Source organism: Enterococcus sp. HMSC078F03 (assembly GCF_001811595.1).
Lineage (GTDB): Bacteria > Bacillota > Bacilli > Lactobacillales > Enterococcaceae > Enterococcus > Enterococcus faecalis.
This window is the reverse complement of sequence record NZ_KV805578.1, coordinates 46,105-91,674: the sequence shown is the minus strand read 5'-3', so window position 1 is coordinate 91,674 and position 45,570 is coordinate 46,105. Positions and strand designations below refer to the sequence as shown.

Annotated in this window: 37 protein-coding genes, 1 tRNA gene and 1 pseudogene; 6 read left to right on the top strand and 33 right to left on the bottom strand. The window is 37.2% G+C overall.

Annotated features, from left to right (window positions below; genetic code table 11):
- Positions 1-619 precede the first annotated feature (619 nt).
- From HMPREF2810_RS10365 to dnaE, 8 genes are all read right to left on the bottom strand, one after another.
- Positions 620-2,149: a HAMP domain-containing sensor histidine kinase gene (locus HMPREF2810_RS10365; RefSeq protein WP_002416339.1), complete on the bottom strand. Its 1,530-nt coding sequence runs from the start codon at positions 2,147-2,149 to the stop codon at positions 620-622.
- Positions 2,150-2,159: 10 nt separating this feature from the next.
- Positions 2,160-2,846, bottom strand: a complete 687-nt coding sequence (locus tag HMPREF2810_RS10360; protein WP_002355954.1) for a response regulator transcription factor — start codon at positions 2,844-2,846, stop codon at positions 2,160-2,162.
- 157 nt (positions 2,847-3,003) lie between these two features.
- On the bottom strand, positions 3,004-4,425 hold the full coding sequence (gene gndA, locus HMPREF2810_RS10355) for an NADP-dependent phosphogluconate dehydrogenase (RefSeq protein WP_002383445.1): 1,422 nt from the start codon (positions 4,423-4,425) through the stop codon (positions 3,004-3,006).
- Between the two features lie 204 nt (positions 4,426-4,629).
- Entirely contained in the window at positions 4,630-4,809 is a 180-nt protein-coding gene (gene rpmF, locus HMPREF2810_RS10350; RefSeq protein ID WP_002355952.1) for a 50S ribosomal protein L32, read from the bottom strand.
- Positions 4,810-4,865: 56 nt separating this feature from the next.
- Positions 4,866-5,435: a YceD family protein gene (locus tag HMPREF2810_RS10345; RefSeq protein WP_002383443.1), complete on the bottom strand. Its 570-nt coding sequence runs from the start codon at positions 5,433-5,435 to the stop codon at positions 4,866-4,868.
- A gap of 373 nt (positions 5,436-5,808) precedes the next feature.
- Complete coding sequence (gene pyk, locus HMPREF2810_RS10340; protein ID WP_002355949.1) at positions 5,809-7,566, bottom strand: pyruvate kinase; 1,758 nt, start codon at positions 7,564-7,566, stop codon at positions 5,809-5,811.
- A gap of 64 nt (positions 7,567-7,630) precedes the next feature.
- Complete coding sequence (gene pfkA / locus HMPREF2810_RS10335) at positions 7,631-8,593, bottom strand: 6-phosphofructokinase (protein WP_002355947.1); 963 nt, start codon at positions 8,591-8,593, stop codon at positions 7,631-7,633.
- A 172-nt stretch (positions 8,594-8,765) separates the two neighbouring features.
- Positions 8,766-12,095, bottom strand: a complete 3,330-nt coding sequence (dnaE, locus tag HMPREF2810_RS10330) for a DNA polymerase III subunit alpha (RefSeq protein ID WP_002383441.1) — start codon at positions 12,093-12,095, stop codon at positions 8,766-8,768.
- A gap of 117 nt (positions 12,096-12,212) precedes the next feature.
- On the opposite strand from dnaE, the gene HMPREF2810_RS10325 reads away from it, so the two are divergent.
- On the top strand, positions 12,213-12,398 hold the full coding sequence (locus tag HMPREF2810_RS10325) for a YjzD family protein (RefSeq protein WP_002355945.1): 186 nt from the start codon (positions 12,213-12,215) through the stop codon (positions 12,396-12,398).
- 54 nt (positions 12,399-12,452) lie between these two features.
- On the opposite strand, the gene HMPREF2810_RS10320 is transcribed toward HMPREF2810_RS10325, so the two are convergent.
- From HMPREF2810_RS10320 to HMPREF2810_RS10310, 3 genes are all read right to left on the bottom strand, one after another.
- Complete coding sequence (locus HMPREF2810_RS10320; protein ID WP_002381323.1) at positions 12,453-13,649, bottom strand: multidrug efflux MFS transporter; 1,197 nt, start codon at positions 13,647-13,649, stop codon at positions 12,453-12,455.
- Positions 13,650-13,858: 209 nt separating this feature from the next.
- Entirely contained in the window at positions 13,859-15,265 is a 1,407-nt protein-coding gene (locus tag HMPREF2810_RS10315; RefSeq protein ID WP_002355943.1) for an NCS2 family permease, read from the bottom strand.
- Between the two features lie 151 nt (positions 15,266-15,416).
- Complete coding sequence (locus HMPREF2810_RS10310; RefSeq protein WP_002383440.1) at positions 15,417-15,992, bottom strand: DUF1361 domain-containing protein; 576 nt, start codon at positions 15,990-15,992, stop codon at positions 15,417-15,419.
- Between the two features lie 205 nt (positions 15,993-16,197).
- Between HMPREF2810_RS10310 and HMPREF2810_RS10305 the strand changes: the two genes are divergently transcribed.
- Positions 16,198-17,001 carry a Cof-type HAD-IIB family hydrolase gene (locus tag HMPREF2810_RS10305; RefSeq protein WP_002383439.1) on the top strand — a complete coding sequence of 268 codons (804 nt, stop codon included), beginning with the start codon at positions 16,198-16,200 and terminating at the stop codon, positions 16,999-17,001.
- A 115-nt stretch (positions 17,002-17,116) separates the two neighbouring features.
- Here HMPREF2810_RS10305 and HMPREF2810_RS10300 read toward each other — a convergent pair whose 3' ends face one another.
- The 6 genes from HMPREF2810_RS10300 to HMPREF2810_RS10275 all read right to left on the bottom strand — a co-directional run bounded on the left by HMPREF2810_RS10300 (position 17,117) and on the right by HMPREF2810_RS10275 (position 24,523).
- Positions 17,117-18,202: a hypothetical protein gene (locus HMPREF2810_RS10300; RefSeq protein WP_002383438.1), complete on the bottom strand. Its 1,086-nt coding sequence runs from the start codon at positions 18,200-18,202 to the stop codon at positions 17,117-17,119.
- 142 nt (positions 18,203-18,344) lie between these two features.
- Complete coding sequence (gene aspD, locus HMPREF2810_RS10295) at positions 18,345-19,955, bottom strand: aspartate 4-decarboxylase (protein ID WP_002355939.1); 1,611 nt, start codon at positions 19,953-19,955, stop codon at positions 18,345-18,347.
- A 159-nt stretch (positions 19,956-20,114) separates the two neighbouring features.
- A complete protein-coding gene (ndk, locus tag HMPREF2810_RS10290) occupies positions 20,115-20,528 on the bottom strand; it encodes a nucleoside-diphosphate kinase (protein ID WP_002383435.1) in 414 nt (137 codons plus the stop codon).
- Positions 20,529-20,637: 109 nt separating this feature from the next.
- On the bottom strand, positions 20,638-21,291 hold the full coding sequence (locus tag HMPREF2810_RS10285; protein WP_002383434.1) for a DUF4767 domain-containing protein: 654 nt from the start codon (positions 21,289-21,291) through the stop codon (positions 20,638-20,640).
- 42 nt (positions 21,292-21,333) lie between these two features.
- Positions 21,334-22,278 (bottom strand): aminoglycoside phosphotransferase family protein, encoded by a 945-nt coding sequence (locus tag HMPREF2810_RS10280; protein ID WP_002383433.1) that lies wholly within the window; start codon positions 22,276-22,278, stop codon positions 21,334-21,336.
- Positions 22,279-22,354: 76 nt separating this feature from the next.
- Entirely contained in the window at positions 22,355-24,523 is a 2,169-nt protein-coding gene (locus HMPREF2810_RS10275) for an amidase family protein (protein WP_002416185.1), read from the bottom strand.
- 161 nt (positions 24,524-24,684) lie between these two features.
- On the opposite strand from HMPREF2810_RS10275, the gene HMPREF2810_RS10270 reads away from it, so the two are divergent.
- Entirely contained in the window at positions 24,685-26,922 is a 2,238-nt protein-coding gene (locus tag HMPREF2810_RS10270) for an ATP-binding cassette domain-containing protein (RefSeq protein ID WP_002383429.1), read from the top strand.
- 103 nt (positions 26,923-27,025) lie between these two features.
- Here the strand turns inward: HMPREF2810_RS10270 and HMPREF2810_RS16255 are convergent.
- The 3 genes and pseudogenes from HMPREF2810_RS16255 to HMPREF2810_RS10255 form a co-directional block, all read right to left on the bottom strand.
- Positions 27,026-27,657: pseudogene (locus HMPREF2810_RS16255) on the bottom strand (5'-methylthioadenosine/S-adenosylhomocysteine nucleosidase).
- A gap of 40 nt (positions 27,658-27,697) precedes the next feature.
- Positions 27,698-28,753 (bottom strand): endonuclease/exonuclease/phosphatase family protein, encoded by a 1,056-nt coding sequence (locus HMPREF2810_RS10260; RefSeq protein ID WP_002383426.1) that lies wholly within the window; start codon positions 28,751-28,753, stop codon positions 27,698-27,700.
- 22 nt (positions 28,754-28,775) lie between these two features.
- Entirely contained in the window at positions 28,776-29,360 is a 585-nt protein-coding gene (locus HMPREF2810_RS10255) for a DEAD/DEAH box helicase family protein (protein ID WP_002364651.1), read from the bottom strand.
- Positions 29,361-29,536: 176 nt separating this feature from the next.
- On the opposite strand from HMPREF2810_RS10255, the gene HMPREF2810_RS10250 reads away from it, so the two are divergent.
- Positions 29,537-30,271 carry an alpha/beta fold hydrolase gene (locus HMPREF2810_RS10250; protein ID WP_002358908.1) on the top strand — a complete coding sequence of 245 codons (735 nt, stop codon included), beginning with the start codon at positions 29,537-29,539 and terminating at the stop codon, positions 30,269-30,271.
- A complete protein-coding gene (gene mprF, locus HMPREF2810_RS10245; RefSeq protein ID WP_002358907.1) occupies positions 30,268-32,799 on the top strand; it encodes a bifunctional lysylphosphatidylglycerol flippase/synthetase MprF in 2,532 nt (843 codons plus the stop codon). The genes HMPREF2810_RS10250 and mprF overlap by 4 nt, the downstream gene beginning before the upstream one ends.
- A 70-nt stretch (positions 32,800-32,869) precedes the next feature.
- Here the strand turns inward: mprF and HMPREF2810_RS10240 are convergent, their stop codons facing one another.
- Together HMPREF2810_RS10240 and HMPREF2810_RS10235 are read right to left on the bottom strand one after the other, a co-directional pair.
- Positions 32,870-33,682, bottom strand: coding sequence for a pyruvate, water dikinase regulatory protein (locus HMPREF2810_RS10240; RefSeq protein WP_002383425.1), 813 nt, complete (start codon positions 33,680-33,682; stop codon positions 32,870-32,872).
- Between the two features lie 12 nt (positions 33,683-33,694).
- Positions 33,695-34,324: a helix-turn-helix transcriptional regulator gene (locus tag HMPREF2810_RS10235; RefSeq protein WP_002355926.1), complete on the bottom strand. Its 630-nt coding sequence runs from the start codon at positions 34,322-34,324 to the stop codon at positions 33,695-33,697.
- Between the two features lie 169 nt (positions 34,325-34,493).
- Between HMPREF2810_RS10235 and ppdK the strand changes: the two genes are divergently transcribed.
- Positions 34,494-37,139, top strand: a complete 2,646-nt coding sequence (gene ppdK / locus HMPREF2810_RS10230; RefSeq protein WP_002383423.1) for a pyruvate, phosphate dikinase — start codon at positions 34,494-34,496, stop codon at positions 37,137-37,139.
- A 113-nt stretch (positions 37,140-37,252) separates the two neighbouring features.
- Here ppdK and HMPREF2810_RS10225 read toward each other — a convergent pair whose 3' ends face one another.
- The 11 genes from HMPREF2810_RS10225 to HMPREF2810_RS10170 all read right to left on the bottom strand — a co-directional run bounded on the left by HMPREF2810_RS10225 (position 37,253) and on the right by HMPREF2810_RS10170 (position 45,379).
- The gene (locus HMPREF2810_RS10225; RefSeq protein ID WP_002358903.1) at positions 37,253-37,585 is read right to left on the bottom strand and encodes a putative quinol monooxygenase; all 333 of its coding nucleotides are present in this window, start codon (positions 37,583-37,585) and stop codon (positions 37,253-37,255) included.
- 33 nt (positions 37,586-37,618) lie between these two features.
- Positions 37,619-37,692 (bottom strand) — tRNA-Arg (locus tag HMPREF2810_RS10220).
- A gap of 320 nt (positions 37,693-38,012) precedes the next feature.
- Positions 38,013-39,206, bottom strand: coding sequence for a GNAT family N-acetyltransferase (gene eis / locus HMPREF2810_RS10210; protein ID WP_010715080.1), 1,194 nt, complete (start codon positions 39,204-39,206; stop codon positions 38,013-38,015).
- Positions 39,207-39,263: 57 nt separating this feature from the next.
- The gene (locus tag HMPREF2810_RS10205; RefSeq protein WP_002355921.1) at positions 39,264-40,658 is read right to left on the bottom strand and encodes a glycoside hydrolase family 1 protein; all 1,395 of its coding nucleotides are present in this window, start codon (positions 40,656-40,658) and stop codon (positions 39,264-39,266) included.
- Positions 40,659-40,741: 83 nt separating this feature from the next.
- On the bottom strand, positions 40,742-42,019 hold the full coding sequence (locus tag HMPREF2810_RS10200; RefSeq protein ID WP_002355920.1) for a PTS sugar transporter subunit IIC: 1,278 nt from the start codon (positions 42,017-42,019) through the stop codon (positions 40,742-40,744).
- Positions 42,020-42,084: 65 nt separating this feature from the next.
- Positions 42,085-42,405, bottom strand: coding sequence for a PTS lactose/cellobiose transporter subunit IIA (locus HMPREF2810_RS10195; protein ID WP_002355919.1), 321 nt, complete (start codon positions 42,403-42,405; stop codon positions 42,085-42,087).
- A gap of 22 nt (positions 42,406-42,427) precedes the next feature.
- Positions 42,428-42,754 (bottom strand): PTS sugar transporter subunit IIB, encoded by a 327-nt coding sequence (locus HMPREF2810_RS10190; RefSeq protein ID WP_002355918.1) that lies wholly within the window; start codon positions 42,752-42,754, stop codon positions 42,428-42,430.
- A 275-nt stretch (positions 42,755-43,029) separates the two neighbouring features.
- Complete coding sequence (locus tag HMPREF2810_RS10185; RefSeq protein ID WP_002355917.1) at positions 43,030-43,440, bottom strand: DUF3284 domain-containing protein; 411 nt, start codon at positions 43,438-43,440, stop codon at positions 43,030-43,032.
- On the bottom strand, positions 43,440-43,640 hold the full coding sequence (locus tag HMPREF2810_RS10180) for a DUF3188 domain-containing protein (protein WP_002355916.1): 201 nt from the start codon (positions 43,638-43,640) through the stop codon (positions 43,440-43,442). The genes HMPREF2810_RS10185 and HMPREF2810_RS10180 overlap by 1 nt, the downstream gene beginning before the upstream one ends.
- Before the next feature lie 13 nt (positions 43,641-43,653).
- The gene (locus tag HMPREF2810_RS10175; protein ID WP_002355915.1) at positions 43,654-43,872 is read right to left on the bottom strand and encodes a hypothetical protein; all 219 of its coding nucleotides are present in this window, start codon (positions 43,870-43,872) and stop codon (positions 43,654-43,656) included.
- Between the two features lie 43 nt (positions 43,873-43,915).
- Positions 43,916-45,379, bottom strand: coding sequence for a PTS sugar transporter subunit IIC (locus tag HMPREF2810_RS10170; RefSeq protein WP_002364646.1), 1,464 nt, complete (start codon positions 45,377-45,379; stop codon positions 43,916-43,918).
- Positions 45,380-45,570 lie beyond the last annotated feature (191 nt).

Sequence of the window (45,570 nt, the reverse complement as noted above, 5' to 3'; positions counted from 1 at the left end):
ACCTCGCAGCAACTTTTATATCATAACAAACTTTTGTTTGAATGTCAAGAACTTTTTTTAAAAAGTTTTTTCAAGTTGTTTTGCTTGGTCGTTGTCGTCTGTTGTGACAACTTCTATATCTTATCATTATCTCAGTTGTTTGTCAACAACTTTTTAAAACTTTTTTGTTATTTTATAACAAGTTTTTTTGATCAAATGATTGATTTAAAAGCAATCTCTTTAACGACTTTGTTATTCTAACATGTTATTTATCTTTTCGTCAAGAAAAATTTTCAACTTTTTAAAACTTTTTTCTTAACAAACTGTTTGTCAGAACAGATATTAATATACCAAGGATTTTTCTAAAACGCAACTATTATTTTGCAGAAAAATAACATTTTTTTCAATTTCGAACGATGAATATTTTCTGCAAAGAAAACATTCGTTTCTTTATCTTATAATTCCTTTCCTCTTACTGAAATGTTCGTTATTCATTCGTAAAAAAAAAGCGTGGAGCAAAAATCACTTTGGATTTTTGCTCCACGCTCAAAAACTGATAAACGGCGGGAACAGAAGCAACTCCTTCGGAAATAAGCCGAAATTCTCCAAAAATTAAAGAGCAATTTTCGGAAATTTCTTCTTATTTCTCGGAGCTAAACGGTTCTGTCCCGACCTCCTCTTCTTTTATTCCAGCGATTGGAATAAAAATTCTAAAGATCGTTCCTTGATGCAATACGCTTTCTGCATCAATACGTCCTTTATAGTTTTCGACTAATTGTTTTGCAATCGATAGTCCTAAGCCATTACCACCTTTATTTCTTGCACGGGCTTTATCTACTCGGTAGAATCGATCAAATATTTTCTCCAAGTCTTCTTCAGTGATTCCTTCACCAAAATCTTGCACAGCTATTTCAAATTCATTCATCGTTCGAGAAATGGAAATATGCACTTCTTTTCGATCTGTTGAATATTTAATCGCATTATCTAATAGAATAATTAGCAATTGTTCAAAGTGATTACGATAGATTTTCAGTTCAACTTCGGTTGGTAAATCGTCATCTAATGTGATATGAAACTCAGGATAAACCAATTGGAAGTTATTAAATACTTGGTAGACTACTTGTTTAGCATCTGTTCGTTCATTTGCATATTGGGTGTCCACTTGTTCAGCGCGTGAAAGGTCAAGCATTTCTTGGACCAAACTCTTCATACGACTAATTTCTTGTAAACTGGCCTTTAATGATTCATCTAAAATTTCAGGATCGTCTTTCCCCCAACGATTTAAAAGGTTTAAATGGCCTTCCATAATCGCAACGGGCGTTCTTAATTCATGGGAAACATCTTCAACAAACTGCTCTTGTTGTTCGATGTAGCGTCTCATACGATCTAACATTTCATTAAAGATTTCCGAGATATCTGCTAACTCATCTCTCGTATTAATCTCCGGCATGTGGACATCTGATTGCGGGTCTTTGCGGATTGTATCCATCGTGTCTCTCAATACTTTTAATGGTTTTAAGAAATAAGAAGAGAGGATAAAGCCTAAGACACTACTTACAATCAGAGAAATCACTTCTAAAACTACAAGTGTTAATAATAAATGATTACGAATTTCATAAAAAGAAGAAAGTTCATAAAACGCTTGAATATAGCCAATCTTTTCTCGTGTTTCTTTTGAAAAAATAGGTTCCACGGAATAAAAACCGGTTTTATCAAAAACGGTTCGAACAACAGGTAATTGTCGATCCAATTGTAATAACTTATCATATTCATTTTGCGTTTTAAAAACTAGCTTTTGGTTTGTGTCATACACAGATAAATAAAGTTCTGGTTGTCCTAGTTCAGATATGAAACTGTCCATTTCCATAAACGAACCTTCTACTGCTGTATGCTTATTATAGTAGTTTTCATCTCTTTCACTCGGCGTTTTTAAATAGTCAAAAACGTCTGTTACCGTTAAATTTTCATTGGCATTAGCTAATCGATTTGTTACTTCTGCAATCGTTGCTTCGACATTTTCCTTTTCTTTGGCAACAATAAGACTGACAGAAGACTTATAGGTAATCACCGCAAAAATGGTAAAAACTACAAATATAAAGAAAGAACTTGCGAAAGCCCACTTTATAGTTAAAGATGGGCCTTCCAGTTCTTTTTTAATCGTTCTTTTCATTAATTAGTTCTCACGAACGCATAACGTAGCCAGTTCCACGGACAGTTTGGATGTAGCTTTCTTCTCCAGGTACGTCAATTTTATTTCGCAAGTAGCGGATATATACATCCACAACGTTTGTTTCTACTTCTGTTTCATAGCCCCAAACTTTATTTAGTAACACATCACGTGCCAAGACAACGTTCACGTTTTCCATTAGCGTTAATAGTAATTCGTATTCGCGTTTTGTTAATTCAATCATTTCAGAATTACGACGAACGACACGATTTTCTTTTTCAATTGTTAAGTCACGATATGTAATCGTTGTTTGTTTTGCAACATTTTTATCGCCCTCAATATCAATACGACGAAGTAACGCACGTAAACGAGCTAACAATTCTTCAATTGCAAATGGTTTAACAATATAATCATCCGCTCCATGGTCTAAACCAGAAACACGGTCAATTACTGAATCACGCGCAGTCATCATAATAATTGGTGTATTTTTCACTTGGCGAACACGGCGACATACTTCTAATCCATTCAATTCTGGTAACATCAAATCAAGAAGGATAGCATCCCATTCGTTGTTAAGAGCGGCTTCCAATCCTGTACGACCATTGTAGTGTACTTCTGTCGTATACCCCTCATGTTTTAATTCAAGCTCAACGAATCTCGCTAAGTTCTTTTCATCTTCAATAATTAAAATGTTGCTCATTTGATTAATTGTCCTTTCTCTTTAAAAGCTATACTCAAGCTCAACCTTTTTATTCCTTACTACTTATTAGAGAATTACTACTCAATCTGTCTGGTTCTTTTTTAAGCCACAGTAAAACCATGAGCATGGTGAGCCACACTCATGGTCTCCAGCGTGTTTATTCTTCGTTGTACCAGCTATAATGGTAGATTCCTTCTTTGTCTGTGCGTTCGTACGTATGAGCACCGAAGTAATCACGTTGTGCTTGAATTAAATTCGCTGGTAAGCGATCTGAACGATAAGAATCGTAATAAGCAATTGCAGATGAGAATGTTGGTACAGGAACACCTGCTTGAACAGCAATCGCAACAACTTCACGAACGGCTTGTTGATATTTTTTCGTAATTTCTACGAAGTATTCATCTAACAACAAGTTTTCAAGTGCTGGATTTTTTTCATATGCATCGGTAATTTTTTGTAAGAATTGTGCACGGATAATGCAACCTGCTCGCCAGATTTTTGCAATTTCACCAAATGGTAAATCCCATCCGTATTCTTCAGAAGCTGCACGGAGTTGTGCAAAACCTTGCGCATAACTCATTAATTTACTAAAGTATAATGCTTCGCGAATTTTTTCAATCAATTCTTTTTTATCGCCTGCAAAGTCAAAGGCTGCAGGTTTTGATAAAATGCCACTTGCTTTTACGCGTTCTTCTTTGTAAGCTGAAATAAAACGTGCAAATACTGATTCTGTAATTAATGGTAATGGTACGCCAAGATCTAACGCACTTTGGCTTGTCCATTTACCTGTTCCTTTGTTGCCTGCTGCATCAAGAATAACATCAACGATTGGTTGGTCGGTTCCTTCATCATCTTTACGTGTCAAAATGTCAGCCGTGATCTCAATAAGGTAACTGTCTAATTCGCCTTCGTTCCATTCTTTGAAAATCTCTGCCATTTCATCAACAGATAAACCTAAGATTTGTTTCATTAAATCGTAGGATTCAGCAATTAATTGCATGTCCCCATATTCAATCCCATTATGAACCATTTTTACATAATGTCCAGCACCATTTGGGCCAATGTAAGTCACACATGGTTCACCGTCTTCTGCTTTAGCTGAAATTTTTTCAAGAATTGGCGCAACTAACTCATACGCTTCTTTTTGTCCGCCAGGCATGATAGATGGTCCTTTCAAGGCTCCTTCTTCTCCGCCAGAAACGCCAGTACCAATAAAGTTAATTCCTGAGTTTGCTAGTTCTTCATTACGTCGCATTGTGTCTTTGAAGAACGTATTACCGCCATCAATTAAGATGTCGCCTTTATCAAGGTGTGGTAACAATTCTTGGATTGTCGCATCTGTTGCAGGTCCAGCTTTAACCATCAACATAATTCGACGAGGTTTTTCAATTGCATTCACAAATTCCTCAATTGAGTATGTTGCTTGAAAGTTTTTGTCAGGATGTTCTTCAACCACTTCTGTTGTTTTTGATCCTGTACGGTTATACAGCGCAACTGTATAGCCTCTGCTTTCAATGTTTAAAGCAAGATTTTTTCCCATGACAGCCATGCCGACTACGCCAAATTGTTGTTTTGTCATTTTATGACCTCCTATATTATAATCAACGAAAATTCTATGAGCATTCTCTTATAATCCTCACTATTATAACGCACTATCTTTCATATGAAAACAATATAGTGCCAATAAATTTCCAATTTCTTCATATTTTCTTAAAAAAATACAAATCCCCTAGGCTCCATGGTTAGCCTAGGGGATTCAACATTTCAAAAAATGTTTTTATGCTTATGCTTCTTTAGACATTACGTCTTTTCCATCGTAGTGACCACATGCTGGACATACGTGATGGCTTTTTTTCATTTCACCACAGTTTGAGCATGCATTTAAGCCTTTGATTGTTAATTTGTAGTGTGTGCGACGTTTTGCTTTTTTCGCTTTAGAAGTTCTTCTAGCTGGTACTGCCATTGTTGTTCCACCTCCTTGTAAAGATGCGTGTATTTACATACACAATATATTCCAACCTAGCTGTTATCTTCCTTTTCAGCATTATCGCTGAGTAATTCTGATAGTTTAGCCAGACGAGGATCCACTGTTTGTTCTGCTGCTTTCTGCTTACTTTCCAAATATGCTTCTTCTGAAATCACTTCCCAGTCATTGCCACTTGGCATTTCTTGACTGTTTTGTTCTTCTTCTGTAAGCACTTGAATTGGAATGGACAATAGAATGTTGTCTTCGACAGATTCATCTAAATCAATTGTTGGCTTGTCCAATAAAATAATCTCTTCAGCTGCAAATCGTTCATCTCTTGTATCCATTTGTTCTTTTGTCATAAAGACTTCATCGACCGTGATTTGCATTGGCAAAGCCACAGGTTCTAAAGAACGGGATGAAGGAACGGTTACAGTTACCTGAATAGTGTAATGAAGTAAATATTCTGATTTATTGACTGCTAATAAGCCTTCTACTTTGATTGGACTTACATCCAACAAGGTATCATCTCGTTGAAGAAGCTCTTCTTTAAGATGCAATGTTTCTGAAAACACTAGCGGCTCTTCTTTGTATTTATTTAATTCTAACAAAGACCACTTCATAATTATCACTCCTAAGCAACAAAAGCTATTATACAGGGGTATGAAAGCTTTGTCAATGAAATTTTCTTGACAGCCCTTTCTTATTTCCTGTTTTTCTTTCGTTTTTTTTATAATTGTTTTTCTGTTGAAGATAACTTAGCGCTTATTTAATTAAATAACAAAATTTTTGTGTGAAATAACATAAATAATTTAAAACTCAGACATAACTTTACTATTTGCGCCCAACTCTTTATTTACTGAATACGTGTTTTCTGAACATTTCGTACTACTGTCTTCCTTGTAAAAAAAGCTGAGACAAACTGACGAATCGGTTTGTCCCAGCTTTGCGTCCGAGTACATATTGCTTAAAATCAAATGATTGAATTAATTAGACTTAGATAGCTGTTGTTGCTCCGCGGTAAACAATACCACGACGAGGATCAACAGTAATCACTTCGTCATTATTAATTAATGATGTTGCATCTGCAGCACCTACGATAACTGGAATATTTTGTGCAATCGCTACAACAGCTGCATGAGAAGTTAAACCACCTTCTTCAACAACTAATGCTGATGCTTTTTCAATTGCAGGCATGTATTCTTTATCTGTTGTTTTTGTAACTAAAATAGCTCCTTCAGTCGCTTTAGCAACTGCTTCTTCAGCAGTTCCTGCAACAACGGCTTTTGCAATAATTGCTTCTTCGCCGACACCTTGACCTTGAACTAATTTAGAACCGATCATTTGAATTTTCATTAAGTTTGTTGTGCCTTTTTCGCCAACTGGAACACCAGCAGTGATAATGATTAAATCACCTTCTGAAGCATAACCTTCTTCTTGTGATACTTTTGAAGCTAAGTTAAACATTTCATCTGTGCTTGATGGTTTGTCAGCAACTGTTGCGTAAACACCCCATGATAATGATAAGCTACGTGCTTTTTGTTCTGAGAACGTAATTGCAACGATATGTGCTTTTGGACGGTATTTAGAGATCATACGTGCTGTATGGCCTGATTCTGTTGCCGCAACGATTGTTTGGATACCCAAATTACGTGCTGTATGGCCAACAGATTGTCCGATTGCTTCAGTCATATCTGTTTTGCTATATAATTTCAATGCGAATGAATCTTGGTTAACTAATGTTTCTTCTGTACGAACTGCAATACGAGCCATTGTTTGAACAGCTTCTAATGGGTAATCCCCTGCTGCAGTTTCGCCTGATAACATTACTGCATCTGTTCCATCGTAGATTGCATTTGCTACGTCATTTGCTTCCGCACGTGTTGGACGTGGGTTACGTTGCATTGAATCTAACATTTGTGTTGCAGTGATAACTGGTTTACCTAAAGCATTACATTTTTTAATTAAAGCTTTTTGGACAACTGGAACATCTTCTGTTGGAATTTCAACACCCATGTCACCACGAGCAACCATTAAACCATCAGAAACTTTTAAGATTTCATCGATATTATCGATACCTTCTTGGTTTTCGATTTTAGGAATGATTTGGATGTGTGTTGCGTTTTCTTCTTCTAAAATTTTAGTGATTTCTAAAACGTCAGAAGCACGACGAACGAAGCTAGCTGCGATAAAGTCAATTCCTTGACCAATTCCGAAACGGATATCGTTAGCATCTTTTTCAGTGATCCCTGGTAAGTTTACAGAAACGCCTGGTACGTTAACGCCTTTTTTGTTTTTCAAGACGCCTTCGTTTTTAACAACTGTTACGATTTCGTTTGCATCACGGTCGATATCAGTTACTTCTAAATCGATTAAACCATCATCTAAAAGAATGTGTGAACCTACGTTTACATCATTGATTAATTCTGGATAAGTGATTGAGAATTTTTCATTTGTTCCTAAAACTTCTGTCATAGAAATACGTACTGAATCACCAATTTTCATTGTGATTGCGCCATTTTCCATGTCATTTGTGCGGATTTCAGGACCTTTTGTATCTAGTAAGATCGCTACGCGTTTCCCTGTAATTTTTACAGCTTCACGAATGTTTTTAATACGAGCACCATGCTCTTCGTAGTCACCATGTGAAAAGTTCAAACGGCAAACATTCATACCTGCATTAATTAAGTTTACTAGCATATCAACGGATTCACTAGCTGGTCCAATCGTACATACGATTTTCGTTTTTTTCATTACTAAAACGCTCCTATTCCAAATTTGTTTATACAAAGCTAATAAGATTAGCTAATATACAAGATTAAAAAGAAATTTCATGATTTAACTCATAAAGAGATAAATCTGGTTTGTGTTTATTGTTTTCTAACGTGTCAATAATATCAGCTGCAACTACTTGGTTATCTAACATACCGATACATAAACCGCCTTTGCCTTCTTTTAGAAGTTCAACAGCATATGACCCAAATTTACTTGCTAATACACGGTCACGAGCACTTGGCGAGCCCCCACGAACCACGTGTCCTAAAATTGATACACGCGTATGGAAATCACCGTATTCAGAAAGTTTATCAGCAAATTCATTTCCGCCCATTACGCCTTCTGCTAAAATGATTAAGCAATGTTTTTTCCCGCGGTCGCGGCCTTCTTGAATACGTTTGGCAACATTTTTCATATCAAAATCATGTTCAGGAATAATGATTTCATCTGCTCCGCCTGCCACGCCTGACCACAATGCGATATCACCAGCGTTACGTCCCATTACTTCGATAACGAATGTACGAACATGAGAAGTTGCTGTATCACGAATTCGGTCAATTGATTCCAAAACAGTGTTAATCGCTGTATCAAAACCGATTGTGAAATCTGTTCCAGGAATATCATTATCAATTGTTCCAGGAATTCCAACAGCGGGGAAACCACGTTTTGTCAAAGCCATTGCGCCATGATAAGAACCGTCTCCACCAATAACAACTAAGCCTTCAATACCGAATTTTTTCAATTGTTCGATTCCTTTTAATTGCCCTTCTTCAGTAGCAAATTCAGGATAACGAGCAGAGTACAAGAATGTTCCACCACGTTGAATCTTATCGCCAACGTCAGCAACATCTAAACGACGGATGTCGCCTGCGACTAAACCGGCAAATCCATAGTTAATACCGTAAACTTCGATTCCATCAAAAATACTTTTGCGTACGACTGCACGAATTGCAGCGTTCATTCCAGGGGCATCTCCCCCGCTGGTTAAAATACCAATGCGTTTCATTCGCTATTTCACCTCATATAATATACTTTCAACTGCCAAAAGAAACCTTTTCGCAAAAATTGATATACAAAAATATTACGTCATTCATTTTACCATTAAAGAACCAAAATGTCTTGAGTTAAGAAGAAAAAAATGAAAAAAGTTGAAAACAACTAGTATTTTTTACCGTAAATCATTTGAAAATGACGTTTTGCTCACCTAAAACGTAAGCTAATTGTTGCTGACTAGCGCTTGTATGAGCGACCCAATTTTCTTCATTTAATACTATTTTCTTTCCTGTTTTTTCAAAATAGACAATCACTGGAATGTGTCCAGCATGACGACTGAGTACCTCTTTCATTTTCTGAAAAACGTCCGTTTGTTCGACATCTTTTGTAATTCTGATAAAACACGTTTCGTCACTAATTGATGTTTCTACTTGTTGGGCTTTTTCTATTCGTTGAACCAATATTTGCAATTCTTGATTGTACGTACTGCGTTCCACTTTTCCTTCCACATAATAAACTTGCCCTTTCTCGACACTCTGTCTTAACTGGCGAAAAACAGTTGGGAACAATGTTAGTGAAATACTTCCTGTTGTATCATCCCCATCAACAAAGGCCATTTGTTCTCCCTTTTTGGTCCGAATCGTCCGAATGTTTTTGACATAAATCAATAATTTCGTGGACTGATTTTCAACAAGTTCATGAACAAGTTGCGTTTGCTTGGCTAAGCGTGTTTTTTTGAACTCTTCTGTCGGATGTCCTGATAAATAGACCCCTAAATATTGTTCTTCTTGTTCTAGTCGCTCTTCTAGCGGATAATCGGCAATTTCTTCTTCCTTGGGCTTCAACGTTTCTAACAAATCCATACTACCACCGCTGAGAAGAATACTTTGGATATTACTCTCTAAACCTACCGCTAATTGACGGCGATTGGGTGCAATTTCGTCAAATGCACCGATGGCAATCAATGGTTCGATATTTTCAACTTTCAACCACTTACGATCAATTCGCAAAAGAAACTCATCGAACGTTTTGTACGGTCCATTTTCTCGGCGTTCATTTAAAATATTTTGAATGAAGTCTCGGCGGATTCCTTTTAAAGAACTAAAACCAAATAAAATTTGCTGTTGCTGATTTAGGTAAAAGCTGTAGTGACTTTGGTTAATTGACGGCTGCAAAATCGTCTGCTTGTTTTTTCTAGCTTCGCCAATATATTCTTTAATTTTTGTTGGATTATGACGAACAGAATGCAACAATGCGACATAAAAAGCACTCGGATAATGAACCTTCAAGTAAGCCATTTGAAAACCAATAAAGGAATAGGCAAATGCATGCGAGCGGTTAAAGCCATAATTAGCAAAGCGCTCAATATAATCGTACACTTGGTTAGCTGTTTCTTGGGGATAGCCTTGTTGTAACGCACCATTAACAAAATGATTCCGTTCTTCATCTAGCACATCTTTTTTCTTTTTACTAATGGCCCGACGTAAAATGTCAGCTTGCCCTAAAGAGAAGCCTGCCATTTTCGCAGCAACTTGCATAATCTGCTCTTGGTAAACAATAATTCCGTACGTATTTTCTAAAATGGGGGCGAGACTAGGCTCTGGATAACTAATTTGTTCCAAGCCTTTTTTCCGGCGGATGAAAACATCAATATTTTGCATCGGACCAGGACGATACAAGGCATTGACAGCAGCAATATCTTCAATGCTAGTTGGTCCTAATTTTCTTAATACATTCCGAATTCCAGCAGATTCAAACTGGAAAACACCACTTGTTTCCCCTTTTCTAAATAAAGCCAGCGTTGTTTCGTCATCTAATGGAATCTGATTTAAATGAATGGTTTGATTATAGACGCGTTTAATAGCTGTGAGGGTATCATCAATGATAGATAAATTTCTTAAGCCCAAGAAATCCATTTTCAGAAGACCAATTTTTTCAACATCATTCATAGTAAATTGGGTCAATAAAATTTCATTCGATCCTAGTTGTAACGGAACCAAATTCAAAAGATTTTCATCACTAATTACCACACCTGCTGCGTGCGTAGAAACATGGCGAGGCAATCCTTCTAGCTGAACAGCTGTTTTATAGAGCAATTGATTATTTGGCGAAAAATTGACCAATTCTTGCATCCGTTTTGACTCTTGGTATGCTTCTTCTAACGTAATTTTCAGCTTGTTTGGGACAGCTGCCGACCAACGATTCGCTTCACTCTGGGACAACCCGAAAACACGTGCAACGTCCCGTAAAACCATTTTCGCAGCCATCGTACCAAACGTGGCAATTTGCGCCATGTGATAATGACCATATTTTTGACTGACATAAGCTAAAACTTCCTCCCGCCGATTATCAGGAATATCTAAATCAATATCGGGCATCGTGTAGCGTTCCGGATTCAAAAAACGTTCAAAAAGCAAATCATATTTGATTGGATCTACATCTGTAATTGATAACACATAGGACACTAAAGAGCCCGCAGCTGAACCTCGGCCAGCGCCTGTAACAATTTGATTGTTATGACAGAAGTCCATCACATCCCAAACGATTAAAAAGTAATCATCAAAGCCCATATTGTGAATGATGGTTAACTCTTTTTCTAATCGTTTTTGGTAAACTTCATTTAGATGAGGCACTCTTTCTGGTAATTTTTCTAAACACAATGTGCGTAAATAAGAACCAGCCGTTTGATTATCAGGCACAGGAAAATGCGGTAATAATTTTTGATGTAAAGGAATGTCAACTCGGCAATTTTCAGCTAGCTGAATCGTATTCTGGACCACTTCTGCACCAGCTATTTGAAGCATTTGTTCCATCGTCGTCTCTGCTTCACGCAAGTAATTCAGACCTTCTATTTCCGGTGTTTGGCTTGTAATATTCAATTGATTATTTTCTTTGATGCTCTCAAGAACAGTTACGGCAAAGCCTTCTTCCCTTGTTAAATGACGTACCTCTTGCAAAGCCACGCCAGGTAATTGTTCTCTTTGGTAAAAAGAAAAGAGCGCTGGATTGCGTTGTTGATTCATTGAAAAAGAATGTTCAACAAATAACGACTGGGGATCAAAATATGAAGCAAGTTGTTGGAAAGCGTGAACCGCTTGTTGTTCATCTTCAAAAAATGTTTGGGCGACTTCTCCTTTAGCTGACAAAGTCACGGCAAATAAATCACTTAATAAGGATTGATGTTCTGCTAAGTAAAAGGGACCCTCTGTCGTCATTTTGCTGCTAGATAGTTGCATTAATTGCTGATACCCTTTTAAATTTTTAGCAAATAAAAGCAATTCGGAATGCCCTTCTTTTTCTGCTGGGGTATATTCTAATCTTAAACCGATAATTGGTTGAATTCCCGCTTCTTGGCATGCTTCATAAAATTCAACCGCCCCATGCAAGACATTGATATCGGTAATCGCTAATGTTTGATAACCTAACGCTTTCGCTTGTTTTACATAGGAACGAATCCTAACCGTACTAGATAAAAGCGAATAGGAAGTAACGGTATGTAATTGTGGAAATGACATTGGACAGCTCCTTTTTGAATCCTTGCTATTTTTTGCCTCTTCTCTTATTTTCCTATCGCGGATTCTTTACTTTTAAAGAAAATATGCTAAACTAAGAGCTAGAAAAGAGGTGCTCATATGCGTTATCTTGTTGTATTTTTCTGGACCTTCGCATTAGGCCAAGTCGTTGGATATATCGGCGGTGCATTATCTGGTGGTTCATACGACTTTAAAATGACAACGATTCTATCGTTGGCAACAGCCGTTATTATTTTATTAATTGCACACTTTGCAGTACCGAAAGAAACCAAACCTGTTAAATAAGAAAAAACCAGTTACTAAAGTTATTGTAACTGGTTTTTTTATCTTTTCAACTGTTTAGAGCTTTTTATTTAAAACTTTTCGGAAATTAAAGAAGGACAACCCAATGTTTCCTAAAACGAAACAAGCGGTTACCAGAAAAACAGAAGAATAGCCAAAACCATGGGCAACTGTTGACCCTACCATCGGTCCTAAAACTTGACCGAAATTACTACACATCTGATTGTAACTATAAACTCTACTTACGCCCTCCGTTGGCGTTATTTTACTAATTAACGTATTAATTGATGGCATTAATGCGCCTGTTGAAAAACCTAAAAGGAATCGTAAAACGCCTAACTGAAAAGGTGTTTGCACAAACGCCATGGGAATGTAACAAATAAAAGAAAGAATTAATCCGCCTAATAAAACTTTTTGGTTCCCAATGCGGTCCCCAATTTTTCCCAAAGTTGGAGAAGAAATAATTGCTGAAACGCCGGCAATCGAAACAATCAAACCACTAACAAATAATACATTCTCTGTATCGCCACTTAAAGATCGAATATATAGCGTTAAGATTGGGCTGATACTTGTAATTCCTAATTGTAAAATTAACGTAGTCACAAACAAACCAATCAATACTGAAACATGATCCATCTTACTAAAAATTTCTTTCGTCGTTAATAAATCCTTTTTCTCAACTGGTTGAAAATCTTCTTTAACTAAAAAGATAGTCAACAACGTTGTAATGAATAAAATAACGCCGGTAATAATAAAGACATTTTCCATTCCAAACCACTGTGCCAACGCACCGCCAATCGATGGCGCAATTAACGTCCCAGCAATTGCACCTGTTGATAATGTTCCTAGAGCCCAGCCATTTTTCTCTTTTGGCGCCTGCGACGCAATCATCGCTGTTGCGTTAGGAATATAGCCGGATAAAATCCCGTTCATAAAACGCATAATCAGCAGCCAGTATACATTAGGGACAAACGCTAACGCCCCCATTGTGATCGTCATTCCTGCTGCAGCCCGAATCATCATAATTTTCCGACCTTTTCGATCAGCTAAATTTCCCCAAATCGGCGCAACAATCGCAGCAGCAAATGCCGTGACAGAAATTGCCAATCCAGAAAACAACTCTACTTGACTCTTAGGCGTCCCTAATTGTTCAACATATACTGGAATAAACGGCATAACTAAGCTAATACTCGCCCCTGTAAAAAAGCAACCAATCCATGCGACTAATAAATTCTGCTTCCATTTTATTTTCATACTTTTATCCACCTTATCACCTCTTCACCTACCACTATACTCTAAAAGAGTGAATCTCTCAAAAGAAAATTCTTTTAAAAAAAAGTCTGACAGACCGGTCAAAACGACCAATCTGCCAGACTTCTTAACACTTGGGCTTAAGATAAATAGCTGAATAAATGCAACACCTTCGAAGCTAACCGCTGTTATCTCAGCCTCACTTCTGTTTACTATAAAATAGCTAAGATTACAAAGTTTAAGATAAACAACGCATCAATGACCCAAATAATTGGTGAAACTTCTTTGGCTTTCCCTTTGACTACTTTCACCACTGCATAAAAGATGAACCCAGCAGCAATCCCATAAGAGATGCTATAACATAATCCCATGAAAATTGAAGCAAAAAATGCTGGAATCGCATCTTCTAAATCCGTCCAATTGATGTCTTTGAAAGAAGCTAACATCATAATTCCCACTAAAATTAACGCTGGAGCCGTAGCTTGTGCCGGCACAATAGCAATAAGTGGTGAAAAAAGACTACTTAGGGCAAATAGAATTGCTACCACTACCGATGTTAAACCTGTTCGACCACCCGCACCGATTCCTGCTGCACTTTCTACATAAGTTGTCGTATTCGATGTACCAAAAATCGCACCGATAGATGTTGCAATAGCATCTGCAAATAGAGCTTTGTCCATTTTAGTGCTAAAACCCTTACTATCTTCTAAAGCTAATTCATCTTCTTTAGAGAAAATTCCTGTTCGACGTCCCGTACCAATAAATGTTCCAATTGTATCAAACGTATCTGATAAACTGAAGGCAATAATGGTCATTAAAACTTGAGGAATTTTTGAAGAATCGCTAAACAATGACTGTAAGCCCTCAGCACCAAAAGCAGCGCCAAAAGTTGTACCTAATTCTTTAAATGAATTGCCCAACGAATTAGCATGCCAATCAACCGAAGCAGTGTCTACCACCCCCATTGGAATTGCGACTAACGTAGTAACCACAATGCCAATTAAAATAGCCCCACGAACATTGGTGACAACTAAAATCGTTGTTAAAACTAACCCAATTACCGCCAAAATAATAGCTGGATTATCAAAATTTCCTAAAGCGGGCACGATACTCGAACCATTCACAACACCATTTTGAGGTTCTGCTTGTACTGTGAAACTTAGTAAGCCAGCATTTTTCAACCCTACATAAGCGACAAAAATTCCAATCCCACCACCAATAGCATGTTGTAAACTCTCTGGAATTGCTTTAATAATCATTTTGCGAATTTTTGTCACTGTAATCAAAATATTAATCAAACCACAAATAAAAACCATTGCTAATGCTTGTTGCCAAGTATACCCCATCCCAAAAACGACCGTAAACGTGAAGAAAGCATTGAGTCCCATTCCCGGTGCTTGAGCGTAAGGTACATTAGCAAACAGCCCCATAATTAATGTACCGATGATTGAAGCAATAATGGTCGCTAAAAAAACAGCCTGAAAAGGCATCCCTGTTTCTGAAAGAATGGACGGATTAACAAATAAAATATAACTCATTGCAAAAAAGGTCGTAACCCCCGCCATTATTTCAGTTGATACCGTTGTCTTGTTTTCCTTTAATTTGAAAAACGTATTCATAATTGCACTTCTCTCCCTTAAAATCCATGTTTTCGAATAATTACTCTTTGATTATAAGAGAATCGCTATCTTTTTACAACAAAATATTAACTATTATATATATTTATCTATATAATGTTCGTATTTTGCGGATATAAAAAAAGAAAAAGCTTTACATTGCTTCTTCTTTTCCTAATAATTGGATTAGCCCAAACAACAGCATCTGTAGAAACATCATTAATAAAATAAACATTAATTTTTGAAGGGACCAGTCAAAAAAGATAATTTTCACTGTTTCAATTGGATTCATAAAAAGATAGACACTGTGTAATCGATCAAAACGTCCAACATAAATCGCCAAAGCAGACAAGAAATGAAGGCTGGCTTGAAAGCCTATAATTGTTCTATAGCCGCAATAACTTTGCAATTTCTGGCTAACAGTTGTTACTGTTTTCATCCCTAAAAGTCCATATATAACAATCCCGCTAGTTAAGCAAACAAACGCCCACCAATCACCAATTTGGTTTGCAAAAATCGTATTAAAGCCTCGATAAATAGATAGCGTTTCTAAATGAAAAAAATCCGTAAATAGGTACGGCGCATTAGGATAAAAAATTAACCAAGCAAAACCTATCAACCAATCCCTTTTACGTTTTTCTGCGTTTAAAAGATAACTAAGTTCAATTGGAATGTAGGCTAACAACACGTTCAACGCCATAAAATGAAAATGCGTAGCAAATAACCACATATAGATACAATAGATTAAGGTGATCACTCGTAAATAATTTCTAGAATTTTTCAAGATGCTCTGCGCTCCTTTTTCAAACGGTTTATTTTAGTGTAGCATACTTCTTAAGCTTTTTTTTAAACCTTATAAATGAACATGCTTCTCCCCTTGATAATCTTCGGTTTTATGCTAGACTGAGTAAAAGGCATTTAGGAGGAATTTTTACTTGAAAAAATTAATTGCTATTGATTTAGACGGCACAACATTAAATGCACAGTCTTTAATCAGTCCAAAAACCGAACAAACACTAAAAAAAGCGATTGACAACGGTCATTACGTCAGTATTGCCACTGGACGTCCCTATAGAATGAGTCATCAATTTTACCAACAACTTGGCCTAACGACCCCTATGGTTAACTTTAACGGCGCTTTAGTTCACATTCCAGAGAAAAAATGGGACTTGGAAAGCGAAGCCAATATTGAGCGTGACCTAGTCTTTGACATTTTGGCACAGAAAAAAGAATTACAATTAGATTTTGTTGCTGCTGAAAACAAAGAAACATTTTATATCGATACGTTAGATGGGTTCGATCCGAAATTTTTTGCTTCCAAAGCAACCTTAGATAATTTACTTAATGCTAAAAATTTACGAACCAATCCTACCTCAATGATGGTTCGGACCACGCCAAACCAAGCTGAAAAAGTTGCTGATACATTGACAAAACAATATGGTGATTATATTGATGTCCGCACTTGGGGCGGTCCAATGCCTATTTTAGAAATGGTCGCAAAAGGAATTCAAAAGGCCCATGGCGTTGATCAAGTGGCGAACTTTTTATCTGTCAAACCAGCTGATATCATTGCTTTTGGCGATGAACATAATGACGAAGAAATGTTAAGTTATGCTGGTTGGGGTGTTGCTATGAACAATGCCACGGATAAAATTAAATCCGTAGCCAACGATGTCACTGAAAAAACAAATGATCAAGATGGTTTAGCAGATTACTTAGAAAATTATTTAGATCTATAAAAGGCTAAAATAAAAGTATTTCTTTAAAAAGAACTCACTTTGGTTTAGCTGATAATCTTAAGATTACAAAAGTAGGGCATAAGTCGAAACGACTTATGCCCTACTTTCGTTTTTCTTATTCCTTCAATGAATTTTGAAACGTGCTGATTTTTTCAGCCAATCTTTGATAAGTCGTAAAAGACGGATGCTGTAGCTCTTGTTCTTCGTTAACGGATAAAGTTTGTTGTGTCGTAATGGCCTTTGTTAGTGCATCTACAAAATGAATAAAAGAATTGTTGGTTTGTTTATTATATCCTGGTGAATAATATTTCGATTGACGATAAAAAGGCCGCAGGGCTGTTTCTGTGATTTTTTCCTGTTCATCTGAAAAGTATTCATCATAGCTGACATGTTTTATTTTCTGCTCTTCTGTTATCACTTGAAGTCGACCGATTAGGCCATTACCTAAATCTTCTGCGTAACCGATATACGTTTCTTTCGATGGCTCTTTTAGCCAAGTGTCCATCTCTGCTGCTAAAGGCATTAAACCTTCACGAGCAGAAGTTGATGAACCGCGTACCGTATAAAAATTACCTGTGACACGATTTTCGTCACGCATTTGTTTTTCTACATAAGTAATACCATTAACAACGGTGACTAACGTATCGTCTGTACGCGTGTTGCTTGCTTGAAATCCAGGATAATCCGACAGGCGTTTGTTGACACCCGAATAGCGTGTATCGTAATAAGGATCACTAGCAAACTCTGTAAACTCAACATTCAGAATCCGTTGCGTTTCAGGTTCCGTAATAATCTCTACAATGCCGTAATTTCCGCCAGTAAATACACCTTCATTTTTATAATAGTTACCCGTCATTAATCCCAAAGGCGGTTGATTGGACCAAAACATTTTTTCCTTTTTTTCTTCTGGTGTATATTTTGCTGGTGGGGTTGTCCCAAATGTCGTTTGTGTGGCCCCTGTAACCACTTCGTACGTGTATTCATGAGAATCAAAAGTCAATTGATTAGCAATCAGTTCGTCATTTTTAGTCGGCGCTTGTTTTTCCACCGCAGAAGTCGTTTGATTGGTGACGGTAACTTGCTTCACTTGCTTTGTCTCTTGCGGTCCACTTGTTGTTTGTTTCGTTGACTCTTGATCTGGCGCACAACCAACCAAAATAAATAATCCGATAAAAACCAACATTCCTTTAATATGTTTCATTCACTTTTCTCCTTTTTATAAACGCTTAATTTCCTCTTATCTCCAGTGTAGCAAACATTTATAAACCAAAACTGACGGAAAAATGAATAAATAATAAACAAAAACGCTAAGTCTCCTACAGCTTAAGAGACTTAGCGTTTTTTTATTTAATTGCTTGGCGCTTTTGGCGCAACCACTCTTCTTTAATGTGTTCAGATAGGCGAATCATTCGTTTACCAACTTCACTATATTGGTTAGTAGCTAAATTGGCTAAAGAAATTCGAACTGACCATTTGTCACTCCCGAAAGCATCCGCTTTTAAAAGCATTAATTTTTCTTTTTCTGCTAAAGAGGTTAATACTTTTGTGATCGTCCACGATTTCGTTAAATAACTTGAAAATTCTGGGCCATAACGTTTTTCTGTCCAGTCTCTAAAGTTAATTTCACAATAGTATGCTGTATTTAAACTTGCTAAAGGCTCTTCAATGCCTAAGGTGCGAAACAAGAGCTTTTCACGCGTATGACAAATATCCATCACTTCGTCTTTATATGCTTGACCGTCTTTTAACAAAGCATACAAACTAAATAAAGCCATCATCGCTTGCTGAATAGAAGAAAGTCCCGCTGCATGGTTCAACGCAATATCGCGGCTGTCTGCGACCAAGCGGCTGATAAAGTTAATTTGGCTTGTGTCTGCATTCAATGTAGCATAACGTGCCTGTAATTCCATTTTTCGAGCCACTGGCAATTCTTTTAATAATTGATCAAAGATGTTCTCTTGGCTGACCGCAATGGTCCCCACACGCCAACCGGTAGCGCCAAAGTATTTAGAATAAGAATAGATACAAGCTGTATTGTAAGGTAACTCCGTAAATAATGAACGGAAAGCTGGCACAAAGGTTCCGTAAACGTCATCTGTTAAAATCATTAACTTAGGGTTATCCACTGCAACGATTTGTTTGATTTGTTCAATGGTAGGTTTTCCCATAGCATTAGCAGTTGGATTGCTGGGATTTACGACAAAAACCGCTTTGATGGACGGGTCTTTTAGTTTATCAATTTCCTTGTTTGAGTATTGATACGTCGTTTTTCCATCAATAATCATTTGCTCTGCTTTGATTTTAACTACGTCAAAATCATAACGTGGTAGTTCTGGAATTTCTAGATAAGGAGCAAACGTTGGTAATAACAACGCAATACGATCACCTTTTTCTAGTAAATAATTATTTGCCAACGTATCAAACAAGTAACAAATCCCTGCTGTACCACCTTCAACGGCAAAAATATCAAACGGTTGTGCTTCACTGGAAAATAATTCTTGATTTAAATATGCTTTAATCGGTTGTTCACACGCCTTCAAGCAACGAACAGGATTCGGATAATTATCCCCAATCACATAGTCTAACATGGCATCTAACCACATTTCCTTATCCATCCCAAAATAGTTATGCTCTGCTGTCCAAATTTCTTGTAAGAAGGTTGCCCCTTTGCTAGGATTTTCTGCTAAAAAGTTTAAGAAGCGTTGCGTTCTACCAAAACTTGGCTGAATCATACCAGCCGTTTGTTCGCTCCCCTCTCTTAAGGTTTCTTTTGTAGCAAATTGACCTAATAAAAAAAAGGCTTCCCTTGGTGTTGGCGCCGTCCAATTAGGATTGCCTCGCCCTGCATTTAGCAATGTTTCTAAATTATGATTTTCTTCATGTAATTTCTTCTCTAAAAATAGACTTAATTCAAACGGACTAAGGTTTTCTGTCAATTCATCACTTGTTATCATTTTATCCTCCTGAAGCACACGCAGTCATTTAGTATTTAGTATGTAGTCTATACTACTCTTCTACCTCCAGATGTCAACCATTTAAGCGGAATATTCTGACAATTAATAAAAAAGAAACAATCCTTTATAAAAAATAAAGGATTGCTTCTTTTTTGATGATTAACCAAAGAACCGTTGCATCTCAATTTTTGCTGATTGAACAGAATCAGAAGCATGGATTAAATTTTTGGTGACAGACAACCCATAATCCGCTCGTAAGGTGCCACTTTCAGCATCTAACGGATTCGTTGCTCCAACTAATTTACGCACTTTTTTAACCACATTGTCCCCTACAACGACCATCACAACCACTGGGCCACTTGTCATATAGGCTAATAATTCAGGGAAAAATAGTTCATCTTTTAAATGCTCATAGTGTTCCTTCACTGTTTCTACTGTTAGTCGTTCGAATTTAAGGTGCAATAAGTCAATACCTTTATCTTCAAAACGTTGAATGATTTTGCCAACTAACTTTCGTTCAACGCCATCTGGCTTAATAATTACTAAACTTGTTTCCTTCATTTTTTCTTCCATCCCTTTCAAAACTTCCTTTTGCCCTTTCCCAAGGGGTAGCTACAGAATAAAATGAAAGCGGATACTTTGTCAATGATAAATTTTCTTTTCCTTTTGATTAAATAAAAAATTAAAGATTATTCACAAGGTTTGTGAATTGTTCTTTCAGTTCTGTATTACTTGTTTCTTTTAAAAACAAATAAGGTTGCTCTTCTACTGGCTGTTCTTTACTCACATAAACTTTGGCTTCACCATTCACTAAAGTAAATAAATAGACATGCTTCTGGGCAACTTGTGTCGCACTGTCAGAGTATACTGCCACCAGACAATAACCCCCTTCGTTGCCAGTTTCTGACCAATTTAACCAAATGGGATTGTTCCCAATAGCTGGTTGTATTTTAGGTTCATAACTCAATAAATCATCAGGCACTTGAATCGTGTAAAAAGCTACAGAGTGACCTGGTTGGTACGCTTGATAGTTCTGATTGCGTTCTTGACCCCAGGTTTCCATGTATTGTCCTAACTGTTTTGCTTTTTGCTGATTCCAAATCGTCCCTTCTTCTGTAACTAATTCAGTTAATTCTTGTGTTTGCGTTGTTTGCTCTAATTCCAACGCCGTGGTTTGACTAACTTCGGTTGCTGAAATTGCTCTTGTTTCTTCAGTATTTACATTGTTTGTTTGTACGGTTCGCACTTTCTGTGATTCCTCTTTCGATTTTTGCCAACCACAGCCAGATAAAACGCTTCCAACAACCGCTATCATAATAATCCCGTTTAGTTTCATTCCTTAAACTCCTGTTTTTATTTTTATTCTATCGAAATAAACCTAAAATCTCAATCCCTTTCTTTGGATAGTTGAAAACCATTTGGGAACTAGTAATTCTCCACAATTATAGTCCTCTAGTAATTGTTGGTATTGCTGTTCCATAGTCCTGATTTCTTTTTCACCAAAGCTCAGTGCCCAAACTAAAGAATAGAGTCCTGCGTGAAAAGTATAAAGCTTTTGAAACTGCCAAAATAAGGTAGGAACTTTCCCAGCAAAATAACCTTGTAATTGACCATAAGCAAACAATGGCGAAACCTTTCTTGAAAAAAATTGTAACTTGTAAAATTCTTCATAAGGATCCCCAAAATCCCATCGATTAAAATCAATCACACCGGCCTGCCTAGTTGGCAAGTAAATAAAATTTCCTACATGGAAATCTCCATGCTGATAAACCACAGGCCGTTGTTGCAATAACGGTAATTGTTTTTCTAAATATGAAATTATTGGCTGCTGGTACGGCATACAAAATTGAGATTCCTTATACTTATTTAGTTGGCTCTGCTTTTTTTCGTATAAATTTCGCGCAATCTCTCTTTGACTAATCCTTTCAGGCAACAAAAGCTTATGGATTTTGTTTAAATAGCGGCCTGCCTCTACGCCTAAGTTCAGTTGTCTTTTAGGAGAAATAGCGGGTAAAACATCGCTTAAGTCTTCACCTTCTAGATACGTTAATAACATGTATCCTTGTTCACTTTCAGGAATAGGTGCACATAAAAAAGGTTTAGAACTGGGAAATCCTAACGCCGCTACTTTTTTGATAAATTGATATTCTTGTTGTTTGGCTAATAACTCTTCTTGTTGAAAAATTCGCAATAAAAAGGTTTCTTGATTTTTGGTAACTTTAAACTTTAAATCAGTTGACCAACCACGGTGAATAGCTTCAACTTTTTGCCATTGCTGAAACGCTGGAATCTTCTCAAACGCCCTCATTACTTTCGCCTCCATTTCCCTATTGTTTTTAGTATACCAAAGAAAAAAGGCTGGAGACAATTGGGGATAAATTGTCTCTAGCCTTCACTGGTTATCGTTTTCTAGTTTTCCTTATATAAATCGTTCCACTCGTTACTAAGAAAGCTCCTCCTAAAACAATCCAGAAAGTACTAGGTACTTCTGCACCTGCTTTTGGTAATACTTTTTTGGGAAGCTGTTCTTGTTTCCCAATCATACTTTTATTAGAAAAAGCATGCGTACTTTCTGTTGATTTGGTTCCCTGATTTACTGATGAATTCAGCGAATTATCTAAGGATGACTCACTAGTAGTTTTTCCAGCTTTGTCTGGGTTTTGGTTTTGGTTTTGGTTTTGGTTTTGGTTTTGATCTTTTCCTTCGATTGGTCCTTCACTTGTTTTTGTTTCTTTGCCTTTATCTGGTTCGCCACTTGCATTTGGTTCTTTATCTTTATCTGGTTCGCCACTTGCATCTGGCTCTTTGTCTTTTTCTGGTTCTTCTACATGTGGTTGATTTATCTTGTGGTTATTTTCAAATAAAGCGCCTAATTGTAGCAATGTTCGGTCTTCATTTAATGCACTATTAAATTGAATCCCCAAAGGCAGTCCTTCTTTTGAAACGTAAGTTGGCACACTTAATGCTGGATGTCCAAATAAATTTGCTTGTTGTGTAAACGGTGTATATGTGAACGCCGTCAGCCATTGGTCATAAATCAATTGTTTTTGTTCTGCTGGTGACAATTGATCAATTTTTTCCATCTGTGCTGCATGTTCTGGTTTTAGTAACGGATTATCAATACTAGGTGCGGTGGCAGCTGTCGTTGGTGTTAATAAGATAGGATACTGTTGATAAAATTCGTCCATCGCTTGTGCTTGTAAAGCAATATCTGTCCAAGCCGCAGTTGTCTCTTCACTCGTTATATTTTTTCCTGTTTGAAAAAGCGCCCATGTTAACAGTTCTACATCATTTCGTTCAAGCGGTCTTTTCAATTTCTGCCGCGCCATAAAATCGGCAATTCCTGCTGAGCCAGCAGCTACAGTATAATAATTTTTCATTAAACGTTCCCCATCAACAGGGTGCTTCACTTCAACCAATGTGTACCCTTGGTCTTTTAAAAAAGCAACAGCTTCAGCGACCGCCTCTTTTGCTTCGGCACTTACAGGCGTTCCGGCAGGGGATTCTGTTGTATAAGCAATGGGTTGCGCTTGACTTAAATGTCCCGCAGGAAGATCTTTTTTGGTTAATAAGGTTTCAAATAATGCATTTGTATCCGCCACGGTTCGACTTAGACCAAAGTGAACAGTTTGACCTTTTGCACTATTAGAATTACCAATGATTACTCCTCTAGAAGGTTTCAAGCCTACGGTGCCTGTCCAAGAAGCAGGGATGCGGATAGAACCACCAGCATCACTTCCAGAAGCAATGGGAACAAATGCCGCGGCGACACTAGCACCCGCTCCGCCTGAAGAACCACCTGAATAATGGTTAGGATTCCATGGATTGACGGAAACGCCATATAACTTTGAATCTGAAATATTCTTCCAACCTAATTCTGGATAATTCGTTTGACCAATGATTATGAATCCAGCATTTTGTAGTGCTTTGACAAAGGTCGATGTCCCACCAGCTACTTGATCTTGGAGAAAACCAAAACCGTTCGTGTTGCTTTCACCTTTCAAGGATTGTCCTAACCCTTTTAGTAAGAGCGGCACACCTAGAAATGGTTGACCTGTATCTTGTAAAGCTTTTGCTTCTGTCAAAGCCGCTTCTTCTCGTAAAGTAATGACCGCATTTAATGTAGGATTTTCACGTTTAGTGATGGCCAACGCAATTTTTACTAATTCTTCGCTCGTTACCTTTTTTTCTCTTACTAAAGTTGCTAACTCCAGTGCAGTTGCTTGTTTATAATCTGCTTCTGAAAAAACATTCTCTGCAGAAACAGCTTTTCTATCTGTATCACTATTTTGTATCTCATTTGTGGTTTCAGTAGTTACTGCCACCACATTTCCGCTACTGCTTTCGGCGATTGCCGAAGAGGATTCTTTTTCCTGCATCACCGTTTGGCTAGTAGTTTCAGATTCCAAATTAGCTACAGTCTGACTGGTTTCTGTTGTTACTGATTCCGTCTCTGTTTGAACGGTTGTTTCTAGTATACTTTCTTGTGCCAACATTGGTACCCCTACCAGTGTTTGGCTAATTAATAAAATAATCCCTAACTTTTTGAACAAAATCGACTTCTTCATAAGTCACATCCTTTATCTATTAATACAGATAAAAAATCTGTATTACTTATAGCATAAATGAAAGCGATTAAAAAGTAAAGTTCTCTTGAAAATTCCAATGTTCAACTTTTAGGCTAGGTTCTTTTTATATGCTAAAATAGAATAGAAACGGAGGTTTTTTAATGGAATGGATTGAAATTAAGCACGCAACACAAAATAATTTGAAGAATGTCTCTGTCAATATCCCTAAAAAGCAACTAACTGTTGTTACTGGACTTTCGGGTTCAGGAAAGTCCTCCTTAGTATTTGACACATTAGCCGCTGAATCACGTCGTGAACTAAATGATACATTTAGTTCGTTTGTTCAAAATTACTTACCCAAATATGGTCGTCCAGAAGTTGAAAAAATCGAGAATCTTCCTGTTGCAATTGTCATTGACCAGAAAAAAGTAGCAGGCAATTCTCGTTCGACAGTGGGAACGTATACAGATATTTATACGTTTTTACGTTTGTTGTTTTCACGAGCAGGTTCTCCATTTGTTGGTTATTCAGATACTTTTTCGTTTAATCATCCGGATGGAAAATGTCCAACATGCGACGGCTTAGGAAAGATTACCGAAATCAATCTTCATCAGCTAGTTGATTATGACAAATCATTAAACGAAGGGCCTATCGATTTCCCCACATTTACAGTTGGCAACTGGCGGTGGAAGCGTTATGCCCATAGTGGTCTATTTGATTTGGATAAAAAAATCAAGGACTATTCTCCTGAAGAGTTAGCATTATTTTTATATGCTCCACAACAAAAACTAGCTAATCCACCCAAAGAGTGGCCTCATACAGCTTTGTATGAAGGAATCGTCCCGCGCATGCAACGTAGCATATTGCATACAGACGAAGGCAAACGTCATCAAAAATACCTTAATCACTTTGTTACCGTAAAAAGATGTCCTGATTGTTTAGGAAGTAGAGTCAATGAACGTGTTCGTAGCTGCAAAATTAATCAGAAAAGTATTGCTGATGCTGTTGACATGCCACTCACTGAATTACATTCTTTTATTCGTTCAATGGACCTATCCTTAATAAAAAATATTCAAGAAGAGCTACTTGTACGTCTAGAAGCATTAATTAATATCGGTCTCTCCTACCTCACATTAGGACGAGCAACTGAAACACTTTCTGGTGGTGAAGCACAGCGGATTAAAATTGCTAAGTATGTAAACAGCGCCTTAAACGATATTATGTATATTTTAGATGAACCAAGTGCTGGCTTACATCCAAAGGACATCGAACGGATCAGTCGTGCGTTGCTCAATTTAAAAAATAAAGGAAACACCGTGGTTCTGGTGGAACACAATCCACAATTAATTAGAGAAGCTGATTTTATCATCGATATAGGACCTTTCGCAGGCGAAAATGGTGGCCATGTCCAGTTTTCAGGAACGTATGACGCATTTCTAGCCTCCAAAACCTTGACTAGTCAAGCGCTTCAAGAGCCGCTCCCTTTAAACGACCAACCAAGAAAAGCAAGGAAGTCTTTAACAATCGAACATGCGACACTGCATAATTTAAACAATCTATCTGTCGAAGTTCCGTTAGGAGTTTTGACTGTTATTTGTGGGGTCGCTGGTTCAGGTAAATCATCATTAGCGGAAGAAATTTATCAAAAAGCCCAAGCTGATAACCAAGAAATTATTCATCTTTCACAAAAAAGCATTACCGCAAATTTACGATCCACACCAATGACCTATCTCAATATTTTTGATAAGGTCCGCAAACTGTTTGCGGAAGAAAATCATGTTAGTCCAGCTTTATTTAGCTATAATTCCAAAGGCGCCTGTCCTACTTGCAAGGGGAAAGGCATAATTGTCTCCGATATGTCTTTTATGGAGGATGTTACTAGTATTTGCGAAACCTGTCACGGAACGCGTTACAAAGAAGAGGTGCTTCATTATCTGTATAACGGAAAAAATATCGTTGAAGTACTAGCTTTAAGCGTTAAAGATGGCTATGATTTTTTCAAAGACCAGCCTTTTGCTCTTTCATTAAAAAATTTACTGGAAGTTGGCTTAAGCTACCTTAAACTCAATCAATCGCTCTCAACATTATCTGGTGGCGAATTGCAAAGGGTAAAATTAGCAGACACACTTCACCAAAAAAAAGCTATCTATTTAATGGATGAACCTACAGATGGTTTACACTTAATTGATATCCAACAAAGTCTTCAACTTTTCAATCGAATGGTAGAAGAAGGAAACAGCTTAATTTTATTAGAACATCACATTGACGTGATTAAAAGTGCCGACTGGTTGATTGAACTAGGTCCCGAAGGTGGAGAAAATGGCGGACAGCTTCTTTTTACAGGAACCCCAGCAAATATGCTAAATTCCACTCATTCTATTACTAAAGGCTATCTATAAAATAATTGGAACAATAACAATGTTACTTTTATCCCCAACCTATATTACTTTTTAAGCTTGGAACAAAAATCTTTCTGGATTTTTGTTCCAAGCTCTTTCTTTTTTAATTTATATATGCACAGACCAATTCAAATACTTTTTCCATTGCCTGTGTTTGTGTATCTTCTGTTACTTTGACTGCGTTAGCATCCGCTCTATCGCAAATAATTCTTATAGAAACAAAAGCACAATCATTTAAAAAGCAGCATTGTGCAATAGCTGCGGATTCCATATCCACACAGTCAATAGAGAATTATTCAATTAAGTTTCTTTTTTCAGTTGTGTCACAAACGAAGCCTTCTCCAGTTCCAAAACGAACACACTTTATCTTTTCATCTAGATGTTGAAGTTCGGCCAGCATTCCTTTATCTCCTTTATAGTACAGCTGATAAGGAAATTTATTGATTGACTGTCTTTCACGAATATCGTAATGGCAGTATTCCTCACCTAGCACCATCTCAAAGAGTTGCAGTTTTTCATTTAAACAGCCACAAATACCGATATTAATTAGTTGTTCTATTTGAAATGAATCAAAAGTATTTGACTATATAGCGTAGCATTCGTCTTTCCTTGTCCTGCACAAACCATAATGACTTGCGATGTTTTTTGTTCATAAATATAAAATGTATTTTTTGCTAGCTGTATCTTTCGTTGTGGTGGAAAATATTCCAATAATTTTTGAAGCTCTAAATCCATTGCGGCAATAACCCCTAATTTCATCTATCTCCTCCTTTTTCTATTTCAACCCAACTTCCATCTTCACAGGTTGGTGATCTGTATATTTAAATTGTTCGTCCTTTGTTTTCACGCTATGAACAGCCACATTATCAGAAACAATAAAACCATCAATTACATACACTTGGGATGTTTCATAAGAGCCAGTGTAAGGCTTATTAAGCACCCGCACAGTCGGTTGTTGATCATCATAAGCAAGTGAAAAATGTTTAGGTAAGTCTGCTGGATCAATTTCTCCTGGTACCCAACCAGCTTCCCCTAAGTCAGGATATCGATGACTGCCTTTGAAAACTTGATTAAAGTCACCTCCAGCAATTACATAGTTTCCTTTAGCGTATTCTTGGGATAATACGTCAGCTAACTTTTTGCTTTGAGCAATCTTCCCTTCCCCATTGTCATAGGCTTCCAAATGTAAGTTAAAAACCACTAATTCTTTGTCTGTGCCTTTAATTGGAAAGCGCGTTTCTAGAAGTGCTCGTTTTAAGTTACTAATGCTAACGGGCCAACGAAAGGGATTGGGTAAAGCAATGCGTTTGGCCTCTGTTATTTTTTCATTTGATAATGTTAATAAACCACTTTCTACTCGTCCAATCGGCGGCCAAGGAATGGGCACATAATCTACCTTAAAATTATAAGCAAATGCGCTGTTCAGCTGTAGCTGTTTTTGTAATTCTTCCTCTTGATTGACTTCATAAGAACGTTGCGAGCGACGATCGACTTCTTGGAATAAGTAAATCATCGCTGGTAATTCTTTCAAGGTTTCTTCAATGCCTGTTAAATTCTGTTGGACCATTGCCTTATTAACTGGTTGGACAGTTTTGCCACCGTCCATAAAAAAATCTTCTGTTTGTCCTAGGCCAGCATAGCCTATGTTATACGTGACTAAAGAAATGGATTGCTTTTTTTCGATGGTTTGCTCTGAAATTTGTTTATTTATAGCAACTGGTTCAACCGCTCGTGGTCGAAACTCTCGGAAGGTTAAATATCCTATCAAAATTAAAGCTATGCTTAAAAGAAGGACCATCAAGCTACCGAGATATTTAAAAAACTTTTTCATTGATTCCGATGTTCCTTTCACATTATGTCAAACCAAAAGTAGCAATTATCTTCGTTGCTACTTCTTCTGGTGTCATGTTTGAATTATTTATTTTCGTTATTTTTACATTTGGAAATGTACTTTCTAGTTCGCCTTCGTGGCTTACTAATCGATGTTCTTTAAAGGTATTGAGTAATTCTTTTCGAGAAAAGTCGACATCGCGTTTTGAAGGTTTTGCCTCTAGCCGCTCTGGATGAACATTCCGTTCTAGGCGGATTTCTGTTGAAGAGACGAGTTCGACGAAATAAACGGACTCATGTTTACTAAGAAAAATTTCTGATATTTCTTCTAAAAATTGAAAATCCTGTTCTTGATCAAAAGCAATCACCACTGTAAAAATAATGTTTTTTGTTGTATTTGTGGCTGGATTTTCTACAAAGGCATGAAAAAGTTCCTTTCTAACGGAATCAGACAATTGAAACGCACGTTCCGTATACCCAAGATAGTTTGCAAATAAGTCAATGGTTTGATGATTAAATAGTAATTTAGCATCTAACTGCTTTTCTAAAGCCTTGCCAACGGTCATTTTCCCGACAGCTTGGGCACCAATTAAAACGATTAAAGACATCAACTTTCCCTCCTCTAGTCTAATTTTTAGGTGGCTATCTTCTACTATATCACACTATATTACAACACCTTACAAAACTGTTCGGAAAATTTTCTGTTTTTTATTACAAAAAAAAGACAAAAGACTCTATAATGAGAGGGGACTCGATTGATTATAGATGAGATAGGTGACGGAGAATGGCAATAGAAAAATATTTTCAAACAATAGATGGCAGTCAAATTTTTTATCAAATTTTTGGCAAAGAAACAAATTACCCCCTTGTGTTACTTCATGGTAATGGCAATGATCATACTTTTTTTAATTATCAAATTTCTTATTTCTCCAAGGAGTATCAAGTTATTGCGGTGGATACCCGCGGACATGGACGTTCCACCAATACACAAAGTCAATTAACTTTTCCGCTTTTGGCAGAAGATTTAGCTGGTATTATTCAACAAGAACACTTAACAAAAATTAATTTATTGGGCTTTAGTGACGGAGCAAATATTGCCATGGTTTTTACCCATTTATATCCTGATTTCGTCAATAAACTCGTCTTAAATTCTGGAAATGTCACCATGTCTGGTCTGAAAAAATATGTAACGATTGCCACTTATTTTCAATATTGGTTTTGTCGTATTGGCGCCTTTTTTTCAAAAAAATTGCGCGCACGGCTCCCTATCGTGGCTCTGTTATTTGAAGATACTGGACTGACAAAACAAGATTTAGAACACATCCCCTGTCCTACTCTTGTTATTACTGGCAGCCGAGATTTAATTGCGCTTTCCCATTCACGGGCGATTGCTGATGCCATTCCTGCTGGCAAATTGGTCTTGGTAAATAAACAAGGTCATTTATTTGCCAAAAACTCACCAGATATTTTTAATAAAACAATCGAAAAATTCTTAAAGGAAATGAAGGTGTCTAAATGAAACAAATTATTCATTGGATCAAAACGCATACAGGATTACTAAAAACACTGTTTGTTATTGCGGTCTCAATTATTGTTGTTGCCCAACTTTTATCAATTGGTAAAACGATCTCATTTGAACAGTTAAAACAGATTTTTGATGAGATTCCGCTATGGAAATTGTTATTGATGATGGTTATCGGTTTAGTTTCCGTTACTCCGATGCTAAATTATGACTTAACATTAAATCGCATTTTAAACTTGAAAGTCTCAAAACGGGAACTCCTTGAATCTAGCTGGATTGTCAATACAATCAATAATATTGGTGGATTCGGTGGTTTGGTCAGCATGGGACTTCGTTCTGAATTTTATGGAAATAAAACAGAGGAAAAGAAAATTTTACCTGCGTTAACCCATATTTTACTTTTTGTGTTATCCGGTCTATCTATTTATAGTATTCTTTGCTTTTTCCTTGTTCAGTTTGATCCAAAGATGGCTTATTTACAGCAATATTGGATTTGGTTATTAGGTGGCGGTCTTTATTTCCCATTACTTTATCTTATTTTACATTTCCAAAAAAATAGTTCCTTTGGTAACCTCGATGCAAAAAATCGCTTATCTCTAGTTGTTTCTTCGTTTTTAGAATGGACAGGTGTTTTAATTACCTTTATCAGTATTGGTTACTTATTAGATGTACCGATTCCTTTAATTGATATTGTTCCTTTATATGTAGCAGCTTCGATTATTGGGATTGCTTCGATGATTCCAGGGGCTTTAGGTAGTTTTGATGTCATGATGATTTTAGGACTGAGCAACTTAGGTGTCGATCGTGAAATTATTGTTTTGTGGTTATTGCTCTATCGTTTATTCTATTATATTATCCCTTTCTTAATTGGCTGTTTGTTCTTTACAAAACACTTAAGCCAAAAATTGGATACTCATTATCGACAATTACTGAAACAAATTACTTTGGAAATTGCCCACAAATTGGAAGTGGTTTTACTTTATTTTTCAGGAATTATGATGGTGCTCCTAGCCACTATTCCAGAAGCCTTCACTCAAGTGCATTGGTTAAGAGATATTAACCCCTTCCGTTCACATATTATTATTCAAATTCCGAGTATTGTTTTAGGCTTTGCATTATTAATTATGGGACGTGGGATTGCTGATCGTGTTAAAAGAGCCTATTATCCAACGATTATTTTATTAATTGGTGCTATCTTGTATTCATTTGTTGTTGACTTTAGTATGTTTTCCATTTTCTATTTAGCTATTTTATTATTTATCGTTATTTTTTCAAAATCAGAATTGTACCGTGAACAACTGGTTTACTCTTGGGAGTGGATGACGATTGATGGGTTTATCTTTGGCTTGTTGACCTTATTATACCTAGTCATTGGTGTTTATAATTTACCGAACTTCCCACACCATCGTCATCATTTTGTGGAATTTTTCTTGTTCCCTTCCGAACGGATCTGGTTGTCAGGATTTATCGCTATCCTCTTAGTTATGAGTTTTAACTTTCTATTTGTTCGCTACCTCCAAGGGAAAAAACACCAAGTTGGTGAGTTTCCAGAAGATAGTATCTTGCATAATATCTTAACAACTTATGGCGGGAATATTGATAGTGAACTTGTCTTTCTTCATGATAAACAGGTTTTCTTATATCCCAAAGAAGAACCGACTGTCTTTTTACAATTCAACACCATTAATAATAAATGCGTTGTGATGGGCAACCCTTCTGGGAACAAAGAAGATTTTCCTGCGGCGATTGATGCATTCCTTAAAGAAACAGATCGTTTCGGCTATGTACCCGTCTTTTACGAAACCAATGAGGACAGCGTGATGTTACTACATGAATACGGCTACGAATTTATCAAAATGGGCGAAGAAGCCTTAGTTAATCTAGAAACATTTACGATGTCTGGGAAAAAATTCAAAGGTACCCGCGCAGTGTTTAATAAAATTACCAAAGCCGGCTATTCATTTGACGTACTCCAACCTCCTTTTAGTGCCGAACAAATGCACGAATTAAAAGCTATTTCGGATAGTTGGTTAGACAATCGAAAAGAAAAAGGCTTTTCACTAGGATTTTTCGATGAAGCGTATCTTCAAAGAAACCCAATTGCTGTTGTCCGAAATGCTGAAGGAGAAATGGTCTCTTTCGCTAATATCATTCCTAGTTACACAAATGAAGTTGGTACCATTGACTTGATGCGTCACCATAAAGAAAAAGCCCCTTCTGGAAGTATGGATTTCCTATTTATTCATTTATTTGAATATATGAAAACAGAAAATATTCATTATTTCAATTTAGGGATGGCTCCGTTAGCAAACGTTGGTCAATCAAGAAAAAGTTTTATTCAAGAACGGATTGCTGCGTTAATTTATGAATTTGGTTCAGAAATTTACTCCTTCCAAGGATTACGCGAATACAAGGAAAAATTTGCTAGCAAATGGCAACCCCGCTATACACTTTATTCTAAAAGTAGTTGGATTGTCTACGTGATGATCGCTTTACTCATTGTCGATCAAAAAAATATTGACTAATAAAAAGAATCCCAATTAAGTATAAAAAGCTTGGCAACTTCACTGAAATTTAGTGAGGTTGCCAAGCTTTTTAATTTCTTTCATCTAGTTTTTCTTTAATCAAAAAGGCTGTTTCTTCGACAGATTTTGCGGTTACATCAATCACTGGGATACCATACTTCGCAAAAATTTCTTCGGCATAGGCTAATTCTTGTTCAATCCGTTCAACATTGGTATAACTGGTCTCATTACCTAAACCTAAGGAAGCCAACCGACTGCTACGAATCTGTCCTAATGTTTCTGGCGAACAAACTAAACCAATCATTTTTTGTGGATCCATTTCTTCCAAAATTGGCGGCAATGGAACTTCTGGAATTAATGGTAAGTTAGAAACGCGGTAGCCTTGATTTGCTAAATACATACTGACTGGCGTTTTTGAGGTCCGCGAAACGCCTAACAACAATATATCAGAATTAAGAAACCCTTGAGGATTTTTGCCATCATCATATTTTACAGCAAATTCAATCGCTGAGATTTTATCAAAATAGGCACGATCTAGTTGGTGGCGTCGTCCAGGCTCTTCAATAGGATCTACTCCGGCTTTCGCTTGAATTAATTCAAAAAATGGCGCCATTAAATCTAAATATAACAACCCTGTTCGTTCACTAAATTCTTTCGCCGCTGTGATTAGTTGTTTACTGACTAATGTACTGACAACTAAGGCTTTATCTTTTAAGGCATCTTTTAAAATCTCTAATAATTCTTCTTCTGTTGTGACAAAAGAAAAATTGTATCGATTAAGAAAAGAAATATCTGGATATTGTGCGCTTGCTGCAGCTAACAATTTTTGTGATGTTTCTCCAAGTGAATCGGAAATAGTATAAACAATGATCTCTTTTTTCATAATTAAGCTCCCTTATCTATTTTGTGCGGCTTCTTTCGCTTGTTGCGTAATATAGGTTAAAATTTTCGTTTTCGTAATTTTTCCAATAACTTTTTTAGGATTTTCTTTTTCAACGACTGGCAAAGAATCCACTTCGTATTTTTGCAAAGTGTCAGCAGCTTCAAGAATAGTAAATTCTGGTGTGCAGGTTTTCACATGTGGCACTCTTGTCATACAAACAGCAACAGGTGTGCCATCAATATTTGTATTTAAAGAGGCTCGTAATAAATCTTTTCGTGACAAAACCCCTAATAATTCTTTTGCTTCATCCATGACATAAAGAGAACCGACATCATACATAAACAAGTTGGTAATCGCATCTCGAATTGAGGTGTCTTGGGCAACCATCAATGGTGGACTCATGATCTCCTGAACTTTTGTTTGAAAAACGTCAAAAAAGAAAAAAGCCTCCATGTTATCACTTTCGTAAGTATAACCAACTTTCGGACTTGCTTTTAAAATTCCTGAAAGTGTTAAAAAAGACAAATCAGAACGCAATGTCGCACGTGAAACGGCTAGTATGTCCGAAATGCGTTCACCACTAACTGGCTGATGCTCTTTTACAACAGCGATAATTTGCTCTTGTCGTTTACTTAATTTCATCATTTCCTCCTCAATTCCTCTTAAACAAATTGTGCATTCGCTTACAATTATACACATATTTATTGTTTTTTCAACATATTGACAAGAAACTTTTTCTATTGACAAACTTATTTCCGTCTATTATGATGTTTATTGAACATATAAGACACATATTAAACGGAGGTCACGCATGAAAAAGTTTATTTATTCTTTTAACGAAACACACAATGAAGGTAAAGAGACTCTTGGTGGTAAAGGGGCGAACTTGGCAGAAATGACACGCTTAGGTTTGCCGATTCCGCAAGGATTCACGATTACAACCCGTTGCTGTATGGACTATTTGGCAGATGCTACTTTCTTTGAAGAATACTTACAATCAGAAATTTTGAAAGCGGTTAAAAACTTAGAAACTGAAACAGGCAAATCTTTTACCGCGGATAATGAGATTCTCTTAGTTTCTGTTCGCAGTGGTGCTGCCTTCTCAATGCCTGGTATGATGGATACTATTTTAAATTTGGGTTTAAATGATCAACGTGTGAAAAAATTTGCGACCTTAACCTCTCCTGGTTTTGCTTTTGATTGTTATCGCCGACTTATTCAAATGTTTGGAGACGTCGTCTATCACATTCCCAAAGAATTATTTGACCAACAAAAAGAGCGCTTGGAACAAGAGCTCAACAAAAAAATTACCGCTTTTCAAGAAGAAGATCATTTCGCCTTGATTGTCCGCTACCAAGAAGTTTTTGAACAACATCAGGTGGTCTTCCCGCAAGACCCTGTCGCACAACTTTTTGAAGCAATCAAAGCTGTTTTTGATTCATGGAATAATCAACGTGCGGTGGTTTATCGAAACTTACATCATATTGCACATGATTTAGGTACAGCTGTCAACATTCAAGAAATGGTTTTCGGCAATCGTGGACTAGACAGTGGCACTGGCGTTGTTTTTACTAGAAATCCGGTCACAGGGGAAAATCAACTGTTTGGAGAGTTTCTTTTGAACGCGCAAGGAGAAGATGTAGTGGCTGGTATTCGGACGCCAGAACCCATTCGTCGTTTACGTTTGACTATGCCAAAAGTTTATCAAGATTTTCGCCATTACGCAGAACTTTTAGAATATCATTATCGTGACATGCAAGATATTGAATTTACCATTGAAAATGAAAAATTATATATTTTACAAACAAGAAACGGGAAACGAACCGCCGCAGCTACGGTTAAAATTGCTTTAGACTTAGCCAAAGAAAATCGCATTACTAAACAAGAAGCACTGTTGCGTGTGACACCTGATACGATTGATCAATTAATTCATCCCGTGTTTGATCAAGAGAAACGACAACACATGGAACGCTTAGCTATGGGTCTTCCTGCTAGTCCTGGTGCAGCAAGTGGCCAAATTGTTTTTACAGCAGAAAAAGCCAAAGAACTGACCAATCTAGGAAAGAAAGTCATTCTTGTTCGTCAAGAAACTTCGCCAGAAGATATTGAAGGCATGGTTGTAAGCGAAGCAATTGTGACCAGTCGTGGCGGAATGACTTCTCATGCCGCTGTGGTCGCACGAGGAATGGGAACTTGCTGTGTGACTGGTTGTGAAAGTTTAACCGTCAATGAAGAAACCAAACAACTACACTGCGGGCCACAAGTCATCTTAGAAGGAACAATCATTTCCGTCGATGGCTCAACGGGGGAAATTTATCTTGGCGAAATTCCCACAATTTCTGCTGATAATAACGATGACCTTCAAGAGCTCTTGTCTTGGGCAGATGCGTACGCTGATTTAACTGTTCGTGCCAATGCAGAAACTACACAAGATTTAGAGACTGCTATCCGTTTTGGCGCAGCGGGGATTGGTTTAGCGCGAACAGAGCATATGTTTTTCGGGGAAGAGCGTGTCTTGGAAATGCGTCGCCTGATTTTAGCAGAGTCTGAAAAGGAAGCAGCCTATGCGTTGGAGCAACTTCTTCATTTTCAACAGGAAGACTTTTATCAAATGCTGAAAGTAGTTCAAGACAAGCCCATGGTGGTCCGCTTGTTAGATCCGCCGATGCATGAGTTTTTACCTCATGAAAAGAATGATATTCAATTATTGGCGAAGCAACTACAACGGTTCCCAGTGACCATCGCCAAACAAATTGAACGGTTACAAGAAACCAATCCAATGTTGGGCCATCGTGGTTGTCGCTTAGGTGTGACCCAACCACAAATATACAAAATGCAAGTTACAGCCTTATTTACTAGTGCCATTCGATTAGTCAAAGAAGGAATTACTGTTTATCCAGAAGTGATGATTCCTCTAATCGCCGAAAAAGAAGAACTTCTCTATCTCAAACGCATTTTAAAAGAAACGATTGACGGTCTCTTTGAAGAACATAAAATGACTCCTTTCCCTTACGAAATCGGGACAATGATTGAACTACCTAGAGCTTGTCTGATTGCGGATCAGTTAGCAGAAGAAGCAGACTTTTTCAGCTTTGGAACAAATGATTTAACACAAATGACCTATGGCTTTTCTCGTGATGATATCGGTAAATTCATTAATACGTATCGGGAAAAGAAAATCATTACCCAAGATCCGTTTCAATCATTAGATCAAACAGGTGTTGGTCAATTGATTCAATTAGCTGTAGAGAAAGCGCGTCGCACTAAACCAAACATGAGTATTGGCGTATGTGGAGAAGTCGGTGGCGATCCGCAATCCATCACGTTTTTCCAAACACTTGGCCTAAACTACATCTCTTGCTCACCTTATCGGGTACCTATTGCGAAACTCGCAGCTGCCCAAGCCAAAATTTTAACCGAACCGGCTGTGACTGAAGAACAAATGGTCCTTCTTTAATTTAACGTGTGTAACAAATGATTCATCCTTACAAGATAAAAAGTGCTAGGAACATCAGTCGAAACGGCTGATGTCCCTAGCACTAAATTTTAAGATCAATGATTGCACTCTAGTTATTTTCTTATAAACGCGGCATCTTTTGTCAAGGGGTCTGTTACATCTGATACATATCTTTCTACTTTCATATGCAAATCATATTTTTCTCTAAGTTCTGTAATACGGGTCATCATTGGAGAAGCGTGGTGTTTGTCTAATGCTTCCTGATCTGTCCAACTATCAATCAGCAGAACTGTTTCTTCATCGTCCATTGGAAAAAAGTATTCATAGCGACTATTCCCTTTTTCTGCACGAATCGCCTCTACAATTCCGCTGGCAATCATTTCTTTGGCAAATTCTCTTGCACGTCCATTTGTCCCACTATAATAAATATTTATAGTAATCGCCATCTGTCTTCCCCCCTAAATTTACTTGCCTTTTTACGTTCCCGACTGGAATTGAACCAGCGACCTACCGCTTAGGAGGCGGTTGCTCTATCCTACTGAGCTACGAGAACAATCTGTTTTAATTTTAGAAGTCTTCACTACATCTGTCAATAGACAAAAAGAAAGTATCTCGCATAAGCAATTACGCGAGATACTTTCTTTCAGTGAAACACGTCATTCGTTTATCTATTATTTTTTTTGCCGCCGATCAAGAATCATTTTTCCTAAATAATAAAGTCCTGTCGCAATAGCTATATATTGCCCAATTTTATTATTGCGTGCAACTTTTTCTTGTTTCGTTTTCGCCATTGTCCCCATCACCTTTCTAAAATAATTCTTTTTACATTTTTATTATAGTAGGTTCTGTCATTTTTTGCGAATAAACACACTTTTAAAAATAATCTTCTAAAATTGGCATGCCTTTGACTAAACGTTGGCCTAAACGTTGAGCTGTCGTTGCGTCTCCTTGTAAGCGTTCATAAAAAGATAACGTCTCTGCTGAACGATAGCCCAAGAATAGTTGCGTCCACGTTTGGATATCTGCTTTCAAAGCAGCAGTTCCTTCTTTTTCCACAGCACCTTTAGTCACTGTCGCTTTTCCTTGTTCGTCAATTGTGATTGTCCAAATACCTTCATTCCATGGCCCATAGGAATCTTCAATCTCTAAAGAATACGTTTCTTTTTCTCCTGATTGAAATGGATACTTTTCCAGAAATGTTTGTAACTCAACGATTCGTGCCATCATGTAAGGTAAAATTTTTACAGAAGCTGCTGGCGTTGGCATTAAATCATTTAAATCTTTTCCAGCAAAACCATTAATCCAATGGAACGATTGAACGGAACCACTATGTGAGCCAATAAACCCAGCTAAAGCTTTAAAAGCTGTATTAGTTAAATAGTTCCATTCTACGATTTCAAAGGTGCCAGCAGCTATCCGATAAATCACATAGCCTTCCGCTTTCCCTTCTGACGAATAATAAATCGCTTGATTATTTGGTTTACTGGCACGATTCAGCGTATAATCCAGCCACCAAGTTTCACGGATCACACCACCAGAGTGCGCTCTTTGATTTTCAAGGTATACGTCTTTAATGACCTCTTTACCGTCAGCCCAAGAAACTCGTTTAATGGTACCTGGAACTCGTTTAACACGTGGCCAATCTTCCGTTTTAATTGTATACTCCACTTGTTCAAATGTTTGTTCATAGCCATATTGACGATAAAATGGATATGAAAACGGTGCTAAGTAAGAAAGGGCAACCTTTTGTTTCGCTAAATCAGCCAACATTTCTTTCATAATAGCAGAGATGCCGCCTTCACCACGATATTCTGGATAAGAAGCCACATAGCCAATTCCAGCCATGGGATAGCGGACACCATGGAAATTCACTTGAAAAGGTGTCGCCATCACTTGACTTGTTAATTGCTCATCAATTAGGAAGCCATAGCTTTGCGTATGTGACAACAATTTTTCAAAACGTTCTTGGCGTTCCGCCGTGGGTTCCTGATTAAAAGCATAGATGACAAGATCAAACATCTCTTTCATTTCTTCTTTGCCCATTTTTTTGACTCTTTTAGTTGTCATTTTCTTTCCTCCTCGCACATTGTATCAATTCATTTTATCACAGAAACAGTTCTCTTTCTAAAAGCCGTTATTTGCTGTCATTTCTTTGAACCAACGACCGCTTTTCTTAATGGTCCGTTTCGCATCATCATCTAAATCCACAGCGATGAAGCCGTAACGATTTTTATAGGCATTAAGCCAAGACCAGTTATCCATACACGTCCACATATGATATCCTTGAACATTACTACCTTCTTGAATCGCTTGATGCACCCATTTCAAGTGATCTTGCACGAATTCAATCCGATAATCATCTTCAATGACTCCTTGTTCATTGACAAAGCGTTCTTCTCCTTCTACGCCCATGCCATTTTCTGAAATGTAGCAGCGAATGTTGCCATAATTTTCTTTTAAATTCATTAATGTATCATAAATGCCTTTTTCGTAGATTTCCCAGCCACGGTAAGGATTCATTTTTTTGCCAGGCATATCGTAGACATCATAAAAATCTTCTGGAAGTAAGCCTTCTGGTCGTGTTTCAACAGGTGTTTCTTTTGCTTTGGCACGACGTGGTTGATAGTAGTTTACTCCTAATAAGTCCACAGTATTTTCAGCAATTATTGCTAAATCTTCTGGCGTTGTTTCTGGCAACAAGTCATTTGCTTTCGCCCAGGCAACCATATCTTCTGGAAAATGGCCTTTAACTGCCGGATCTAAAAACGAACGGTTAAAGAAACCATCGACAAATTTAGCCGCATTTACATCGGCTTCATTGTGCTCATCACGAGGATAAGTCGGCGTTAAGTTTAAAATAATGCCAATTTCACCTGATAAGTTCATAGAATGATAAACAGCAATCGCTTTGGCACTAGCTAAAGCTTCATGATAGAGTACTTGAATCCCTTCTTTTAGATTCACTTTATCAGGATAATGCCAGCCATAGAGATAACCACCTTCAACTGGTACAATTGGTTCATTGTGCGTAAACCATTTTTTCACGCGATCGCCAAACAATTCAAAACAGGTTTTGGCAAAGTCGACATACAAATCAACCACTTCACGGCTTTCCCAACCGCCTTTTTCTTGAAGTACCATCGGCATATCAAAATGATACAAGTTCATAAAGGGCTCAATCCCGTGTTCTAATAAATCATCAATCACTTGATTATAAAAATCAACTGCTGTTTGATTGACTTTCCCTGTTGTAGGGTCTGGAATTAAACGGCTCCATTGAATGGATGTTCGAAAAGAGTTATGTCCCGTTTCTTTCATTAACTGAATATCTTCTTGGTATTTTTTATAAAATTGTGAGGTCTTATCTGGACCGACTTGTTGAAAAAATTTTTCTGGCGCTTCTTGATACCAAAAATCCCAAATATTTTGACCTTTACCATCACCTTCAAAAACGCCTTCTGTTTGAGGACCGCTGGCTGCAGAACCCCACCAAAAATTTTCTGGAAATTGATATTTCATGTTGTTTGCTCCTTTACGATTTAATCATTAAAAAAAGGATTGAACCCTCCGTAAGAGTCCGGACGATTCAATCCTTCGATTTTTTACTCAGCTGCTTCTGCGGCTGCTTCTTGTTTCAAGTATTGATCTGTTGCTACTTTTACGAAAGGCATGTAGATCAAAATAGAAATCAATAAGTTAACAGCTGCTAAAACTCCGCCGGCGATACTCTTCGTTGCTAAAAATCCGCCAATAATTGGTGGTGTTACCCAAGGTGGCATAAAGGTTGCAGCTGGTACTAAACCAGTTGCTGTCGCCACATACGCAACAGTTACAAGAACCATTGGGACTAAAATGAATGGGATAAACATAATTGGGTTTAAAACAATTGGTAAACCGAACATGACTGGTTCATTAATATTAAATAGTCCTGGTGCTAAACTTAAGTTTGTAATGACTTTGTATGGTTTGTTACGACGACCTACGATAAAGATAGCAATTAACAGACCTAATGTTGCCCCTGTTCCACCTAAGTTTACAAATGAATCAAAGAAAGGTTTGTTTACAATATAAGGAATTGCTTTACCTGCTTCTAAAGCTTTAATGTTCGCATCAATCGCTGGTACGTTGATTGTTTGCATTAATGGGTCAACCATGTTGGCACCATGTAAACCAAAGAACCACAAGAATGGTGTAATGAAAGCTAACAATAATGCTGATGGGTAGCTGTTTGCAAGTCCCATAAATGGTTGTTGAACTGCTTCGTAGAATGAAATAACGATATTGTCAATTCCTAAAGCAAATAGAATTGATGTAATTAAACTAAATAAACTGATTGTAATCATTGCTGGTAATAATGCCGCAAATGATTTTGCTACTGCTGGTGGTACACCATCAGGCATTTTGATAACTAATTTAGGATTGCCAGATAAACGTTGGAATAGTTCTCCTGAAATAAGTGCAATAATCAAAGCAATAAATAATCCAGTTGCGCCCATGCCTTCTAAGCCGCCAACTGCGAAGAATGAAGCTACAGAAACTGTACCGGCTGCAATGCCGTCTTTTCCATAAGATTTAACTAAATTGTGTGCTACTAAAAAGGCTACTAAAACGGCAAAGATTGCGAATGTACCGTTCCAAATGTTGCCACCAAAGCTTTTCCAAATTGGTGCATCGTTATACATCATTGGGAAAATTTTGTTTAAAAAGTCCTCATATCCTGGAATTGGAATATTATTAATTAATACCGCCAAAGCCCCTAAAATCATTAATGGCATCGTTACGACAAACGCGTCACGAATTGCTACCAAGTGCCGTTGCGCTGCGATTACTGACGCTTTCGGCATAAAGTGTTTCTCCATCCATTGAACAAATCCGTCCATTGTTATTCCTCCTAATTAACGCTTTCTCAAGCGCGTTTTTCTTATAAGACGCATTGACAACGAGATTACTCGTTATCAATACGGCGATAAAGATCGATAATTTCTTTTGCTAAATCTGTAAATGCAATCGCAGTCATTAAATGATCTTGACTGTGCACTGTTAACAATGTTACTTGCATGTTATTGCCTTTTGCTTCTTCTGTTAACATTCCTGTTTGCGAATGATGTGCATGTACAAGTGATTCTTCTGCATCTGCAATTTTTTTGTCTGCTAATTCAAAATCCCCCGATTTTGCTGCGGCAATCGCTTCCATTGCATCGCTTTTAGCATTTCCGCCATACATGATTAAACCCATGATTGCTTCTAAGTTCTGTTGTCCGTCCATTACCTCTACCCCATTTTCTGCTCTAGTTTGATGATCCCATTAATGAAATTGCTTGATCTAAAACTTTTTCGCCATTCATCATGCCATAATCTGCCATGTTGATTACATCTAAAGGAATCCCTTTTGGTTGTAATTTTTGTTCAAATTGTCCTTTCATGAAACGAACTTGTGGGCCTAATAATAAAACATTTACCTCTTTATTTTCCAAGTTTGTATCTGCTTCAGAAGCCGATACTGCAAAGATGTCTGCTTCCATGCCACGATCTTCTGCTGCTTTTTGCATTTTTGTTACTAATAAACTCGTGCTCATTCCTGCGGAACAAACTAACATAATTGTTTTTTTTGCCATTTTCCTTCATCTCCTAAATTCTCTTTGTTTTGCTTTACACCTTTATATAAGCAAGAAGCGTGCCAAGTTTTAACACATTGAAACCCTTGATATGACAACGTTTTTCAACATGGAAAGCGTGTACACACTAAAAATAAAACGATTACACACAGCTTTTTTGTGTGCGTTTCCAAAATAATAGGGCAACAAAAGAAAGTGAGCGATAAGTCGAAACGACTCATCGCTCACTTTCTAAAGCTGAAGAGAATCAACTGGACAAAAGCCGCTTTTTCCCTTTAAGCAGTTTCCATCATTTTAAGCATTTTATAAAACTGTTTCTTTTTAAAATAACTTAAAAAGATACCTAATACTGCATCATTCAGTTTTTGTAACGCCCCATAAGAAACCATTGTTTCTGTATAACGCAGTTCACAGCTTTTTTCATCAATTGGCTGGAGCTCATACCGCACCGAGAAATCATTTTTAGTTGTGGATGTTCGAAATTGATAGGTCTTATTTTCTACAGCTTCTTCAATAACTATTTTCGCGCGACTATTTTTACTATATTCTTTGATGTATTCAAACTTACGCAACTGCTTTCTTGTAAGAGTTTTGCCTGTTTGCTTACGGATATCAAAAATAACAGAATTCATTAATTGCGTGTAAAATTCATCTGCTGAAATAGTTAATGTTTTCGTAATTTCCATTACCGTTTCACCTCATCCTTTGTCGCCTCTTCTTCAGCAACTTTTTTTCCTTTAAAAAACAGGTAACCACCAAGTCCAATGAAAAAAATCCCCGTTGTCAGACTTAATAAATCATAGTTTAAGGAGCTGGGATTCAACGAATACAAAACAATCAAGAAGCCAATACTACATAAAAATAATCCATTTCTAATCATTTTCATCCATCCTATCTTTTTAGACTACCGTTGCTTGGAAGTATAAAACGCCACCCCAAGGTTGTTCCTTAATCAGCTGTTTTGCAACTTGTGCAGCAGTTTCAGGGTCTCCTTCAACTTCAAAAAATAACTTAATACCATTCTTTTCTTTAAAAGTAAATGTTTCATTTTCCCCTTGATATGCCTCTAATAAAGTAATAATTTCCTCTTGCTTCATTGCACTTGCAATCGAAATCATGCCGCTCGCTCCTTTCTATACAAGTAATTGCTGTTTTTATTGCCTATTGCTCACTTTCGCCTAATGCAGGATCCATTTTGTTAGCAGCGATAACAAACGGTGTCCAAATCAAGAAAGTGACTACCATACATACCAATGCTACGATTGGTGCGCGCCAGTCGGCACCTGTCGCTAAGAAAGATAATAGCAACGGCGGTGTCACCCACGCGACTTGTTGAGAAACTGGGGCTACTAACCCAAGATACGTTGCAACCCAGCCAATTGTAGTAGCAACTAATGGCGCAATTACAAATGGAATAAACATAATTGGATTCAGAACAACTGGTAAACCAAACATAATCGGTTCATTGATATTAAAGATCCCAGGTCCTAATGATAATTTACCGACTGTTAAATAATCTGCTCGTTTGGAGAATAACAAGATTGCAATAATTAGGACAATTGTACCGCCTGAACCACCAAACCAAGCAAAAGCATCAAACGAACCACGGACCCACATGTAGGCTTTACCGTCGTCAATAGCGGCTAAAACCGCAGCTGTTCCTGTTTTTCCTTCATAACCTTTTTGGAAAATATCAATATTAATTAATTGTGCTTGTCCCCAAATTCCTTCAAGAACTGGTGCCAAAACGTTTGGACCGTGAATACCAAAGAACCAGAAAATTTGAACAAAAACCGTTACGATTAACACAGCTCCTAGTCCTTGTGATAACCCAAGGAACGGTTCCGCGATATATTTTTGAATTAAGTCAATTAATAATTGACCGCCTGAAAGTTTTGACACCGTAAAGTTAATAATTGCTACGACATACAACGCGATTGTTGCTGGTAAAATTGCCGCAAACGCTTTTGAAACTGCTGGCGGAACAGAATCAGGCATTTTTATTGTTAAATCCGCTTGCATTAATTTACAAAAAATAATGGTTGATAAAGCCCCCATAATCATCACTGTAAAGAAAGCGTTACCATTTAAATGATTAAGATTTAACCAACCCCATGGATTGACAGTCAATTGATTATTAGCAATTGACGCACCAATTTCTGCCCCATTAATTGCGTTGGCAATCTTTTCTGGCACTTTCACAGCTAATTCAGCTGTGTTATTTGGTGCAAAAGCAACACCTGAAATTAAGGTAGCTAAACTGACAATCCCACCAGCTAGCTCATTCACATTGTATGCTTTCGCTAAGTTATAGCCCCAAGAAAAAGCGAAAATCAAACCAGCGATAGCCAATGTACCATTCCAAACAAAACCATTAATCCCAATGATGACATTCAATACTGCAAAAATACCTTTGTCTGCTTCCAAACTTGCCGCATAAGTTGAGACAAACTCTTGGGGAAGATCTCGAATAATTGCGTTAATCATTACGGCGACTGATCCAGCCATTGTCGCAGGTAATGTACCAATAAAAGCATCTCTTAGTGCCACCAGATGTTTCTGTGCACCAATTTTTGCGGCAGTTGGTAAGATATATTTTTCCATCCATGCCATTAATCCGTTCATTTTTATTCCTCCTGTATCCATTTATATTTATTAAAAAGGCAGTAGCCTCATTAAACGAATGAATCGAGCGTACAAAATAAAACCTTTGGTAACATGCACTATCCTTGTTTGCTATTCACTTTTCTTAAACGTTTTAATTCCTTATCCCATTAATGAGATTGCTTGATCTAAAACTTTTTCGCCATTCATCA

Bases quoted from the DNA above. Each gene is read 5' to 3' on its own strand.
- HMPREF2810_RS10365 (WP_002416339.1), bottom strand. From the start codon at position 2,149: ATGAAAAGAACGATTAAAAAAGAACTGGAAGGCCCATCTTTAACTATA.
- HMPREF2810_RS10360 (WP_002355954.1), bottom strand. From the start codon at position 2,846: ATGAGCAACATTTTAATTATTGAAGATGAAAAGAACTTAGCGAGATTC.
- gndA (WP_002383445.1), bottom strand. From the start codon at position 4,425: ATGACAAAACAACAATTTGGCGTAGTCGGCATGGCTGTCATGGGAAAA.
- rpmF (WP_002355952.1), bottom strand. From the start codon at position 4,809: ATGGCAGTACCAGCTAGAAGAACTTCTAAAGCGAAAAAAGCAAAACGT.
- HMPREF2810_RS10345 (WP_002383443.1), bottom strand. From the start codon at position 5,435: ATGAAGTGGTCTTTGTTAGAATTAAATAAATACAAAGAAGAGCCGCTA.
- pyk (WP_002355949.1), bottom strand. From the start codon at position 7,566: ATGAAAAAAACGAAAATCGTATGTACGATTGGACCAGCTAGTGAATCC.
- pfkA (WP_002355947.1), bottom strand. From the start codon at position 8,593: ATGAAACGCATTGGTATTTTAACCAGCGGGGGAGATGCCCCTGGAATG.
- dnaE (WP_002383441.1), bottom strand. From the start codon at position 12,095: ATGTCATTTCCACAATTACATACCGTTACTTCCTATTCGCTTTTATCT.
- HMPREF2810_RS10325 (WP_002355945.1), top strand. From the start codon at position 12,213: ATGCGTTATCTTGTTGTATTTTTCTGGACCTTCGCATTAGGCCAAGTC.
- HMPREF2810_RS10320 (WP_002381323.1), bottom strand. From the start codon at position 13,649: ATGAAAATAAAATGGAAGCAGAATTTATTAGTCGCATGGATTGGTTGC.
- HMPREF2810_RS10315 (WP_002355943.1), bottom strand. From the start codon at position 15,265: ATGAATACGTTTTTCAAATTAAAGGAAAACAAGACAACGGTATCAACT.
- HMPREF2810_RS10310 (WP_002383440.1), bottom strand. From the start codon at position 15,992: ATGTGGTTATTTGCTACGCATTTTCATTTTATGGCGTTGAACGTGTTG.
- HMPREF2810_RS10300 (WP_002383438.1), bottom strand. From the start codon at position 18,202: ATGAAACATATTAAAGGAATGTTGGTTTTTATCGGATTATTTATTTTG.
- aspD (WP_002355939.1), bottom strand. From the start codon at position 19,955: ATGATAACAAGTGATGAATTGACAGAAAACCTTAGTCCGTTTGAATTA.
- ndk (WP_002383435.1), bottom strand. From the start codon at position 20,528: ATGGAAGAAAAAATGAAGGAAACAAGTTTAGTAATTATTAAGCCAGAT.
- HMPREF2810_RS10285 (WP_002383434.1), bottom strand. From the start codon at position 21,291: ATGAAACTAAACGGGATTATTATGATAGCGGTTGTTGGAAGCGTTTTA.
- HMPREF2810_RS10280 (WP_002383433.1), bottom strand. From the start codon at position 22,278: ATGGAGGCGAAAGTAATGAGGGCGTTTGAGAAGATTCCAGCGTTTCAG.
- HMPREF2810_RS10275 (WP_002416185.1), bottom strand. From the start codon at position 24,523: ATGAAGAAGTCGATTTTGTTCAAAAAGTTAGGGATTATTTTATTAATT.
- HMPREF2810_RS10270 (WP_002383429.1), top strand. From the start codon at position 24,685: ATGGAATGGATTGAAATTAAGCACGCAACACAAAATAATTTGAAGAAT.
- HMPREF2810_RS10260 (WP_002383426.1), bottom strand. From the start codon at position 28,753: ATGAAAAAGTTTTTTAAATATCTCGGTAGCTTGATGGTCCTTCTTTTA.
- HMPREF2810_RS10255 (WP_002364651.1), bottom strand. From the start codon at position 29,360: ATGTCTTTAATCGTTTTAATTGGTGCCCAAGCTGTCGGGAAAATGACC.
- HMPREF2810_RS10250 (WP_002358908.1), top strand. From the start codon at position 29,537: ATGGCAATAGAAAAATATTTTCAAACAATAGATGGCAGTCAAATTTTT.
- mprF (WP_002358907.1), top strand. From the start codon at position 30,268: ATGAAACAAATTATTCATTGGATCAAAACGCATACAGGATTACTAAAA.
- HMPREF2810_RS10240 (WP_002383425.1), bottom strand. From the start codon at position 33,682: ATGAAAAAAGAGATCATTGTTTATACTATTTCCGATTCACTTGGAGAA.
- HMPREF2810_RS10235 (WP_002355926.1), bottom strand. From the start codon at position 34,324: ATGAAATTAAGTAAACGACAAGAGCAAATTATCGCTGTTGTAAAAGAG.
- ppdK (WP_002383423.1), top strand. From the start codon at position 34,494: ATGAAAAAGTTTATTTATTCTTTTAACGAAACACACAATGAAGGTAAA.
- HMPREF2810_RS10225 (WP_002358903.1), bottom strand. From the start codon at position 37,585: ATGGCGATTACTATAAATATTTATTATAGTGGGACAAATGGACGTGCA.
- eis (WP_010715080.1), bottom strand. From the start codon at position 39,206: ATGACAACTAAAAGAGTCAAAAAAATGGGCAAAGAAGAAATGAAAGAG.
- HMPREF2810_RS10205 (WP_002355921.1), bottom strand. From the start codon at position 40,658: ATGAAATATCAATTTCCAGAAAATTTTTGGTGGGGTTCTGCAGCCAGC.
- HMPREF2810_RS10200 (WP_002355920.1), bottom strand. From the start codon at position 42,019: ATGGACGGATTTGTTCAATGGATGGAGAAACACTTTATGCCGAAAGCG.
- HMPREF2810_RS10195 (WP_002355919.1), bottom strand. From the start codon at position 42,405: ATGGACGGACAACAGAACTTAGAAGCAATCATGGGTTTAATCATGTAT.
- HMPREF2810_RS10190 (WP_002355918.1), bottom strand. From the start codon at position 42,754: ATGGCAAAAAAAACAATTATGTTAGTTTGTTCCGCAGGAATGAGCACG.
- HMPREF2810_RS10185 (WP_002355917.1), bottom strand. From the start codon at position 43,440: ATGGAAATTACGAAAACATTAACTATTTCAGCAGATGAATTTTACACG.
- HMPREF2810_RS10180 (WP_002355916.1), bottom strand. From the start codon at position 43,640: ATGAAAATGATTAGAAATGGATTATTTTTATGTAGTATTGGCTTCTTG.
- HMPREF2810_RS10175 (WP_002355915.1), bottom strand. From the start codon at position 43,872: ATGATTTCGATTGCAAGTGCAATGAAGCAAGAGGAAATTATTACTTTA.
- HMPREF2810_RS10170 (WP_002364646.1), bottom strand. From the start codon at position 45,379: ATGAACGGATTAATGGCATGGATGGAAAAATATATCTTACCAACTGCC.